This is a genomic window from Rhizobiaceae bacterium (assembly GCA_023953845.1).
Taxonomy (GTDB): Bacteria; Pseudomonadota; Alphaproteobacteria; order Rhizobiales; family Rhizobiaceae; genus Arvimicrobium.
Genome location: JAMLJC010000001.1, coordinates 3,400,845 through 3,458,515 on the forward strand (window position 1 = coordinate 3,400,845; position 57,671 = coordinate 3,458,515).

At 65.1% G+C, this 57,671-nt stretch carries 49 protein-coding genes, 2 tRNA genes, 1 pseudogene and 1 riboswitch (2 of these 53 cut by a window edge); of the genes and pseudogenes, 29 read left to right on the forward strand and 23 right to left on the reverse strand.

Annotation, left to right across the window (positions count from 1 at the left end; all coding sequences use genetic code 11):
• Both ppdK and M9955_16660 read left to right on the forward strand, forming a co-directional pair.
• On the forward strand, positions 1-1,009 hold the final stretch of the coding sequence (gene ppdK / locus M9955_16655; protein ID MCO5083275.1) for a pyruvate, phosphate dikinase. 1,670 nt of this gene lie to the left of the window's left edge; 1,009 of the gene's 2,679 nt are visible here — the last part of the coding sequence; its start codon lies beyond the left edge, outside the window; it ends in the stop codon at positions 1,007-1,009.
• 93 nt (positions 1,010-1,102) lie between these two features.
• Positions 1,103-2,152, forward strand: a complete 1,050-nt coding sequence (locus M9955_16660) for a GSU2403 family nucleotidyltransferase fold protein (protein MCO5083276.1) — start codon at positions 1,103-1,105, stop codon at positions 2,150-2,152.
• A 46-nt stretch (positions 2,153-2,198) separates the two neighbouring features.
• Here the strand turns inward: M9955_16660 and M9955_16665 are convergent, their stop codons facing one another.
• From M9955_16665 to M9955_16675, 3 genes are all read right to left on the reverse strand, one after another.
• A complete protein-coding gene (locus tag M9955_16665; GenBank protein MCO5083277.1) occupies positions 2,199-2,609 on the reverse strand; it encodes a DUF427 domain-containing protein in 411 nt (136 codons plus the stop codon).
• A 79-nt stretch (positions 2,610-2,688) separates the two neighbouring features.
• Positions 2,689-4,086 (reverse strand): aminotransferase, encoded by a 1,398-nt coding sequence (locus M9955_16670; GenBank protein ID MCO5083278.1) that lies wholly within the window; start codon positions 4,084-4,086, stop codon positions 2,689-2,691.
• A gap of 85 nt (positions 4,087-4,171) precedes the next feature.
• Entirely contained in the window at positions 4,172-4,531 is a 360-nt protein-coding gene (locus M9955_16675; protein MCO5083279.1) for a hypothetical protein, read from the reverse strand.
• Positions 4,532-4,671: 140 nt separating this feature from the next.
• On the opposite strand from M9955_16675, the gene M9955_16680 reads away from it, so the two are divergent.
• On the forward strand, positions 4,672-6,300 hold the full coding sequence (locus tag M9955_16680) for a 3-(methylthio)propionyl-CoA ligase (protein MCO5083280.1): 1,629 nt from the start codon (positions 4,672-4,674) through the stop codon (positions 6,298-6,300).
• Positions 6,301-6,386: 86 nt separating this feature from the next.
• Entirely contained in the window at positions 6,387-7,262 is an 876-nt protein-coding gene (locus tag M9955_16685; protein MCO5083281.1) for a DUF1499 domain-containing protein, read from the forward strand.
• 3 nt (positions 7,263-7,265) lie between these two features.
• On the opposite strand, the gene M9955_16690 is transcribed toward M9955_16685, so the two are convergent.
• The gene (locus M9955_16690) at positions 7,266-8,165 is read right to left on the reverse strand and encodes an MBL fold metallo-hydrolase (GenBank protein ID MCO5083282.1); all 900 of its coding nucleotides are present in this window, start codon (positions 8,163-8,165) and stop codon (positions 7,266-7,268) included.
• A gap of 141 nt (positions 8,166-8,306) precedes the next feature.
• Between M9955_16690 and M9955_16695 the strand changes: the two genes are divergently transcribed.
• Positions 8,307-8,897 (forward strand): biotin transporter BioY, encoded by a 591-nt coding sequence (locus M9955_16695; protein MCO5083283.1) that lies wholly within the window; start codon positions 8,307-8,309, stop codon positions 8,895-8,897.
• A gap of 49 nt (positions 8,898-8,946) precedes the next feature.
• Here M9955_16695 and M9955_16700 read toward each other — a convergent pair whose 3' ends face one another.
• The 6 genes from M9955_16700 to M9955_16725 form a co-directional block, all read right to left on the reverse strand.
• Positions 8,947-9,534 (reverse strand): IMPACT family protein, encoded by a 588-nt coding sequence (locus M9955_16700; protein MCO5083284.1) that lies wholly within the window; start codon positions 9,532-9,534, stop codon positions 8,947-8,949.
• 76 nt (positions 9,535-9,610) lie between these two features.
• On the reverse strand, positions 9,611-10,000 hold the full coding sequence (gene crcB, locus M9955_16705) for a fluoride efflux transporter CrcB (protein MCO5083285.1): 390 nt from the start codon (positions 9,998-10,000) through the stop codon (positions 9,611-9,613).
• Between the two features lie 25 nt (positions 10,001-10,025).
• Positions 10,026-10,087: riboswitch (Fluoride riboswitch) on the reverse strand.
• 42 nt (positions 10,088-10,129) lie between these two features.
• Entirely contained in the window at positions 10,130-11,125 is a 996-nt protein-coding gene (locus M9955_16710; protein ID MCO5083286.1) for an aromatic ring-hydroxylating dioxygenase subunit alpha, read from the reverse strand.
• The gene (locus M9955_16715; GenBank protein ID MCO5083287.1) at positions 11,122-12,246 is read right to left on the reverse strand and encodes a hypothetical protein; all 1,125 of its coding nucleotides are present in this window, start codon (positions 12,244-12,246) and stop codon (positions 11,122-11,124) included. Before M9955_16715 ends, M9955_16710 begins: the two co-directional genes overlap by 4 nt.
• The gene (locus tag M9955_16720; protein MCO5083288.1) at positions 12,233-13,537 is read right to left on the reverse strand and encodes a hypothetical protein; all 1,305 of its coding nucleotides are present in this window, start codon (positions 13,535-13,537) and stop codon (positions 12,233-12,235) included. Before M9955_16720 ends, M9955_16715 begins: the two co-directional genes overlap by 14 nt.
• Complete coding sequence (locus M9955_16725; GenBank protein MCO5083289.1) at positions 13,534-14,136, reverse strand: TetR/AcrR family transcriptional regulator; 603 nt, start codon at positions 14,134-14,136, stop codon at positions 13,534-13,536. Before M9955_16725 ends, M9955_16720 begins: the two co-directional genes overlap by 4 nt.
• Positions 14,137-14,294: 158 nt before the next feature.
• Between M9955_16725 and M9955_16730 the strand changes: the two genes are divergently transcribed.
• The 7 genes from M9955_16730 (at position 14,295) to M9955_16760 (ending at position 19,858) form a co-directional block, all read left to right on the forward strand.
• Positions 14,295-15,293 (forward strand): ketoacyl-ACP synthase III, encoded by a 999-nt coding sequence (locus M9955_16730; protein MCO5083290.1) that lies wholly within the window; start codon positions 14,295-14,297, stop codon positions 15,291-15,293.
• On the forward strand, positions 15,290-16,255 hold the full coding sequence (locus M9955_16735) for an NAD(P)-dependent oxidoreductase (GenBank protein ID MCO5083291.1): 966 nt from the start codon (positions 15,290-15,292) through the stop codon (positions 16,253-16,255). The genes M9955_16730 and M9955_16735 overlap by 4 nt, the downstream gene beginning before the upstream one ends.
• Positions 16,252-17,040 carry an MBL fold metallo-hydrolase gene (locus M9955_16740; GenBank protein MCO5083292.1) on the forward strand — a complete coding sequence of 263 codons (789 nt, stop codon included), beginning with the start codon at positions 16,252-16,254 and terminating at the stop codon, positions 17,038-17,040. The genes M9955_16735 and M9955_16740 overlap by 4 nt, the downstream gene beginning before the upstream one ends.
• A gap of 104 nt (positions 17,041-17,144) precedes the next feature.
• The gene (locus M9955_16745) at positions 17,145-17,390 is read left to right on the forward strand and encodes a type II toxin-antitoxin system prevent-host-death family antitoxin (protein MCO5083293.1); all 246 of its coding nucleotides are present in this window, start codon (positions 17,145-17,147) and stop codon (positions 17,388-17,390) included.
• The gene (locus tag M9955_16750) at positions 17,387-17,842 is read left to right on the forward strand and encodes a PIN domain-containing protein (GenBank protein ID MCO5083294.1); all 456 of its coding nucleotides are present in this window, start codon (positions 17,387-17,389) and stop codon (positions 17,840-17,842) included. Before M9955_16745 ends, M9955_16750 begins: the two co-directional genes overlap by 4 nt.
• 9 nt (positions 17,843-17,851) lie before the next feature.
• Complete coding sequence (locus tag M9955_16755; GenBank protein MCO5083295.1) at positions 17,852-19,138, forward strand: hypothetical protein; 1,287 nt, start codon at positions 17,852-17,854, stop codon at positions 19,136-19,138.
• Between the two features lie 426 nt (positions 19,139-19,564).
• A complete protein-coding gene (locus M9955_16760; protein ID MCO5083296.1) occupies positions 19,565-19,858 on the forward strand; it encodes a protamine-2 (modular protein) in 294 nt (97 codons plus the stop codon).
• A gap of 7 nt (positions 19,859-19,865) precedes the next feature.
• On the opposite strand, the gene M9955_16765 is transcribed toward M9955_16760, so the two are convergent.
• A tRNA-Gln gene (locus M9955_16765) sits at positions 19,866-19,940 on the reverse strand.
• Between the two features lie 238 nt (positions 19,941-20,178).
• Here M9955_16765 and M9955_16770 point away from each other — a divergent pair.
• The 4 genes from M9955_16770 to cysQ all read left to right on the forward strand — a co-directional run bounded on the left by M9955_16770 (position 20,179) and on the right by cysQ (position 25,364).
• On the forward strand, positions 20,179-21,504 hold the full coding sequence (locus M9955_16770) for an O-antigen ligase family protein (protein MCO5083297.1): 1,326 nt from the start codon (positions 20,179-20,181) through the stop codon (positions 21,502-21,504).
• Positions 21,505-21,713: 209 nt separating this feature from the next.
• Positions 21,714-22,628, forward strand: coding sequence for a sulfate adenylyltransferase subunit CysD (cysD, locus tag M9955_16775; GenBank protein MCO5083298.1), 915 nt, complete (start codon positions 21,714-21,716; stop codon positions 22,626-22,628).
• An 11-nt stretch (positions 22,629-22,639) separates the two neighbouring features.
• The gene (gene cysN, locus M9955_16780; protein MCO5083299.1) at positions 22,640-24,571 is read left to right on the forward strand and encodes a sulfate adenylyltransferase subunit CysN; all 1,932 of its coding nucleotides are present in this window, start codon (positions 22,640-22,642) and stop codon (positions 24,569-24,571) included.
• A complete protein-coding gene (gene cysQ, locus M9955_16785) occupies positions 24,534-25,364 on the forward strand; it encodes a 3'(2'),5'-bisphosphate nucleotidase CysQ (GenBank protein MCO5083300.1) in 831 nt (276 codons plus the stop codon). The genes cysN and cysQ overlap by 38 nt, the downstream gene beginning before the upstream one ends.
• A gap of 33 nt (positions 25,365-25,397) precedes the next feature.
• Here the strand turns inward: cysQ and M9955_16790 are convergent, their stop codons facing one another.
• Positions 25,398-26,264, reverse strand: coding sequence for a LysR substrate-binding domain-containing protein (locus tag M9955_16790; protein ID MCO5083301.1), 867 nt, complete (start codon positions 26,262-26,264; stop codon positions 25,398-25,400).
• 92 nt (positions 26,265-26,356) lie between these two features.
• Between M9955_16790 and M9955_16795 the strand changes: the two genes are divergently transcribed.
• Entirely contained in the window at positions 26,357-27,262 is a 906-nt protein-coding gene (locus M9955_16795; protein ID MCO5083302.1) for a DMT family transporter, read from the forward strand.
• A 19-nt stretch (positions 27,263-27,281) separates the two neighbouring features.
• Here the strand turns inward: M9955_16795 and M9955_16800 are convergent, their stop codons facing one another.
• The 4 genes from M9955_16800 to M9955_16815 form a co-directional block, all read right to left on the reverse strand.
• The gene (locus tag M9955_16800) at positions 27,282-28,319 is read right to left on the reverse strand and encodes a phosphatase PAP2 family protein (GenBank protein MCO5083303.1); all 1,038 of its coding nucleotides are present in this window, start codon (positions 28,317-28,319) and stop codon (positions 27,282-27,284) included.
• 401 nt (positions 28,320-28,720) lie between these two features.
• Positions 28,721-29,863: a DegT/DnrJ/EryC1/StrS aminotransferase family protein gene (locus M9955_16805; GenBank protein MCO5083304.1), complete on the reverse strand. Its 1,143-nt coding sequence runs from the start codon at positions 29,861-29,863 to the stop codon at positions 28,721-28,723.
• Positions 29,864-30,102: 239 nt separating this feature from the next.
• Entirely contained in the window at positions 30,103-31,026 is a 924-nt protein-coding gene (locus M9955_16810) for a carbohydrate kinase (GenBank protein MCO5083305.1), read from the reverse strand.
• A 105-nt stretch (positions 31,027-31,131) separates the two neighbouring features.
• The gene (locus M9955_16815; protein ID MCO5083306.1) at positions 31,132-32,355 is read right to left on the reverse strand and encodes an ROK family transcriptional regulator; all 1,224 of its coding nucleotides are present in this window, start codon (positions 32,353-32,355) and stop codon (positions 31,132-31,134) included.
• Between the two features lie 216 nt (positions 32,356-32,571).
• Between M9955_16815 and M9955_16820 the strand changes: the two genes are divergently transcribed.
• From M9955_16820 to M9955_16865, 10 genes are all read left to right on the forward strand, one after another.
• The gene (locus tag M9955_16820) at positions 32,572-33,588 is read left to right on the forward strand and encodes a sugar ABC transporter substrate-binding protein (GenBank protein ID MCO5083307.1); all 1,017 of its coding nucleotides are present in this window, start codon (positions 32,572-32,574) and stop codon (positions 33,586-33,588) included.
• A 127-nt stretch (positions 33,589-33,715) separates the two neighbouring features.
• On the forward strand, positions 33,716-34,786 hold the full coding sequence (locus M9955_16825; GenBank protein ID MCO5083308.1) for an ABC transporter permease: 1,071 nt from the start codon (positions 33,716-33,718) through the stop codon (positions 34,784-34,786).
• Positions 34,786-35,568, forward strand: a complete 783-nt coding sequence (locus M9955_16830) for an ATP-binding cassette domain-containing protein (protein ID MCO5083309.1) — start codon at positions 34,786-34,788, stop codon at positions 35,566-35,568. Before M9955_16825 ends, M9955_16830 begins: the two co-directional genes overlap by 1 nt.
• Before the next feature lie 137 nt (positions 35,569-35,705).
• On the forward strand, positions 35,706-38,171 hold the full coding sequence (locus tag M9955_16835) for a glycogen/starch/alpha-glucan phosphorylase (protein ID MCO5083310.1): 2,466 nt from the start codon (positions 35,706-35,708) through the stop codon (positions 38,169-38,171).
• Positions 38,172-38,261: 90 nt separating this feature from the next.
• Positions 38,262-40,547 (forward strand): 1,4-alpha-glucan branching protein GlgB, encoded by a 2,286-nt coding sequence (gene glgB / locus M9955_16840; protein MCO5083311.1) that lies wholly within the window; start codon positions 38,262-38,264, stop codon positions 40,545-40,547.
• A gap of 11 nt (positions 40,548-40,558) precedes the next feature.
• The gene (gene glgC / locus M9955_16845) at positions 40,559-41,821 is read left to right on the forward strand and encodes a glucose-1-phosphate adenylyltransferase (protein ID MCO5083312.1); all 1,263 of its coding nucleotides are present in this window, start codon (positions 40,559-40,561) and stop codon (positions 41,819-41,821) included.
• Between the two features lie 195 nt (positions 41,822-42,016).
• Positions 42,017-43,462 carry a glycogen synthase GlgA gene (gene glgA, locus M9955_16850; protein MCO5083313.1) on the forward strand — a complete coding sequence of 482 codons (1,446 nt, stop codon included), beginning with the start codon at positions 42,017-42,019 and terminating at the stop codon, positions 43,460-43,462.
• A gap of 6 nt (positions 43,463-43,468) precedes the next feature.
• Positions 43,469-45,097: an alpha-D-glucose phosphate-specific phosphoglucomutase gene (locus tag M9955_16855; protein MCO5083314.1), complete on the forward strand. Its 1,629-nt coding sequence runs from the start codon at positions 43,469-43,471 to the stop codon at positions 45,095-45,097.
• A gap of 34 nt (positions 45,098-45,131) precedes the next feature.
• Positions 45,132-47,126: a glycogen debranching protein GlgX gene (gene glgX / locus M9955_16860; protein MCO5083315.1), complete on the forward strand. Its 1,995-nt coding sequence runs from the start codon at positions 45,132-45,134 to the stop codon at positions 47,124-47,126.
• 18 nt (positions 47,127-47,144) lie between these two features.
• On the forward strand, positions 47,145-48,770 hold the full coding sequence (locus tag M9955_16865; protein MCO5083316.1) for an alpha-glucosidase family protein: 1,626 nt from the start codon (positions 47,145-47,147) through the stop codon (positions 48,768-48,770).
• A 70-nt stretch (positions 48,771-48,840) separates the two neighbouring features.
• On the opposite strand, the gene M9955_16870 is transcribed toward M9955_16865, so the two are convergent.
• The 3 genes and pseudogenes from M9955_16870 to M9955_16880 all read right to left on the reverse strand — a co-directional run bounded on the left by M9955_16870 (position 48,841) and on the right by M9955_16880 (position 49,632).
• Positions 48,841-49,140 carry a putative addiction module antidote protein gene (locus M9955_16870; GenBank protein MCO5083317.1) on the reverse strand — a complete coding sequence of 100 codons (300 nt, stop codon included), beginning with the start codon at positions 49,138-49,140 and terminating at the stop codon, positions 48,841-48,843.
• Position 49,141: 1 nt separating this feature from the next.
• Positions 49,142-49,429, reverse strand: a pseudogene (locus tag M9955_16875) (type II toxin-antitoxin system RelE/ParE family toxin).
• Positions 49,430-49,555: 126 nt separating this feature from the next.
• Positions 49,556-49,632, reverse strand: a tRNA-Pro gene (locus M9955_16880).
• Positions 49,633-49,817: 185 nt separating this feature from the next.
• Between M9955_16880 and M9955_16885 the strand changes: the two genes are divergently transcribed.
• Together M9955_16885 and M9955_16890 are read left to right on the forward strand one after the other, a co-directional pair.
• Positions 49,818-51,338 carry a phosphomannomutase/phosphoglucomutase gene (locus M9955_16885; protein ID MCO5083318.1) on the forward strand — a complete coding sequence of 507 codons (1,521 nt, stop codon included), beginning with the start codon at positions 49,818-49,820 and terminating at the stop codon, positions 51,336-51,338.
• Between the two features lie 71 nt (positions 51,339-51,409).
• The gene (locus tag M9955_16890; protein MCO5083319.1) at positions 51,410-53,662 is read left to right on the forward strand and encodes a mannose-1-phosphate guanylyltransferase/mannose-6-phosphate isomerase; all 2,253 of its coding nucleotides are present in this window, start codon (positions 51,410-51,412) and stop codon (positions 53,660-53,662) included.
• A gap of 28 nt (positions 53,663-53,690) precedes the next feature.
• Here M9955_16890 and M9955_16895 read toward each other — a convergent pair whose 3' ends face one another.
• From M9955_16895 to betA, 4 genes are all read right to left on the reverse strand, one after another.
• Positions 53,691-54,116 carry a type II toxin-antitoxin system VapC family toxin gene (locus M9955_16895; protein ID MCO5083320.1) on the reverse strand — a complete coding sequence of 142 codons (426 nt, stop codon included), beginning with the start codon at positions 54,114-54,116 and terminating at the stop codon, positions 53,691-53,693.
• Positions 54,116-54,376 carry a plasmid stabilization protein gene (locus tag M9955_16900; GenBank protein MCO5083321.1) on the reverse strand — a complete coding sequence of 87 codons (261 nt, stop codon included), beginning with the start codon at positions 54,374-54,376 and terminating at the stop codon, positions 54,116-54,118. Before M9955_16900 ends, M9955_16895 begins: the two co-directional genes overlap by 1 nt.
• Before the next feature lie 71 nt (positions 54,377-54,447).
• Positions 54,448-55,911, reverse strand: coding sequence for a betaine-aldehyde dehydrogenase (betB, locus tag M9955_16905; GenBank protein ID MCO5083322.1), 1,464 nt, complete (start codon positions 55,909-55,911; stop codon positions 54,448-54,450).
• A gap of 154 nt (positions 55,912-56,065) precedes the next feature.
• Positions 56,066-57,671 carry the 3' portion of a choline dehydrogenase gene (gene betA / locus M9955_16910; GenBank protein MCO5083323.1) on the reverse strand. 47 nt of this gene lie beyond the right edge of the window, so 1,606 of the gene's 1,653 nt are visible here — the last part of the coding sequence; its start codon lies off the right edge, out of view — the gene reads right to left on this strand; the stop codon is at positions 56,066-56,068.

The window sequence follows — 57,671 nt, forward strand, 5'->3', positions numbered from 1 at the left end:
CGATGCCCGAATGGCGCGCTCCTTCGGCGCGGAAGGCATCGGGCTCTGCCGCACCGAGCACATGTTCTTCGACGGCGACCGCATCGTCGCCATGCGCGAGATGATCCTGGCCGACACCGAGGCCGGCCGCCGCGCGGCGCTGGCGAAGCTGCTGCCGATGCAGCGCTCGGATTTCCTCGAACTGTTCGAGATCATGGCCGGCCTGCCGGTGACGATCCGCCTGCTCGATCCGCCGCTGCACGAGTTCCTGCCCAAGACCGAGGAGGAGATCGACGAGGTGGCGGCGGCCATGAACGTTTCGGCCGAGAAGCTGCGCCAGCGGACGGAAGCGCTGCACGAGTTCAACCCGATGCTCGGCCATCGCGGCTGCCGGCTCGCCGTTTCCTATCCGGAGATCGCCGAGATGCAGGCGCGCGCCATCTTCGAGGCGGCCGTGGAAGCGGGCCGGAAGACCGGCAGCCCCGTGGTGCCGGAGGTCATGGTGCCGCTGGTCGGCCTCAAGGCCGAGCTGGACTACGTCAAGGCGAGGATCGATGCCGTCGCGGCCGAGGTGGCGGAGGCGGCAGGCGCGCCGATCGACTATCTGACCGGCACCATGATCGAGCTGCCGCGCGCGGCCCTTCGCGCGCATGTCATCGCCGAGACGGCGGAGTTCTTCTCCTTCGGCACCAACGACCTGACGCAGACCACCTTCGGCATCAGCCGCGACGACGCCTCGTCCTTCCTCGAGGTCTACCGCCAGAAGAACGTCATCGAGCAGGACCCGTTTGTGTCGCTCGACGTCGACGGCGTCGGCGAGCTGGTGCGTATCGCGGCGGAGAAGGGCAGGGCGACGCGCCCGGACATCAAGCTCGGCATCTGCGGCGAGCATGGCGGCGATCCGGCGTCGATCCGCTTCTGCGAGGAAGTAGGGCTCGACTACGTGTCCTGCTCGCCCTTCCGCGTGCCGATCGCCCGGCTGGCGGCGGCGCAGGCGGCGATCGCCGCGCGGAAAAAGAAGCCCGGCTGAGCCTCTGGCCCTGCTAGGCTATACCCATTTCGCAAATTGGTTATAATGCCTTGACTGAGCATTATAACCAATTTGCGAAATGGGTTTAGCTTCGTGGGTCGCCAGCTCGATATCATCTACACGACGATGGTGGCGGAACTGCTCGATCGGGCGCTGGACGCCCAGTTCGATCAGGACTTTGCCGAGACGGGGTCATTTATCGAAGTTCCCGTCCGGGGTAGACGTTATTGGTATTACAAGCCTTCCCGGCGCGACGGCGAGGACGGGAAGCGCAAGTATGTCGGTCCGGTGGACGACGAGCAACTTTCCCGGCGCGTCAGAAAATTCCGGGAATTGAAGGACGATTTTCAAGCGCGCCGCAAGATCGTTTCGACGCTTGTCCGCGAAGCCGGGCTTTTCAGCCCCGAAAGGAGGGTGGGGGATCTCATCGAAGCATTCTGGAAAGCCGGTCTGTTCCGCCTGCGCGCCTGCCTTGTCGGCACCGTGGCCTATCAGACTTACGGCGCTGTCCTCGGCTATCGGTTCCCCGGCGCAGCAATGCAGACCGGCGACGTGGATGTGGCGCAGTTCCACTCGATCTCCGTGGCTGTTCAAGACACAATCCCTCCGATTCTGGAAACGATCCAGTCGGTCGACAGCAGCTTCCGGCCCGCGCCCGGTCTGAATGACGCACAGGGGTCTACCAGATATGAGGCCGACAATGGGCTGCGGGTAGATTTTCTGACTCCAAATCGTGGCAGCGATGAATTTTCCAGAAAGCCCGCCAGGATGCCGTCCCTCGGTGGAGCAGTGGCAGAACCGCTCCGTTTTCTGGATTTCCTCATCCGGGAACCGGTTCGGACCGTCCTATTGCACAATGGCGGTGTTCCGGTGATCGTGCCCGATCCGGCTCGCTATGCCGTTCACAAACTGATCGTGGCGGCAAGGCGACCGATTGGCAGCGGCAAGGATTTGAAAGACCTCATGCAGGCTGAGAATATCGCTGAAGCGCTGATCGCCTGCGCGCGCCAACGCGATCTCGCCGACAAGTACGGCGAGGCGTTGCAGCGTGGACCGGCTTGGCGTGAAGCCATTGCCGGTTCCTTGTCGCGCATGCGTTTTCTGAACATGAAATTCGCGCCGGACCTGCTCGATCCTGCCTGATTGACGGCATGTCCGCTGTCTTGCCGTGCAGATCGCTGCTCGTTGCTCAAATATCCGCCGTCTCGCCTCCGCGCGGCGTCGCCTCGATCCGCACCTTGTTCGGATAGAAGGCGCCGTGGTCCTTGATCCTCAGCATCTCGTCGAAAGGCGAACGGTAGGCCCACATGACGTCGCGCGTCGCGTTGCCCGATGCGGACACGTTCCAGTAGGACGCGTCGCCCTTGAAGGGGCAGTGCGTATGCGTGTCGGACGGCGTCAGGAACTCGAAATAAATGTCCTCGAACGGGATATAGAAGACAGGATCGTGATTCGCCTCGCGCAGCAGGAGCGCTCTTTCCGTCGAGGCGACAACCGCGTCGCCGAAGGTGACCACCACGACGCCGTCGAAGGGCAGGGCGGATATCCCGTGTTCCGGATGATCCCTGAAGCCGGGTGAGGGGTTCACGGAAATATTCATCTGAGCCTCCAGTCGCTTGCTCAGGCCCAAACGCGCCCGCTGCCGGGACGTTCCCGTTGCATGCGCCGTAGAGCGGCGCTCAGGCAGCCCTGGCAAGTCCCTCCTTCGCCACCCAGGCTTCCGCATCCGCCAGAGCCAGTTCGAAGCGGTCGAACAGTTCGTTGAGTTCCGCCTCGGAGATGATCATGGGCGGGCAGAAGGAAATGGTGTCGCCGAGCGCCCGGAGGATCGCGCCGCGGCCCTCCAGATAGCGGACGAGCGTGGCGCCGACGCCGCTTTTCGGATCGAACGGCCGTTTTGTGCGCTTGTCGGCCACGAGCTCTATGCCGCCGACCAGTCCGACATAGCGCGCCTCGCCGACCATCGGGTGTTCGGCGGCCTTGCGCATGCGCGCCTCGAACAGCGGCGCCAGCTTGCCGACATGGCCGATGATGTCGCGCTTCTGGTAGATTTCGATCGCCTTGACGCCGAGCGCGCAGCCGAGCGGATGCCCGCCATAGGTGAAGCCGTGCCCGAACGTGCCGAACCGCGCCGACTGGTCGACGCAGGCCTGATAAATGTCCTCCGGCAGCATCACGGCGCCGAGCGGCGCATAGGCTGCGGTGAGCTGCTTGGCCGCGGACATGGTCTTCGGCGTCATGCCGAGCGTCTGGGCGCCCCACCAGTTGCCGGTGCGCCCGAAGCCGCAGATCACCTCGTCGTCGATCAGCATGATGTCGTGCTCGTCGAGCACGGCCTGGATCGCGGGAAAATAGCCTTTTGGCGGCACGATCACGCCGCCCGCGCCCATCACCGGCTCAGCGATCATGGCGGCGATGGTGTCGGGACCCTCGCGCTCGATCAGGTCGCGCAGCGATTGCGCGAGCCGCGCGACGAACGCCTCCTCGCTCTCGCCCTCCATGCCGAAGCGGTAGTGATGCGGGCAGTCGGTGTGCACCACCCGGTCGACCGGCAGGTCCCAGCCATTGTGATTGCCGGGCAGGCCGGTCAGCGAGCCGGACATGACGGTGACGCCGTGATAGGCCTTGATGCGGGAGATGATCTTCTTCTTGTCCGGCTTTCCGCGCGCATTGTTGAAGTACCATGCAAGCTTCACCTGCGTGTCGTTGGCTTCCGAGCCGGACGAGGTGAAAAGCACCTTGGAGATCGGTACGGGCGCGAGTTCCTTGAGCTTTTCGGCAAGCTCGATCGCCGGCTCCGTGCCCTTCGCGCCGAAGAGATGGTAGTAGGGCAGGGCGCGCATCTGTTCGGTCGCCGCCTCGACCAGTTCCTCGTCGCCGAAGCCGAGCCCGGCGCACCAGAGTCCCGACATGCCCTCGATATAGGCGCGGCCCTGTGTGTCGTAGACGTGGACGCCCTTACCGCGCTCGACGACGATCGGGCCGTTGACGTTCAGGCGATGCAGCGGCGTGTAGGGATGAAGCAGCGCCGCGACGTCGCGTGTCTGGAGATTGGTGAGGGGCGGTTGCGTCGTCATGGTGTCATCTCCACGTGGTGCGGGGAAAACCTAGTCACTCGCATCTGCGAAGACAAACGCCTCGGCTGACCTGCGGATGGTCCAGCTATGCCGCGACATCCAGGACGTCGATCAGGCCGGCATAGGACGGCGCGATCGCGGCCAGCGGATCGTCGCTGTCCTCGGCGCGCTCGATGCGCACCTGCTTGTCGCCATCCGGCAGGATCACCAGCGCGAAGGCGCGGTCCTCGCCGTGGCCGACGCTGATCGCCGCGACCTTGCGGCCGGCGAGTTCGGCGTCGATCTGCATCTGGAAGAGCAGGGTGCCTTTGACCGCCTCCAGCGCGGAAACGACGCAACCCGCGAAATCGCCCTGCAGCGCAGTCTCGTCGCGTTGCGACAGCACGTTACCGATTGCTTCGAGCCCGTCCGGCTCGGAAATCATGGTGTCCGCCGTCATTGCCATGAAAGCCTCCTCATGATGTTCCCGCCCTTTAGACGAAAGTCCTAGGCGACAGTGGCGTCTTTATGGCGCTCGCGCATACTTTTCCCGCTGGACAAGATCGGTCTGTCCCCGCCAGATGTTGTGCGATCGGGAGGACTCACATGCTTGGCTTGATGCAGCAATGGCCGCTTCTGTGCCACAAGATCATCGACCACGCCGCGCGCCAGCACGGCCATCGCGAGATCGTGTCGCGCTCGGTCGAGGGGCCGATCGTCCGCACCACCTATACCGAATTGCACAAGCGGGCGCGTCAGGCCGCGCAGCGTCTTGAGCGCGACGGCTTCGGCCTCGGCGACCGCGTGGCGACGCTCGCCTGGAACACTGCGCGCCATCTGGAGGTGTGGTACGGCGCCATGGGCATCGGCGCGGTCTATCACACGCTCAACCCCCGGCTTTTCCCGCAGCAGATTGCGTGGATCATGAACCATGCCGAGGACAGGATACTGTTCGTCGACCTGACCTTCATGCCGCTGGTCGAAAAACTCGCGCCGTCCGTGCCCTCCCTGAGGAAGATCGTCGTCCTTACCGACGCCGCGCACATGCCGCAGACCGCGCTTGCCAATGTCGTCGCCTACGAGGAGTGGCTGGCCGGGGCGGACGGCGATTTCGTCTGGCGCGACCTCGACGAGAACACGGCGGCCGGCATGTGCTACACGTCCGGGACCACCGGCGATCCGAAAGGCGTCGTCTACAGCCACCGCTCCAACGTGCTGCACGCCATGATCGCGTGCATGCCCGATTCCATGGGCATCTCGTCGCGCGACGTCATCCTGCCGGTCGTGCCGATGTTCCATGCCAATGCCTGGGGGCTCGGGCAGACAGGCCCGATGATCGGCGCCAAGATGGTGATGCCGGGCGGCAAGATGGACGGCGCCTCGATCTACGAACTGCTCGACACGGAAAAGGTCACGTTCTCCGCGGCCGTGCCGACGGTCTGGCTCATGCTGCTCCAGCATCTGGAGGAGACGGGGAAGAAGCTGCCGCATCTCAGGCGCGTCGTCATCGGCGGCTCGGCCTGCCCGCGCGTCATCACGCAGAAATTCCAGCAGAACTACGATGTCGAGGTCATCCACGCCTGGGGCATGACCGAGATGTCGCCGCTGGGTTCGCTCTGCACGTTGAAGCCCGAGGTCGAGGGTCTTGAGCCGGAAGCGCTGCTCGACATACGGCAGAAGCAGGGTTTTGCGCCTTTCGGCGTCGAGATGCGCATCACCGACGACAATGATGTCGACCGTCCGTGGGATGGCGCGACCTTCGGCCGGCTGAAGGTGCGGGGGCCGGCGGTGGCGCGGGCCTATTATGGCGGTGCCGGCGCCGAGCAGTTCGACGCCGACGGTTGGTTCGACACGGGCGACGTCGCCCATATAGACGCCAACGGCTACATGCAGATCACCGACCGCGCCAAGGACGTCATCAAGTCCGGCGGCGAGTGGATTTCCACCATCGATCTGGAGAACATCGCGGTGGGCCATCCGGACGTTGCGGAGGCGGCTGTCATCGGCCTGCCGCATCCGAAATGGGACGAGCGGCCGCTGCTGGTCGTCGTCCGCAAGCCGGAGAAGACGTTCGGACGCGACGAGATGCTGGCCTTCATGGAGGGCAAGGTGGCGAAATGGTGGATGCCCGACGATGTCGTCTTCGTCGACGAGATCCCCCATACCGCGACCGGCAAGATCCAGAAGATCACGCTGCGCGAGCGCTTCAGGGATCACCGTCTGCCGACCGCCTGAGCGTAGGTTCTCCCGCGGCCTTCATCCAATCACCTTGATCTTGCCGTCGGGGCGCGGCAGGTAAGGCCGTCCCACTGCGAGGAGCGATGACGGCCACGATCGAGAGACCCATGTCGCCCGGCGCCGTCTGGTCGCGGCGGCTGGGCGTGTTCTCGATCGTGCTTCTCGCCACGATAGTGCTGGCTCATCGCTATCGTCTTGTCACGACGCCCGACCTCGCGCCGCTCCTCGGCACGACGCTGGCGGTCGCGCTCGCCGGATTGGCTGCCGGCCTCGTCGCGCACCGCCGCTACTGGTATTTCGGGGATCGCGGCGGCCCGGACATATTGCTCGGTGTCTTCTGGTCGCTGGTGACGATCGCGCCGTTTCTGGTCGGCGCGTGGTGGTATCTCGCCTATCCGAAGCTTGCCGACATTTCGACCGATCTCGAGAACCCGCCCTCGCTTGCCGAGGCGGCGCGCCTGCGCACGCCGGACATGAACGCGGTCGGCGACCCGACGCCCGAGAGCATCATCGAACAAGCGGAAGCCTATCCGCTGGTCGAGGGCCATCGCTACGAACTGCCGATGGACCGGGTGCTCGCCGCCGTCGAGGATATCGTCGCGCGGCGGGGCTGGCCGGTGACGGCGACGCGCGATTCGGTCGGCGTGGCCTTCGAGACCACCATCGAGGCGGTCGCGCACTCGCTGGTCTGGGGCCTGCCCGCCGACGTCGCGGTGAGGGTCACCGATATGGGTGCCGCCACATTCGTCGACATGCGCTCCGCCTCCCGCTACGGCGCGCACGATCTGGGCGGCAACGCCGCGCGCATCGTCGGCTTCCTTACCGAACTCGACGCGATGATGGCGGCGCAGGCCGGCACCGCGCCCGTCCGCGCAGGTCCTGCCGAGGAGGAAGACGACGCGCCGACCGTCGAGATTCCCGACGAGGCGCCGCCGCCCACGCAGGCGCCGCAGCAGTAGGCGCTACCCCGGCCGGAATTCGCTGTCGATGCCGAGGTCGCCTTCGGCCTTCACCAGCCCCTTCGCGACCAGATCCTCCAGATGCGCCAGCACCGAGAGGCCCGCCGCGCCGTGCAGGCGCGGATCGGTGCCGCGATAGATGGCCGCCACGATATCGGGGATGAAACGATCGCCGCCGTTCACCCGTTCCAGGATCGCGCGCTCTCGCATCTTGCGGTGCGCCCGCAGCCCGCGCAGAAAGGCCTGCGGCTCCTTCACCGGTCCGCCGTGGCCGGGCAGATAGAGCCGGTCGTCGCGCTCCTGCAGCCGGTCGAGCGAGGCCATGTAGTCGGCCATCGATCCGTCCGGCGGCGCCACGATGGTCGTCGACCAGGCCATCACGTGGTCGCCGGAGAAGAGAACGCCGGTGCAGTCCAGCGCGAAGACGGCGTGGTTTGCGCAATGGCCGGGCGTCATCGCGGCGGTCAGCGCCCAGCCGTCGCCTGCCACCGTCTCGCCGTCGACGACCGCGATGTCGGGCCGGAATTCCGCATCGCCGCTGGCGTCGAGCCTGTCCGCCTCGCCCGTCCGCAGAGGCCGCGAGGCGCGATGCGGTCCCTCCGCGACTGTTTTCGCGCCCGTCTCGGCTTTCAGCCGCGCGGCGAGGGGGGAGTGGTCGCGATGCGTATGCGTGACGAAGATGTGGCTCACCGGCCGCCCGCCGATGGCCGACAGGATCGCCGCGAGATGCGCGTCGTCGTCCGGCCCCGGATCGATCACCGCCAGCGTATCCGTGCCGACCAGATAGGTGTTGGTGCCATGGAAGGTGAAGGGGCTCGGATTGGGCGCGGTCAGCCGCCGCACGCCGCCGCCGATCCCGACCGCTTCGCCGTAGGCGGGTGTGAAACTGGTGTCGAAGTCCATGTGCCGCTACCTTGTGTGCGCTGCGGTATTTTCGTTTGCCGGCCGCCTGCGAAGCCAATATAGGTTGTCGTCGTTCTGCACCACGCCAAACCTTCTTTGGCTGGCATTTCGCCGAAGCGACCGAGACGGAAGGGGAGTTTCATGACCGCATCGACCACCATCACACGCCCGCTCGTATCGCTGGCATTGCCTGAGGGCCGCAACGCGCGACTCGCCATGCAGTTCGGCCTCGCCGTGCTCGGCACCCTGCTGCTCACCCTTTCCGCCAAGACCAAGGTCGTGTTCGGCCCGGTCGACATGTCGCTGCAGACGCTCGCCGTCATCCTGATCGCGGCCGCCTTTGGCCTCCGCCTCGGCCTCGCCACGCTCCTTCTCTACATGGCCGAAGGCGCGGCCGGTCTGCCGGTGTTCCAGAGCACGCCGGAAAAGGGCATCGGACTCGCCTATATGCTCGGCACCACCGGCGGCTACCTCGCCGGCTTCGTCGTCATGGCCGCCATAATCGGCTGGGCGGCGGATCGCGGCTGGGACCGCAACGTGCTGAAATTCTTCGGGATCGTGGTGATTGCCGACGCCATCATGCTCGCCATGGGCTTCGGCTGGCTCTCGGCGCTGATCGGCGTGGAGAAGGGCTGGCAGTTCGGCGTCGCTCCCTTCATCGTGCCGGACCTCATCAAGGCCGCGCTGGCCGCGGCGCTCGTCCCGGCCGTCTGGTCGCTCATCCGCCGCTGATTCCGGCAGACAGTTTTGAAGGGCCGTCGCGGCGACGCGACGGCCTTTTTCATGTGTCCGACAGGAATTTGATCCGCCCGCTGGTCGCGTCCGCCAATCGAGCCACGACCTCGTCGAAGGCCGCTTCCGGCACCGCGACGGTGATTTCCGCGCCGTCGGCGAGGAAAGTCTCGCTTTGCACCGCCACTCCTTCGGCGGCGGCGAGCCGCGCCTTGACCAGAGCGAGATCGGAAAAGCCGACGCGCATCGCCAGTTCTCGCCGGTTGACGAGTTCCACGCGCTTCGCGGCCCTGAGGCACGAGGCCGCCGTGCCACCATAGGCGCGCACCAGCCCGCCCGTTCCGAGCAGCACGCCGCCGAACCAGCGAGTCACCACGACGGCGACATTGTCCAGCGACTGCACGTCGATCGCCTGCAGGATCGGCTTGCCGGCGGTGCCGCCGGGTTCGCCGTCGTCGCTGAAGCGGTAGGCCTGGCCGACGCGCCATGCCCAGCAATTGTGGTTGGCCCCGGCAATCGCCTGCGCGGCGATGAAGTCGCGCGCCGCCTTCTCGTCCGCCACCGGCCCGGCGGTCGCCAGAAAGCGGCTTTTCTTGACGATCTGCTCGAAGGTCGCGATTTCTTGCAGCGAATGCATGGCCGCGCTTAGATCATTTCCGGCAAAAGTGTGAAGCGGTTTTGCGTCCGGCCGAGGCGAGCGCATCGTCGCGTGCTCAGAGAATGCCCCGCGCATCTAGCATGCGGATCAGCCACAGCCCCGCGAACAGCGCGCCGACCGAGAGGACCAGCGACGCCGCCACATAGGCGACGGAGCTAAGCGGCTGGCCGCGTTCCCAGAGCACGGCGGTTTCCAGCGAGAAGGCGGAAAAGGTCGTGAAGCCGCCCAGAATGCCGGTGGTCAGGAAGAGCCGGGCCGGCTGCGGCAGGCCGCTCTTCAGGGCCCAGTATTCGGCGACGACGCCCATCAGCAGCGAGCCGACGATGTTGATGGCGAGCGTCCCGATCGGAAAACCGGTGCCGAACCATCTGAGCGCCAGCAGGCCGACCCCGTGCCGCGCCATGCCGCCTATGCCCGATCCGACGAAAACGAGAAGAAATCCCACGCAAGCCTCCTTCTGCGCACGAGGCGCGAAAGCAGGCGTCATCAGCAACAGCGCGGTTTTGAGGGAGACACCATTCCCTTGGGCGATCGGATAGCAGTTCGGACCCGAGGCAACAAGGCTGAACGGTCGCTACAGCCTGCACCTTCCCTCGCTCACCTTTTCCTCCAGCGTCTCGCCGCGCATCAGTCTCAGCATCGGCAGTTTGAGGAAATCGAGCGGGCCGGCGGCATAGCGCACGCCGCCGAAACGGCGGACATTCTCCACCTGCGCCTTCAGTATGTCCTGATCCTGCCGCAACACCGGGCGGTGGAAGGCGCGCAGCACGAACTCCTTCAGCCGCGCCGGTATCCTGCCTTTGGGCGTCGCGAAATGCGCGAAGGCCTGCACTTCCTCCTCGGTCTCCGGAGAGAAGAAGGCGGTGATGACGAGTTTCGGGCCGTCCTCGCCCTCGAAGGCGAGCTGCGCCGTGGTCGGCGGGAAGAAGCGGCCGATGCTGGTCATGCGCTTGCCTTCGAGCAGGCGCGGCATCCACGCCTTGGTCCGCGCTTCCTCGTGATAGATCGCCTCGACCGAATCCGGCCGCTCGATGATCTCGACACGCACAGCGTGCCGGCTGTCGGGCGACCGCACGATGCCGGGATGCAGATAGTGCGGATGCGCCGGGTCCAGCAGGTTCTCCACGGCATCGACCAGAAATCCGGGCGCGCGGATCGGCCACAGGAACTGGTCGTAGCCGGCATCGCCGATGGGTGCGGGGATCGCCGGGAAGGGACGTGGATTGTCGGAGAGGCTGGTGAAGATCAACCCGGACTCCACCCGCACCGGCAGGCTGTTCGCAGAAATCCTCGGTACGGTTTCCGAGCCCGGAACGCCGGTGCAGGCGCCGTCCTTGCCAAAGCTCCAGCCGTGATAGGGGCAGATGACCTCGCCCGCGATCACCTTGCCTTCGGAAAGCGCGACATTGCGGTGCGGGCAGCGGTCGCGCAGCACGCCGAACCCGTCCCGGGCGCGGAAGATCGCCAGCGGCACGCCGTGCAGCCGCCGCGAGAGCGGCTTGTCGCCTACTTCCTGGACGGCGGCCACCGGCAGCCAGCTCTCCTTGATGGCGTCGGGGTAGGGGATCAAAGCTGATACCTCCGCATTATGGGGACGGCGATGCCGTCGAGTGTCCGGCGCAGCGCGGCGATGGCGAGGCGGCGCGGTCGCGACAGGTGGCGCGTGTAGACCGCCGAATATTCGATGACGCCCCGCGCCCCGCGATTGCGCTTGAAGCCGGCCGCGCCGGAAGACAGGTTGAGCCACAAACCCTCGCGCTGCGCCAGATCGAAGATCGCCCATGTCGCCAGCCGGTAGAGGCCGTCGCCGGCGGGCTTTGCCGTATCGTAGCCGACGATCGGCGTGGTGATTTCGTTGCCGAGACCGAAACAGCCGACCGCGCTCTGGATCGTGCCCGCCTCGTCCCGGAAGACGATGAAACGCAGCATGCCGATCTCATGCGCGAAGCGGATGAATTCGGGCGAATAGTCGGGATTGAGCCGGGAATATTTTTGCAGGTAGAGCAGGCCGTAGAGATGCGCGATGCGCGCGGCATCCGTCTCGCTCACCTGCCGAAGCGCCTCGCGCCGCAGCGGCGTCGTTCCGGCCAGATCGCGGTCGCGTTTCGTGTCGCGCCGGTCTGCCCAGTTGCGCGCGAAATCGTCGATCACCCAGACCTGCCGGCTTGGAACGAGATCCCAGCCGCCGGCGACGAGGTCGCGCAACAACTCCGCGTTCGACCATTCGTTGAGCGAGCGGATCGCCAGCAGCGAGCCCGGAAACTCCTCCGTCAGCGCCCTGCTGAGGCCTGTCACGTCCGGCACGGGAAGCCCGCCGGTCAGGTTCGTGGAAAGCAGCCAGTTGTTAAGATGCACGATGTCGTCCACGCGCGCGGCCTTCAGCAGCCGGTCGAAGCCCGAGACGAGAAGCCCGAGCGGCCGGTGCGCGGCCCGCATGGGCAGCGTCGGGATTTCCTCGCGCAGATAACGCACGAAGGCTGTGTGCGGCGAGCAGACATAGGTGTCGGTGGGTTCGGACCGGTTGACGGTCAGCACCACCTCCCTTTCGCCTATACGCCGTGTCTCGACATGGGTGGCCAGATTGCGGATGAGGGCGCCCACTCCATGCGTGCGAAAACCTTCCGCATAGGCGCGGGCAAGCGCGTTCATGCACCCGGTCGTGTTGTCCTCACCCTGCTCAGGGACGGGCATCGAGCGGCTCGCCGTCCCATTCGATGTCTGTCGTCGTGATGGCGCGCAGGGGCCGGCGCGTCTTCAATGCCTCCAGACAATAGCTGCCGAGCGTCTGCCAGGCGCGCAGATTGAGCGGGCTTCCCGGAACCGCGAAAATGTCGCGCGCCCGGCGCTTGTCCGTCCGCCAGCGGCCGACCTTGCCCTGGGCGATCGCTGGCGCAAGGCCGAGCAGCCACATCACCGCCTTGCAGGCAGCAGGGCCGGCAGCGGGGCGAGGACGGATGATGTCGTCGGAGGAAGAACAGACTATCGCCTTTGGGTTCTCGCGGAGCAGAACCCCCACCCCTTTCGGGGCGAGACGCGTGGCTCGCCCCGAAAGGGGTGGGGGTACCTTATCAGGGGAAAGAGCCTCAGCTTTCAGATTTGATACTTCTGGCCGCGACAAAATCCGTTCCGCGATCTCCGGGCGGTCGGCGAGAAGATGAAGGCCGCTCGTCGCGCGCGGATTGCATTCCACCGGCAGAAGGCCCCGGTCGGCCGTCCGGATCATGTCGAAGGAGATCTGGCCGTCGAGACGCGTCGCGGCCACGATACCAGCGGCGAAACGCTCGGCCTCCGGCAGATCGACCGGCTCGAAATAGTAGCTCGCCGCCTGACCCATCCGGTAAAGCGGGCGATAGGCGCTGAAGGCTGTGAGCCTGCCGTTGATGGCGACGGCGTAGATGCAAAACTCCTGACCTTTCAGAAGCTCTTGCGCCACCCACGGCGCCTGCAGCGTCGGCTTGATGCGCTTCAGCTTTTGCGGCGCGACGCTCACGCGCGTCTCGACCGCGAAGCGAGAGAAACAGGGCTTGAACACCAGATCCCGGCTGCGGCCGGCGAGCGCGGCGACATCTGCCTCCGACCGCAGCAGCGTCGTTTCCGGCGCGTCGAAACCGAGATCGCGCACCAGCTCGATGAAGGCGAACTTGTCGTGAAGCGGTCTCAGCACCGTTATGGGCGGCGCGAAGAGCGGTATGGAGAACCCCGTGTCCCGCGCTGCGGCGAGATGAAAGACCTCCTCGCAGGTCGGCATGACGAGATCGATGCCGTGCCGTTTCACGAGATCGGCGACGGCCCGTGCATAAGTCGGAAGATTGCCCCGCGCCGAGGGCAGGCGATAACTGCCGGCGACGCATTTCAGCCCTGCGGCGAAGAGAAGCGGCGTCGAATCCGCGACATGCACCTCCGTCCCTGCGCGATGGAAGAGCAGCGCCATATCGACCGCGACCGGCGCGCGCGCGCCGGTGATCAGGACGCGCTTGCTCACCGGCCGGTCCAGCCCGCGCCGCGCAGCGCCGATGACACCAGCAGATGTCCGAGCGTTCTGGCGGAGGCGCCCGGTGTTACCGTCGCCAGCTTCGATTGCCGGTCGAGCGAGGCGAGCCCGTGCAGCCCGGACCACAGCGCGATCACGAGCCCGTCGCGCTCTTCGTCCGGAGTTCCCGCTAGAAGTTCGTCCAGCGCCCCGATCGCTCCGCGGACTACGCTTTCGATCGTCGCGCGATACCAGTCCGGCAAATCGTAGCCGGGCGGCGGATAATGCTGGAAAAGCGCGCTCCAGGAGGCTTCGTTTGCCTCCACGAAATCGAAATAGGCATCGACCAGCGCCGCCGGCCGTTTCGCCGGGGGATTCTTGGCCGCTGCTGCCAGCGCTTCGCCCAACTGCGTCAGCGTTTCCGCGTTGAGGTGAAGGACGACATCGTCGAAATCGCGAAAATGGTTGTAGATGGTCCCGATCGAGCAGCCGGCCCGGGTCGCGACGGCGCGAGTCGAGAGGGCGCGAAAACCTTCCTCGACGAGAATCGCACGCGCCGATTCCAGTATCCTCTCACGGGTGGATACGGGCTTTGGGACAAGGGCCGGCATGGTTCGATCCGCTATTGAACACTGTTCAGTTCCTTGCTAGCATCAAAATGAACAGTGTTCAATACGGGGTGTCGGCCATGCTCGACAGCTTTGCGAAAGCGTCAGATGCGGTCGTAGCGGTGTCCGCGGGAAATCCCGCTCGGTTAGTCATGGATCGGATGCTGGCGCGAGTCAGGATCGCCGGCACCGGCGTCTTCGTCCCACCGACGATCCGCATCAGCGCCGGGATCGACGCTGAACTCGGCCGCCCAGCCGGCATGACCGAAAAGCGGGTCGGTGTGAAAAGCCGGCCGGTCGTCACCACCGAATCCACCAGCGCCATGGCGATCGACGCGGCGAGCCGGGCGGTGGAGCGATCCGGCATGAACACGCAGGAGATCGACCTCGTCCTTTTCGCCGCAGCCGTTCCCGAACAGCCGATCCCGGCGACCGCGCCGCTGATCCAGCAGGCGCTGGGACTCGGGCGAGCGCGTATCCCGGCCTTCGACGTCAATGCCAGTTGCCTGAGCTTCGTCGTGGCCTTCGACATTGCCGCGCAGATGATCGAGGCGGGCAGGGCGCGGAACGTGCTGATCGCGTCGAGCGAGATTCCGTCGCGTGCGCTGCCCTGGAAGCAAAGCCCTGATACGGCAGCGCTTTTCGGCGACGGCGCGGCGGCAATCGTGTTGTCCGCGAACCGTGGCGGCAGCGGCGGCGTCGCGGCGTTCCACATGGAAACCTGGCCTGAGGGTTACCGCGATTGCGAACTCGCCGCCGGCGGCACGCGCTTCGACTTCCACCGCGATGCGGCGGGATTTGCCGACAACGCCGTTTTCCGTATGGACGGCAAGGCCGCGTACAAGCTGGCGGCGAAGGTCATCGCTCCCTTCTTCGAGGCGCTGCTCGGCAAGGCCGGCTGGCGCTGGAGCGACGTCGATCTGGTCGTGCCGCATCAGGCGAGCCGTGGGTCGCTCGACCATCTGGTGCAGAAGCTGAGAATCCCGCGCGAGAAGATCGTCGACCTCATCGCCACGCACGGCAACCAGATCGCCGCGTCGATCCCGACCGCGCTACATGACGCCATCGCGACGGGCAGGGCGCGCAAAGGATCGAAAGTGCTCGTGGTGGGCACGTCGGCCGGCTTCTCGGTCGGCGGCTTCTGCCTCGAAATGGCATGAGGATCGCGGTCACCGGCGCGACGGGCTTTCTCGGCAGGCGGGTCGTGGAACAGGCCGCCCGCCGCGGCCATCAGGTCGTGGCGACCGGACGCGGAATCACCGGACCGGGCGATTTCGGCGGACGGGCGAATTTCATGCGCTGCGACCTCGCCGACGCCGAAGGGTTGGCGCGGGTCTTCGACGGCTGCGGGGCAGTTATTCATTCTGCGGCCTTGTCTTCCGACTGGGGACCCGATTCCGCTTTCGAGCGGACCAATGTCGAAGGTACGCGCAATGTGGTCGCGGCGGCGGAACGGGCAGGGGTGCGGCGTCTCGTGCATGTCTCCTCGACCAGCGTCTACTTCGCCTTCGAGGACCGGCTGAACCTCGCCGAGGGCGCGCCGCTGCCAAGGCCGGTCAACGCCTATGCGCGCACGAAACGCGCGGCGGAGGAGGTGGCGCGCGGCTTTCGCGGCGAGGTGTTTGTAGCCCGCCCGCGCGGCCTGTTCGGGCCGGGCGATCCGCATCTCCTGCCGCGCCTGCTGAAGGTGGCGGAGCGCCGACCGCTGCCTCTGCTGCGCGGTGGGGGCGCGAAGGTGGATATCACCGACATCTCCGTCGCGGCCGACGCGGTGCTGGCGATGGCGGAGGCCGATGCGTCAACCGCCGGAACCTACAATGTCTCGCATGGCGAGCCGATCGAAATCCGCGCACTGGTCGAGCGGCTGTTTTCCGGCCTCAAACGAGAGGTTCGGTGGCGCGCCATGCCGGTGCCCGTCGCGCTGGGAGGCGCGCGCCTGCTCGAACTTCTGGCGCGGACGAGCGGCCGCCCGCCTCTGGTGACGGCCTATGCGCTCGGCCTCTTCGCCTTCTCGCAGACGCTGGACCTGACAAATATCGGCCAAAGGCTGGGCTGGAAGCCTGCGCTTGGCCGCGACGAGGCGATCGAACGGACCATCGCGGCATCGAGGGTTTTGATGTGAAGCTGAGCTTTCCCGTCAGCGCCACCGTAACCGCGCGCCGCTGGCTGGTCGATGCCGAAGCCGGATGGACAAGCACGGATTTCCCGATCCGCTACGGCCTCATGGAACGGGCGGACGGCCTTGCGCTGATCGATACCGGCTACAGTCCGGAGCTTTTCTCCGCGCCCGACCTTGCCATCCGCCTCTATCGCAACCTGCTGCGGCCGACACTCGATCCGGCGCAGGACGCGCTGGCGGTCGTGCAGGCGAAAGGCGCCAAGACGGCCGACGTGCGCGACATCGTCGTGACGCATCTCCATGCCGATCACATCTGCGGCTTGCGGCGCTTTCTGTATGCGCGGCTGCATATGTCGCGCGCCTCGCTGGCGATCTGGCGGGCCAGTCCGAGCCGGCATGACCTCACGATGGCGTTCTACCGTTCGCTGATGCCGGCCCTCGCCGAAACGACGGTGCGCGTGATCGAGGATGCGCCGCGCGTGCCGCTGCCGTGGGGCGGGGCGGGGCACGATATATTCGGCGACGGCTCGGCGGTGGCTGTCGATCTGCCCGGTCATATGGCAGGCCATTTCGGGCTGTTTTTCGGGGAGCGGGAACGGCCGCTGCTTTATGCCGCCGATACCGACTGGACGCTTCCGCCTCTGCTTTCCGGCCGCGAGCCGAACTGGCCGGCGCGTCTGGTCGTGCATGACCGCGAGGCGGCGCGGCGAAGCGGAGAATTGGTGCGCGCGGCGACAGCGTGGGGAGCGGAATTGTTGCTGGCTCACGATCCGGAGTCGTGGCCGTGAGTGTGCGCTGGGCAATGGCGGGGCCGAGCGGCTTTGATGAGCCGACTTGCGTGACGCCTAACCCTACCTTATTGTAGGCAATATAACTACTAAGAAGGTGCTCTATGGAAGAGGCTGTTTCGGCGGCGGATGCCAACCGCAAATTTTCTGTCATCCTGCGCAACGTGCGCGAGGGCCAGAGCTATGTGGTGACGAGCCACGGACGGCCCGTCGCGCGCATCGTTCCCGCCGACAGACGCGAAAGCGCGACGTCCGGAGCGCGTGCGGCGCTCTTGGCGCGCCTTGAGCGTCAACCCATTGCCGATGCCGGGCAATGGACGCGCGACGAACTTTACGAGGACGAGCGTTGAAGATCGCGCTGGACACCAACATTCTTGCATATGCGGAGGGCGTCAACGGGATCGAGAAGCGCAATATCATTCTCGAAATCATCCGCAGGCTCCCGCAAGGAGCGGCGATCATTCCTGTTCAAGTGCTTGGCGAACTGTTCAACGTTCTCAGGCGCAAAGCCGGAAAGTCGCCGATGGAAGCCCGCGAGGCTATGTTGAGTTGGTGCGATACGTTCCCGGTCGTCGAGACAGGGTCCGACGCCATGCTGACGGCGGCCGATCTCGCCACGGATCACCATTTCGGCATCTGGGATGCGGTCATGCTCTCCGTGTCGTCCCGGGCTGGCTGCAGACTGCTTCTATCGGAAGATCTTCAGGATGGTTTCACATGGGGTGGCGTGACGGTCGTCAATCCCTTTGCCTCGCCGCGTCATGCACTGCTGGAATCGATGTTGAGAGGGAATGGCGCATAGGCCACGGTAATGACCGGCGCGCTCTCGATCCTCGCCGCCTATGCCGCCAAGCGCTGGACACTGGCGAGGCTGCGCACGCCCGGACAGGTCGCCGCGCGGCAGCGGCTGATGTTGAATCGGCAACTGACCGGAATCGCGCAAGCGATTCCTTTCTATGGGCAATTCGCCGGTCGACCTTTCGCCGAATGGCCCGTCATGGACAAGGCGGGCGCGTTTGAGAATTTCAGCGCGCTCAACGCCCACGGCATCAGCCGCGACACGGCGTGGGCGGCGGCGGAGGAGGGGCTGCGCAGCGGCAACGGCTCGGGCCGCATCGGCGCGCTGACGGTCGGCACCAGTTCCGGCACGTCGGGCAATCGCGGCCTGTTTCTCGTCTCGGAACGCGAGCGCTGCCTCTGGCTTGGCTCCATTCTCGCCAAGACCCTGCCGGATTTTCCTTTCCGCGCGCATCGCGTGGCGGTGATGCTTTCCACGGCGAACGAACTGTACGAGACGACGCGGCGTTCAAGCCGGCTCGCCTTCGCCTTCTTCGACATCCGCAAGGGCGTGGAGGGTCATATCGGGGAACTCGAACGGTTCCGCCCCGACACGATCGTCGCTCCACCGAAGGCCCTGCGCGCCCTGGCGGAATTCGGCGCAGACCTGCCGCTGCAAAAAATCTTCGCCGGCGGCGAGGTGCTCGACCCTCTCGATGCCGATCAGGCCGAACGCGCTTTCGGCGTCCGCCCGCGCTCGATCTATCAGGCGACGGAGGGGTTTCTGGGCGTCGCTTGCGCGCATGGAAACATCCACCTCAACGAGGACGACATGATCTTCGAGCGCGAGCCGATTCCGGGTCATCCCGACCGCTTTTTGCCGATCATCACCGACCTTCGCCGCACGGCGCAGGCGATGATCCGCTACCGATTGAACGACATTCTGGCGCCGTCGAGGGAAAAGTGCGCCTGCGGCTCGCCGCTTCTCGCGCTGGAGCGCGTCGAAGGCCGCTGCGACGACACGCTGCGCCTGCCGGGTACAATGGGGGGATTTGTCGAAGTGATGCCGGATGCCATACGCGCCGCTATCCTCGACAGCGACCGCTCGATCACCGATTTCCGGGTGAGGCAGACCGAGATGTCAACCGTCGAATTCGCGGTGATGGCGGAAGGGTCTGGCGCCTGGGAGAAGGCGGCGGCGGCGCTGCGCCTCGTGCTTCGGGCACATGCAGTTTCCGAAGACGCTGCGATATTGAGGGGCGGCGGCTTCGAGGTCGATTTCGCCCGCAAGCTGAGACGGATCAGCCGAGACGGGGCATAGCCATCCTCCCGCGGCGCGGACTCATCGAAGATGACTATCGTGCCGCTGAGGGCCTGCTTCTGAAAAAGCCCGTTTCGGCAAGCCGCAACGGGCAGGTCTCGATCCGGATGCGATCAGCGGGGCTTGATCAGACCGCTGATCGGGCCGCTCTCCAGGGGATGCCAGTTGAAGCAACGGGTCATGTTTTCCTCCTTGGCATGATGTTCTCGACAACGAAGATTAGTCATATCGCTATTCTCAGTGTCAAGATGACTTTACTAAAAGGCGCCGTCGACGTGGTGAGGCGACGTTGCGAAAAAGCCGATAGTGCCGCACGATGCGCATCCCGGTCCGGTATCCGAAGGACGGTTTGAAGATGGCCTCTGTTCGGCCCCGACCGGTACGCTATCTAAAAGTTTCGAAGGGACAGAATTTTTGGAGGTTCGGATGGACCGGAGATTATTCCTGACCGGATTGATCGGTATTGCCGGCGTCGCAGCCGTTGCGGGCGTCACGGGCGAGGCCCGCGCCGTCGTTGCGGCTTCGCGCAATGGTATCCTCGATGAACTCGACGCGCCGCAATTCGACGGTTTGCCCGATGCGGAGGTGGAGCAGATCAGGCACCATCGACGCCATCGCCGCCGGCGCGTATGGGAGCGCGTCTGCTACCGTTACCGTCGCCATGGCCGCTGGCGCACCCGCTGCGAGCGCAGACGCGTCTGGAGATGGGTATGGGTCTAGGCTGAAGTGGCTGGGGCGCCAGGATTCGAACCTGGGAATGTCGGTACCAAAAACCGATGCCTTACCGCTTGGCGACGCCCCAATGCTGCGGATCGCCCGCAAGAGGGGCCGTCAATAGCCTGCGGACCCGCTCGCGTCCAGTGACTTGATTGAAATGCGAATTGAACGGTTGCGGTTCACCGGATCGCAGCCATTTCGCGTTGAAGCGTCCTTTCCGGTGCGAGAGAGTGCTTCCATCGTGTCGTGAACCGCTTTAGACCACGGCCACGGGCCGACCTGTTTGCGCCGCCCGATCATGGAACCGAACGCTGGCGGCCCGTTTGCCTTTCACCCCATTGCCTATCGCTGCGGAGTATCGCCGTCTCGCCGGGACGGCGAAGACGGATATCCGCGACGGCAATGCGTCGGTCTTCCTGACGCTTGCCCTTTGCCTTGTCGTGCCGTTCGGCGGGGTCGGCATCGTCGCGGCGATGTCGCTCATGAGCATTGCGGCGAGCCGGGGGAAGCTGCTTGTCGAGGCGCTGAAGCTCTATGCCGGGCCCTGGCTGAAGTCGGACGCCTTCGCGCTGAACCTGCTGATCCTGCTGGTGACGCTCGTGGAAGCGGGACTGGTATTTTATCACGGGGACGATCCGGGCGATCTCGAGAACCAGATCAAGCAGTATGTGATGGCGCTCGCCATACTGCTGACGATCAGGCGCTTCCCGGCCGGCGCCGTGCTCTGGGGCGCGGCGGCGGGCTGTTTCCTTGGCGGATTGATGGCGCTCAGCGATCTCTTCCTGATCGGCCTCGACCGCGCCGACGGCCCGACAAACGCCATCCGGTTCGGCATGCTCGCGGCGCTGCTTTCGGTGTTCTGCCTGATCGGGGCGGTGTTCGGCCGCCCGGCGAAGCTGACGCGCATCGTCATGGCGGTGGCGACATGCGCAGGCATCGTCGCCGTTTTCGCATCCGGCTCGCGCGGCGCGGTTCTGGCCGTGCCCGCCATGCTGCTGCTGCTCGTGCCGCGCCTCTGGCGGAATTCGCGGATGACAGCCATGCTGGCGGGGCTGGTGTTCCTGCTGTTCTCGGTCGCGCTCGGCATATGGCAGGTCAGCCTGATCCGTTCCGACCTCTCAAATCTCATGCAGGCCGCCGACGCCATGGTCACGGGCGGCGACGTCGAGGAACGGTCGGCGCACAACCGCATGGAGATGCTGAAACTCGCGGCCGAACTCTTCGCCGCCCATCCGGTGGCCGGCGTCGGGGCGCATGGCTGGGACGAGGCCGTGGCCGCGCAGATGCGGAACAGCCCACCGGAAACGGCGCTCGACGAGGCGTTCAACCAGCCGCACAACCAGTTCGCCAACGATTTCGCGAAAGGCGGCCTGCTGCGCGGGGTGGGCGGGCTGGCGATGATCTTTTTTCCGCTGTTCCTGTTCCTGAGGCGCCGGCCTTTCCGGAGCGGCCCGGAATCCATCGCGCCGCTGCTCGGCGCCACGACATGCGTCGCCTATTTCGTCTTCTGCCTGACCGAATCGGTGATGGACCTCAGCCTCACGGCCTCGATCTACGCCGTGCTGATCTTCTATCTCATCGCCTCGTCCGAAGGCGCGCCGCTCTCGACGCCGGACGCAGAAAGGCGGGCGGCGCATGCTGCCGGGTGATTATTCCGCGCCTGACGGGCCGTGAGGGAAAAAACATCCGCCGCACGGCAGGGCGGCGCGAGCCGCTGCTTTGTCAGGGCGGCGGCGCGCGTCTAGAAACCACTGAAACATCATGTCTTGATCAGATTCATCGATTTCGACGGCGTCCGTTTCCCGTTCCGCGCAATAAGGGCTTGTGAACGTCGGAAGCTCTGCCAAGGTATCGCGTCATGACCGTCCACCTGACCCACCTGACCCATCTGCAGCGCCTCGAGGCCGAGGCGATCCATATTTTCCGCGAGGTGGCCGCGACCTTCTCCAAGCCCGTCATGCTCTATTCGATCGGCAAGGATTCTTCGGTGCTCCTGCATCTGGCGATGAAGGCCTTCTATCCGGCCAAGCCGCCTTTCCCTATCCTGCATATCGACACGACGTGGAAGTTCCGCGAGATGATCGAGTTCCGCGACCGCATGGCGGCGACGCTCGGCTTCGACCTGCTCGTCCACACCAACGAGGAAGGTGCGACGCACGGCATCAATCCGTTCGATCACGGATCGAACACCTATACGCATGTGATGAAGACCGTGGCGCTGCGGCAGGCGCTGGACAGGCATGGCTTCGACGCGGCCTTCGGCGGCGCGCGGCGCGACGAGGAGAAAAGCCGGGCCAAGGAGCGCATCTTCTCCTTCCGCAATCAGGTGCATGCCTGGGACCCGAAGAACCAGCGGCCGGAGATGTGGAAGATCTACAACACCCGCATCAATCCCGGCGAATCGATCCGCGTCTTCCCGCTCTCCAACTGGACCGAACTCGATATCTGGCAATACATCCTGCAGGAGGACATCCCCATCGTGCCGCTCTATCTCGCCCGGCGGCGTCCGGTGGTGGAGCGCGACGGCATGCTCATCATGCGCGACGACGAGCGCATGGTGCTGAAGCCCGGCGAGGTGCTCGAAAACCGCACGGTCCGCTTTCGCACGCTCGGCTGCTATCCGCTGACGGGCGCCATCGATTCCGATGCGGACACGCTGGAGGCGATCGTCGGCGAGATGCTGACGGCGCGCACCTCCGAGCGGCAGGGCCGCCTCATCGACCGCGACGAGGCCGGCTCGATGGAGAAAAAGAAGCGCGAAGGGTATTTTTGATCGTGCAGAAGCTGAAGACCAGTCAGGAAGTCGCGTTGGCCGACGACGTACGCGATTACCTCGCCGCGCAGGAGAAGAAGACGCTGCTGCGCTTCCTCACCTGCGGCTCGGTGGACGACGGCAAGTCGACGCTGATCGGCCGGCTTCTCTACGACACCAAGCTGATCTTCGAGGACCAGCTTTCGGCGCTGGAGAAGGATTCGAAGAAGCACGGCACCACCGGCGAGGACATCGACTTCGCGCTGCTGGTGGACGGGCTGGAGGCCGAGCGCGAGCAGGGCATCACCATCGACGTCGCCTACCGCTTCTTCGCCACGCCGAAGCGCAAGTTCATCGTGGCCGACACGCCGGGGCATGAGCAGTACACGCGCAACATGGCGACGGGCGCATCGACCACGGACCTCGCCATCGTGCTGGTCGACGCGCGGCAGGGCGTGCTGCCGCAGACGCGCCGCCATTCGATCATCGCCTCGCTGCTCGGCATCCGGCATATCGTGCTGGCGGTCAACAAGATCGATCTGGTCGGCTTCGACGCGAAGGCGTTCGACCGCATCGCGGGCGACTATCGCGCCTTCGCGGAGGAACTCGGCTTCCGGTCGATTGTCGCGGTGCCGCTCTCGGCGCGCTTCGGCGACAATGTCACGGCGCGGTCGGCCAACACGCCTTGGTATGGCGGGCCGAGCCTGCTGGAGCATCTTGAGACAGTCGTCGTGGACGGCGAGGCTGTGGAGCGGCCGTTCCGCTTCCCCGTGCAATACGTCAACCGGCCCAATCTGGACTTTCGCGGCTTTGCCGGCACGGTCGCCTCCGGCGCGGTGGCGACGGGCGACGAGGTGGTGGTCGCCAAGTCCGGCCGCAGCTCGCGGGTGAAACGCATCGTGGCGTTCGGCGGCGACCTGCCGCGCGCCGTCGAGGGGCAGGCTGTGACGCTGATCCTGGAGGACGAGATCGACGCATCGCGGGGCAATCTGCTCGTCGCGCCCGACGCCCGTCCGCATGTCGCCGACCAGTTCTCCGCGAGCCTCGTATGGTTCGACGAAAGCCCGCTGGTGGCCGGGCGCTCCTACATATTGCGGACCGAGACCGATCAGGTGAGCGTGACGGTGACCGAACTCGCGCGCCGCGTGAACATCGACGATCTGAGCGAGGGGCCGGCGAAGTCGCTCAGGATGAACGAGGTCGGCGTCGCCAACCTCTCGACGCAGACGGCGATCGCCTTCGACGCCTTTCGCGAAAACCGCGCCACCGGCGCCTTCATCCTCATCGACCGGCTGAGCAACGCGACCGTCGCGGCCGGCATGATACAGCATCCGCTGCGGCGCGCCGGCAACATCCACTGGCAGGCGATCGATGTCGACCGCAAGGCCCGCGCCTTCCAGAAGCACCAGCGCGCCAAGGTGCTGTGGCTCACGGGGCTTTCGGGCTCCGGCAAATCGACCATCTCGAACCTGCTGGACAAGAGGCTGCACGCTTCCGGCCGGCACAGCTTCATCCTCGACGGCGACAATGTGCGCCACGGCCTCAACCGCGATCTTGGCTTCTCGGATGCCGACCGCGTCGAGAACATCCGCCGTGTGGCGGAAGTCGCCAAGCTGATGGCGGATGCCGGCCTGATCGTACTGGTGTCCTTCATCTCGCCGTTCCGCGCCGAGCGGGAAATGGCCCGCCAGCTGATCGGCGAGGCGGAGTTCGTCGAGATCTTCGTCGACACGCCGATCGAGGAATGCGCCGCGCGCGATCCGAAGGGACTCTACAAGCGGGCCATGGCCGGGGAAATCCGCAACTTCACCGGTATCGATTCGCCCTATGAAGCGCCCGCGAATCCTGAAATCCATCTTGCAACGAGCGGCAAGACGCCCGAAGAGTTGGTGGAACTTGTAGAGAACTGGCTGCGCGAGAAGGACCTTGCAGAGCAGGAATACGACGCCGGCGGCGGCATCTGAGGAAAGCCGGCTTCTGGCCGCCTTCGAGCGGCTGGCGCTGCAGGCCGGCCGCGTCGTGATGGACGTCTTCAACGGCTGCATCGCGGTCGACCAGAAGGCCGACTGCTCACCCGTCACGGAAGCCGACCGCGCCAGCGAAAAGCTCATCTTGGCGGGCCTGCGTGCCGAGTTTCCCGGCATTCCCTGCGTCGCCGAGGAGGAGGCGGCCGCCGGCCTCCTGCCGGACATCATCGGCGGCAGCTTCTTTCTGGTCGATCCGCTCGACGGCACCCGCGAGTTCGTGCAGCGCAATCTCGATTTCACCGTGAACATCGCCTTCGTCCGCAATGGCGAGCCCGTTGCCGGCGTGGTCTACGCCCCGGCCAGCGGCAAGCTCTATCTCGGCGCGAACGGCCGGGCGGAAGCGGCGGAAGTGGACGCCGAGGGCCGCATCGTCAGCCGCCGGCCCATTCATGCGCGGGAAGGACACGATCCGCTGACCGTCGTCGCCAGCCGCTCGCACATGGACGATGAGACGCTTGCCTATATGCGCCGTTTCGAGGCTGCCGAAATCGTGTCGGTGGGCTCGTCGGTGAAGTTCTGCATCCTGGCGGCGGGCGAGGCCGACCTCTATCCGCGCTTCGGCCGCACGATGGAGTGGGACACGGCGGCCGGCGACGCCGTGCTGCGCGCGGCCGGCGGCCGGACCGTCACGCAGGACGGCCGGCCACTGCGATACGGCAAGGCGGAAAACAGCTTCGCCAATCCGCCGTTCATTTCGAGCGGGCGGGTGGCCGGGTCGCCCGGCGCATAGCGTCGTGCATGCGGGGCAGATAATCGGTCCGTCTTACGAACCCAGGGACATCTCGCGCAGACGTCGCGACAGCAGGTCCGCGACCAGGCCGGAACTTTGATCGAGCGTCCCGGATCGATGCAGCCGGATCTCGGCGCCGGGCAGCGTCGGAACATTGTTCCCCGCTGACAGACGCCGCAGGCGCGGGCCGATCATGCTGCCCTTGATGACCGTCACCGCCAGACCCTGATCCACGATGGCTTCGACGGCCGCGAGGCTCGGACTGACATAGGCAAGCCGCCATGGGCGCCCGGCCTCGTTCAGCGCATCGACCGCCCAGGAGCGGAAGAGGCAATCGGGATTGGACAAGGCGACCGGCAAGGGATCGGACTCCTCGACCGCGTGACCCGACGCCGCTACCCAGATCGCGCTCTCCCTGCATATCAGCTCGCCCTCCGAAGCGCCCTCCGGATGCATGGCCAGGACGACGTCGAACGACTGCCCCAGCCGCTTGAGCAGGCGCGAGGTGAGGCCGATCTCCATTTCGATCTGCACAAGGGGAAACCGTTCGGCCACCTCGGCAAGCAGGCGCGGCAGGATTTTCGTGCCGTAGTCCTCCATCACGCCGATCCGGATGCGCCCGGCGAGTTTCTGTCCGGATATGCGGGCAAGCGCCTGTTCGCTGAAGGAGAGGATGCGGCGTGCGTCGAGCAGGAAGTTGTCTCCGACCGCAGTGAGCTCGACATGGGCGGTCGAACGGCGAAAGAGCGGGACGCCGAGACGTTCCTCAAGCCGCCTTACCTGCAAGCTCACGGTAGCCTGCGTGCGGTTGAGCTGTTCAGCCGCCCGGGTGAACGAAAGCCGGTCGGCAACCGCCACGAAGGCGCGCAGGAGATCGGGGTCCAGGCTGGGAATGCTCATAAACGATCATTATCAAGCAAATAGGATTTATTCCATTCCCTTTGATTCATCGGGCCTCTATTCCACCATCGAACCCGAAAGGCCGGATCGCGATGGAACGTCTGGGATTGCTGGCGGCGATTTTGTCCAGCGCTCTGGGCGGCACGGCCGTCGTCGCAACACGTTATCTGGCGGACGCTCTCGATCCAGTCACCATCGGAGCCGTGCGCTTCGCGGGCGGCTTCCTCGTTCTGCTGCCTCTGGCGCTCGCGGAGCGCCACAAATGGCCGGCAAGGAAGGACTGGCTCGGCACCGGCGCACTGGGCCTCCTGTTCTTCGGCCTGTTTCCGGTGCTGTTCAACGCAGCCCTGATCTACACCACTGCGGCCCGCGGAGCACTGGCGCTTTCCACGCTGCCGCTGCTGACCATGGTCGCAGGCGCTATTCTTGGGGTAGAACGACCGACGCCGCGCAAGGGCTTTGGCGTACTGATCGCGATGGCGGGTGTGTCGATCGCACTTGGAACCCGCCTTGAAGCCGCCCCTGCCGGGGCCTGGCGCGGCGACCTCATCATGGTGGCGGCCGCATTCTGCATGGCGCTCTACAATGTCTGGTCGCGCCCGTTCATCTCGCGTTCCGGGCCGCTCCCTTTCGCGGCATTCGGCATGGGAGCTGGCGCCGCAAGCCTGCTGGCCTTTTCCGCAGCGACGGGCGGCCTTGGCGGGCTGACGGAGCTGAACGCGGCACAATGGGCGGCGTGCGGTTATCTCGCCATCGTTTGTGGCGCCTTTATATTCTTCCTCTGGGCATTCGCCCTCGGCCGCACGACACCCACGCTGGTCGCGATCTCGGTGGCGGTCAATCCGGTGACCGCCGCGATGCTGGCCGTCCCTCTGCTCGGCGAGCCGGTCGGCGCCAATCTGATGATGGGGCTGGTGGCCGTGATCGCCGGGATAGCGATCGCCTCGGCTTCGACCAAGGGTCGAGGACCGGGATTGACGCGCTCACCAGAGCCTTGAACGCCTCGCGGCGGCCTTGTCAGGCCGGCTGCATTTCCGTCTTGCTTGCGCCCGCGCTGCGCAGGCGCAACCCGCATGCCCACCAGATGGCGAGCGCCGCGGCGCAGCCGACCACGCCGTCCAGTGCATAATGCCAGCCGAGATGGATCGAGCCGATGAAGATGAGAACGGCATAGGCCGTCATCGCCATGCCGAGACGCCGGCTCAGCGAGAAGCCCACGGCGGCGAAAAGCGCGGCTTGAGCATTGTGCATGCTGGGCATCGCCGAAATGCCGCCGGGGAGGTCGACACGGTTCAGATAAACCTCCCAGAGAAGTTCCCGTGACGCCATCTGCGACAGCGGAAAAATGGTGTCCACATGGGCCAGATACGCGTTGAGCTCGGCAAACGGGTCGGTCAGGGTCGGCTCGAACCTGCCGAAATAGAGCGGTCCGGCCGACGAAAGCAACGTGGCCATCACGATGCCGATGACGACCCACGAAATGACGGTCGCCCGCCAGTAGCGGATACGAACCGCCCGCGGGGTGCGCACGCTGGCGAGCAGTGCCGCCCATACGACGAACGTCATCACGACCCACGATGAATAGAGCAGGTCGAGCAGGATCGTGATCGGCGGATAGCCGACGAAAGGATGGATCAGCTCCCATGGCTGGCGGCCGCCGAACAGCGCCGCTTCCCATCCCGCAAAGGTCGCATCCCAGTCAAACGGCGCGAGAACGGGAATATCCATCTTGTGATAGAGGAAGGCGGCCATGAAAAAGACCATCAGCCCGCAGGCATAGAGAAAGCGCGCGAACTTCAGCCTGACGATCGCCTTGAAGGAGGCGAAGATGTTCGCGAGCAGCGAACCCTCGCCGCCGTTGATCAGCGCGCGCACGCATAACACCAGCAGCAGGCCGCAGATCGCCGCGAGCAGGACACGCCAGATCCGTTCGCCATACTCGGCCAGTTGCGGAAAAATCGATTCGCCACGAATGGCGGCCAGCAGCGCCGTGCCTGCGACGAAGGCGATGAAGCCACCGTAAAAGCCGAGATCGCTTCGTATCTCTTCTTTCAACCAACGTGTGAATCCCGCCGGTCGCGCGTGATCCACCGTGCCTGCTATCGACATCGCCTCGCCCTTCGCCCCGTTCTTTTTTGCATATGCTTAGACGAGCGAGTTTAAGAATTGGCGAAGAAGATATGTGGAATGTTGGAGATCGGCCGCCGTGCAGCCAAGATGTCGGCAGGAAAGGTGGCCGACAGTCCACCCGGTAATAGAGCAGCGATGCTGGAGCACTTCCTGTGAACCTTGGTTCGCTCTGTTTCTCCGATGGCGTGGCGATCCGCCAGGAAGGCGGCGCAGGTCGTACCGGTGGTACGGCCAAGCCCGCCTGACGCCGCGGGCGTCCGCCAGCGGGAAACCCTTCGGGCCGGGTGCATTTGGCCCAAATCCTTCAGCTTCCGGCTCGGCCGTGGCTAGGCCGCCGCGACCCGGACCGGGTTCCCGGCGGCGAAGGTGCGGATCGTCTCGATGATCCTGTCCTGATCCGCCATGGAGAGATAGGGATGCATCGGCAGGCAGAGGATGCGTGACGGCAGCCCTTCCGAGACCGGCAGGCCCGAGGGCGTGCGCGGATAGCGTTCGTAGGCAGCCTGCAGATGCAGCGGCTTCACGTAGTAGATCACGGACGGAATGCCGTTCGCCTGCAGATGCGCCTTCAGTGCGTCGCGGTTCGGTGTCTCGATGGCGTATTGCGCCCAGGCGGAGCGATGGCCGGCCGGGATCTGCGCGACCTTGACGGCGTCGCCGAGACCTTCCGCATAGCGCTTCGCCACGGCCTGCCGCGCCAACATCTCGTCTTCGAGGATGGCGAGCTTCTCGATCAGGATCGCCGCCTGCAACGTATCGAGGCGGGAGTTCAGCCCGACATGGACGTTGTCGTACTGCGTTTCGCCCTTGCCGTGAAAGGCGAAGGAGCGCAGCCGCTCGGCGAGCGCGCCGTCGTTTGTGAACATGGCGCCGCCGTCGCCGTAGCAGCCGAGCGGCTTGGCGGGATAGAAGCTCGTCGAGGCGACGTCGCCGAAGGCGCCGCACATTCTTCCATGCGACGAGCCGCCGATTGCCTGCGCGGCATCCTCGATGACCAGCAGTTTCTCGCGCTTGGCGACCGCGTCGATGGCGGCATAGTCGGCCGCGAGCCCGAACAGGTCGACCGGGATGATCGCCTTCGGCGTCAGTCGGCCTTCCTTGCGGATCGCCGCGATCGCCGCTTCGAGGCTGGCGATGTCGATATTGTAGGTGTCGGGATCGACGTCGACGAAGACCGGTTCGGCATGCGCCAGCGCCGCCACCTCCGCCGTCGCGGCGAAGGTGAAGCTCGGCACGAAGACGGCGTCGCCGGGGCCAATGCCGGAAGCCAGAAGCGGCAGAAGCAGCGCGTCCGTGCCGTTGGCGCAGGCGACCATATGCTTGACGCCGACATAGGCGGCGAGTTGCTTCTCGAATTCGGCGACCTGCGGCCCGAGAATGTAGCGGCCGTCATCGACGACGGCGTCGATGGCCGCGCGCAGCTTCTCACGGATGCGTTCGCGCTGTGCGCCGAGATCGATGAATTGCATCAAAGACTTCCCACCAATGCCTGAATTGCTGCGGGAGATACCAGAGTTGCGGGGGACGAGATAGGCGAGGGCGGCTGCGGCCGATTTGCAGGCCGGATGCCGCGCGTTACCGGATGCGCATTTTTCACACCACAAAAGTCATTTATGATCAATATGTTACGAGAAGCGCGCGATACACCCGCGCCGCAGGCGCTCCTGCCGAAACATAAATTGATCGGGATCCGCGATGTCCGGTGCGCTCAACCGAGCTCGTTGCGCCAGGGCGGATTCGCCCCGGCGCGGGAGACGGTGACCGCCGCCGCATTGGCGCTGAAGGCGAGGATGCGCGCGATCTCGGCCTCGCTCAAGGCCGCCACGCCGGCCCTGGTGAGCCGGCCCTGATCGCGCAGCGAAGCCAGTATGCCGGCATTGATCGTATCGCCGGCTCCGACCGTATCGACCACCGCGACGGTGGGCGCCGGCATCGCCACCCTGTGATTCCCGGAGAAGGCGATCAGGCCGTCGGCGCCCTTCGTGACGATCATCAGTTTCGGCCCGAGGGTCAGCCAGCGAGCGGCGATCTCGTCCGTCGCGCCGTCCTCGCCGAACCAGTCCAGATCCTCGTCCGACAGTTTCACGACGTCGGCCATGGCCAGCATGCGCTTCATACGCGCCAGATGGGCCGGCTTGTCCCTGATGAAGTTCTTGCGGATGTTCGGGTCGAACATCATGACGCGCTTGCCGTGCTCTCGGCGCATCAACGCCTCGTAGGTGGAACCGCAAGGCTCGGGAATGAGACTGATGCAGCTGAAATGCATGGCCTCCACGTCGTCGCCGATCGTCGGGAGATCGGTCTCGTAGAGCATGCGCCCGGCGGTGTTCTCGTCGTAGAACAGGTAGCTGGCGTGCCCGTTCACAAGCCGCACGAAGGCGAGCGTGGTCGGCAGGTCGGAGAATTTTATCGCGTCGAGGCGGACGTTGCTGGCGACCAGCGCGTCCTTCAGCATGCCGCCGAAGAAGTCGGTCGAGATGCCGGTGAAGAAGCCGACGGGGATATCGAGACGGCCAAGCGCGATCGCGGTGTTGAAAACCGCGCCGCCCACATAGGGAGCGAAGGACGGCTCGCCGAGCGACGTGTCGCGCGGCAGCATGTCGATCAGCGCTTCGCCGCAACAGATGATCATGGCAAGAAATCCCGCGCACATGCCGGTTCAAAAGGAAAGGGCCTGCCCGAATAGGCTCGCGGAGCGCGGCCTGCAATAGGCGTGGCGGCACCGGCCCTCACGGCGTCAGTTCCGCTTGGAGAGCAGGTTTGCGCCGATCAGGAAGCGGTCCGACAGCGGCAGGCTGGCGGCGCCGAGCGCCCGCGCATGGATGCCGACCGTGCCCTCGCGGACGGGAGGCGGGCGCAGGCCTTCCGCATCGATCTTCGGGAGCGCGGCGTTGACGGCGTCGACGAGCGCCGCGAGCACCGTCCGCGGCATCCAGCCATCGATGATGGCGGCCTCGAAGTCGATGACCGCCGTGGCGGACACGATGGCATAGGCGAGCGCTTCGCCGGCGGTCTCCAGCCATTGGCCGAGATCCGGCCCGACATCCCCCCAGTCGTCGGGCGAGGTCCACAGGCGCGAGCCGTCGCCGCCGTGCAGCGCCAGCATCTTCTCCAGCCGCGCGATCGAGGCGATGTCGATGAGCTGGCGGGTGCGGCCGTCGCGATCCGGCACAGGCATGGAGCCGAGAGCGCCGGCATTGCCGGAAGGGCCGTCATAGAGGCGCCCGTCCAGCACGACGCCGCCGCCCGCGAAAGCGCCGATGTAGAAATAGACGAAGTCGCGCAGGCCGCCCGTCTCGCCGAAGACGAGCTCGGCGCCGCAGGCCGAGGTTGCGTCGTTCTGCAGATAGACGGGGAAGGGGACCTCGGCCTGCACCTCGGCCTGGATCTTGCGGTAGCGCCACTCGTTCATGATTTCCGCCGGCGCGCCGATCGTGTCGGCCCAGTTCCACAGTTCGAACGGCATGGCGATGCCCAGTCCGGCGATGCGGGCGTCCTGCTCGTCGGTGAGCAGTTTTCGCGCCTTGGCAATGCCGGCATGGACGAAATCGATCGTGTCCTGCGGAGCGGGATAGCGATAGGCGTAGTGCTGCATCGAGCGGACCTTGCCGAGGAAGTCGATCAGCACCAGCTCGGCGCTGCGCCTGCCGATCTTCAGGCCGAGAAAGAAGGCCCCGTCCGGATTGAGCGCCATCGGCACGGAGGGCTGTCCGATGCGGCCCCGGATCGGCTCCTGCCGCACGAGAAGCTGCTCCGCCTCCAGTTCCCGCATGATCACCGAGACGGTCTGCGCCGAAAGGCCGGTCATGCGCGCTATGTCGGATTTGGCCAGCGCGCCGTGCTGGCGGACGAGCGAAAGCACCAGCCGCTCGTTGTAGTCGCGCATGCCGCTCTGGTTGGTTCCGCGGATACGGCTCTCCAACGGCTCGGCGGAACCGTGTTTGGGGTTGCCGGCTTCCAAGATTTCCTCCAGTCTTGGCGATGCGCAAGGCGAAAGGATGCGCGCAGTGCGGTCGGCTGTCAATACTTAAATAAGAGTGATTTAATTATTGACAGCGCTACCAGAATGTGTTGGTGAAAGGAAGGCCGAGGTCGGCCGGCTCCGGGCGCGGGAGGCGCGCCGCCGGGCTTGAGTGTTTGGTTCCACTGGGAGGAAACGGTGAACAAGAAATCGCTTTTGAGAACGACTGTACTCGCGGCCGCCGCCATGGGGCTGGCCAGCTTCGCCATGCCGGCTTCCGCGCAGGAAATCGGCGCCTGCCTGATCACCAAGACGGACAGCAATCCCTTCTTCGTGAAGATGAAGGAAGGCGCGACCGCCAAGGCCCAGGAGCTGGGCGTGACTCTGAAATCCTATGCCGGCAAGATCGACGGCGACAATGAAAGCCAGGTCGCGGCGATCGAGACCTGCATCGCCGACGGCGCCAAGGGCATCCTGCTGACGCCGTCCGACACCAAGGCGATCGTGCCTTCGGTGCAGAAGGCGCGGGCGGCGGGCGTGCTCGTCATCGCGCTCGACACGCCGCTCGAGCCGATCAGCGAAGCCGACATGACGTTTGCCACCGACAACCGCGAGGCCGGCCGCCTGATCGGCAAGTGGGCCGCCGCCACGATGGGCGACAAGGCCAAGGATGCCGTCATCGGCTTCCTCAACATCAACCCGTCCTACCCGACCGTCGACGTGCTGCGCGACCAGGGCTTCCAGGAAGGCTTCGGCATCGACGTCAAGAACCCTGACCTCATCGGCGACGAGGACGACCCGCGCATCGCCGGCCATGACTTCACCGACGGCAACGAGGAAGGCGGCCTGCGGGCCATGGAGAACCTTCTCCAGAAAAACCCGAACATCAATGTGATCCACACCATCAACGAGCCTGCCGCAGCCGGCGCCTATCAGGCGCTGAAGTCGGTCGGCAAGGAGAACGACGTGCTGATCGTGTCGGTCGATGGCGGCTGCCCGGGCGTCAAGAACGTGGCCGAGGGCATCATCGGCGCGACCTCCCAGCAATACCCGCTGCTGATGGCGTCGATGGGCATCGAGGCGATCAAGAAGTTCGCGGACAGCGGCGAGAAGCCGAAAGCCACAGACGGCAAGGACTTCTTCGACACGGGCGTGACGCTGATCACCGACAAGCCGGCTGAGGGCGTGCCGTCGATCGACACCAAAGAAGGTCTCAACAAGTGCTGGGGCTGATCCCATCAGCCTGATGTGACGAACCCGGAAGGGCGGCGAGCGCCGCCCTTCCGGACCGTGCGGTGACGGGCAGTGAGGAACATGCCCGTCACACCGCTCCTCTGCGGCAAGGTGGGAAAAAGGCGCAATGAGCACATCGGAACACAGCGAAACCGTAGAAAGCGTGCTCGAACGGAGCGATACGTCGATCGCTTCGTTCGACGATCACGACCAGGGTCTCATTCGCAGGATACAGAACTATCTGCACTCCAATCCGGCCGCCGTGCCGTTGATCGTGCTCGTCATCTCGCTGATCTGTTTCGGCGTCCTGCTCGGCGGCAAGCTGTTCTCCGCCTTCACTCTGACGCTGATCCTCCAACAGGTGGCGATCACCGGCATCATCGGCGCGGCGCAGACGCTGGTCATCCTGACCGCCGGCATCGACCTGTCGGTCGGTGCGATCATGGTGCTGTCCTCGGTGGTCATGGGCCAGTTCACCTTCCGCTACGGCTTTCCGCCGGTGCTTTCGATCATTTGCGGCTTCATGGTGGGCGCGATCTGCGGCTACGTGAACGGCCTGCTGGTCTCGAAGATGAAGCTGCCGCCCTTCATCGTGACGCTGGGCTCCTGGCAGATCATCCTCGCCATCAACTTCATCTACTCGGCCAACGAGACGATCCGCTCGCAGGACATCGACGCCGAGGCGCCGATCCTGAAATTCTTCGCCAACGACATCAGGGCGGGCGGGGCGGTGTTCACCTACGGCGTCATCTCGATGGTGCTGCTGGTCGTCCTTCTCTGGTACGTGCTCAACCACACGGCCTGGGGACGGCATGTCTACGCTGTGGGCGACGATCCGGACGCCGCCGAGCTTTCCGGCGTGCGCACCAGCCGCGTGCTGCTGCAGGTCTACACGCTGGCCGGCATCATCTGCGCCTTCGGCGCCTGGGTGCTGATCGGACGCGTCGGGGCGATCTCGCCGACGTCCGGCGCCTTCGCCAACATCGAATCCATCACCGCCGTGGTGATCGGCGGCATATCGCTGTTCGGCGGCCGCGGCTCGATCCTCGGCATGATCTTCGGCGCGCTGATCGTCGGCCTGTTTTCTCTGGGGCTGCGGATGCTCGGCACCGACCCGCAATACACCTACATGATGATCGGCGTTCTCATCATCCTCGCGGTGGCGGTCGATCAATGGATCAGAAAGGTCGCGGGCTGATGAGTGTCGAACCTCTCCTCAAGGCGCGCGGACTGGTCAAGCGCTATGGCCGCGTCACGGCGCTCGATCATGCGGATTTCGACCTCTATCCGGGCGAGATCCTCGCGGTGATCGGCGACAACGGCGCCGGCAAGTCCTCTCTCATCAAGGTCCTATCGGGCGCCATCACGCCCGACGAGGGCGAGATCACGCTGGACGGCCAGCCGGTGACTTTCTCCAACCCGATGGCGGCGCGGGCGGCCGGCATCGAGACCGTCTACCAGAACCTCGCCTTGTCGCCGGCGCTTTCCATCGCCGACAACATGTTCATGGGCCGCGAGATCAGGAAGCCGGGCTTCATGGGCGGCTGGTTCCGGCAGCTCGACAAGTCCGCCATGGCCAAGATGGCGCGCGGCAAGCTGTCGGAGCTAGGCCTGATGACCATCCAGAACATCCATCAGCCGGTGGAGACGCTTTCCGGCGGCCAGCGGCAGGGCGTGGCGGTGGCGCGCGCGGCGGCCTTCGGCTCCAAGGTCGTCATCATGGACGAGCCGACCGCCGCTCTGGGCGTCAAGGAGTCCCGGCGCGTGCTGGAGCTGATCCTCGACGTGAAGAAACGCGGCCTGCCGATCGTGCTCATCTCGCACAACATGCCGCATGTGTTCGAGGTGGCCGACCGCATCCACATCCATCGGCTCGGCCGGCGGCTCTGCGTGGTCGATCCCAAGCAGATTTCCATGTCCGACGCGGTCGCCCTGATGACCGGCGCCAAGAAGCCGCCGGAAGAGGCGCTGGCGGCCTGAACCGCCGCCATCGCTTTTCATTCCAATCGATTGAGCTTGTACATCGATCATGCAACAAAGGCGCCGGGAGGATCGTCTCGCGCGGGCAGGCCTGGGATTTTCAACAGCGCACGCCCGGCTACCCTGACGAGGCAATGATGACGGGCGCCATGATCAAGCTTCCCAAGCCGACAATCGACGATTCCGATCCGAAGGCCCTCGCGGCCGAGATCCTGACCTGCCTGCGCTACCGCGTCGGCAAGGACGCGACCGTCGCCACTCCCTATGACTGGCTGACGGCCTCCATAAAAGTGGTGCGCGACCGCATCATCGAGCACTGGATCGACTCGACCAAGGAGGCCTATGAGCAGAGTTCCAAGCGCGTCTATTACCTGTCGCTGGAATTCCTGATCGGCCGCCTGATGCGCGACGCCTTCTCCAATCTCGGCATGCTCGACAAGATGCGGCAGGCGCTGGCGACGCTGAATGTCGACATCGACGTCATCGCCGCGCTGGAGCCGGACGCGGCGCTGGGCAATGGCGGCCTCGGTCGGCTGGCAGCCTGCTTCATGGAAAGCATGGCGACCGTCGACATTCCCGCGCATGGCTACGGCATCCGCTACGCCAACGGCATGTTCCGCCAGGAAATCTCCAATGGCTGGCAGGTCGAGCTGCCCGAGACATGGCTCGACCACGGCAATCCGTGGGAGTTCGAGCGGCGCGAGCGCTCCTTCCAGGTCGGCTATGGCGGCACGGTCGAGTCCGTGACCACCAAGGACGGACGCCTCGAACGCCACGTCTGGAACCCGAGCGATCATGTGCTCGCCGTCGCCTACGACACGCCGGTCGTCGGCTGGCGCGGCAACCGCGTCAACACGCTGCGCCTGTGGTCCGGCATGCCGGTGGACCCGATCCTGCTTGATCGCTTCAACGCCGGCGACCATATCGGCGCGCTGGCCGAGAGCAACATGGCGGACGCCCTGTCGCGCGTGCTTTATCCGGCCGACTCGCATAGCGCCGGACAGGAACTGCGTCTCAAGCAGGAATATTTCTTCTCCTCGGCCTCGCTGCAGGACATCCTGCAGCGTCATATCAGCCAGTATGGCGAGCTGACATCGCTGCCCGACAAGGCGGCGATCCACATGAACGACACGCATCCGGCGATCGCCGTGCCGGAGCTGATGCGGCTGCTGATGGACATCCACGGCATCGACTTCGACACGGCGTGGGACCTCACAAGGCGCACCTTCGCCTATACCAACCACACGCTGCTGCCGGAGGCGCTGGAAAGCTGGCCGGTGCCGCTGATGGAGCGGCTGCTGCCGCGCCACATGCAGATCATCTACGCCATCAATGCCGAAGTGCTGCTGGAGGCGCGCATCTCGCGGCAGTTCGACGACGACGCCATCCGGCGCATCTCGCTGATCCAGGAGGACGGCGAGCGGCGCGTGCGCATGGGCAATCTAGCCTTCGTCGGCTCGCACTCGATCAACGGCGTCTCGGCGCTGCACACGGAACTGATGAAGGACACCGTGTTCGCCGACCTCAACAAGCTCTATCCGGACCGGATCAACAACAAGACCAACGGCATCACGCCGCGCCGCTGGCTGATCCAGTGCAATCCGGGCCTGACCCGCCTGATCGGGGAAACGATCGGCGAGGGGTTTCTCGACGACATCACCGATATCGAGGGCATCGACAGGTTCGCCTCGGACGCCACGTTCCGCGAGAAGTTCGCGGCGGTGAAGCGCGAGAACAAGGTGAGGCTGTCGAACCTCATCGGCGAAAGGCTGGGCTTCAGGATCGACCCTTCGGCGCTGTTCGACGTGCAGATCAAGCGCATCCACGAATACAAGCGGCAACTGCTCAACATCATCGAGGCGGTGGCGCTCTATGACGAGATCCGCTCGCATCCCGAAAGAGACTGGCTCCCGCGCGTAAAACTGTTCGGGGGGAAAGCCGCGCCGAGCTACGCGAACGCCAAGCTGATCATCAAGCTGATCAACGATGTGGCGAAGGTGGTGAACCGCGACCCGGCGGTGCGCGGCCTGCTCAAGATCGCCTTCGTGCCGAACTACAATGTCAGCCTGGCCGAGGTAATGATCCCGGCGGCCGACCTCTCCGAGCAGATCTCGACGGCCGGCATGGAGGCGTCCGGCACCGGCAACATGAAGTTCGCGCTGAACGGAGCTCTGACGATCGGCACGCTGGACGGCGCCAATGTCGAGATCAAGGAGCGGGTCGGCGACGACAACATCATCATCTTCGGCCTGACCGCCGATCAGGTGGCCGAGCGCCGCGCCAACGGCTACAACCCGCGCGCGGTGATCGAGGCGTCGCCGGAACTGTCGCAGGCGCTGTCCGCCATCTCGTCCGGCGTCTTCTCGCCCGACGATCCGAGCCGCTACCGCGACCTCGTCAACGGCCTTTACGACCACGACTGGTTCCAGGTGGCCGGAGATTTCAATGCCTACATGGCGGCGCAGCGGCAGGTCGACGCGATCTGGCGCGACAGCCCGAGCTGGACGGCCAAGGCCATCCACAACGTCGCGCGCATGGCCTGGTTCTCCTCCGATCGCACCATCCGGCAATACGCCCATGACATCTGGAACGTCCCGGCCTGACGGCGTCGTACGACCGGCGCGCCCTCTAGACAGGGCCGTGCCGATGGCGTGTAAATCGGTGGTCCGGATGTCGGGAGGAGGCGCCGGAGAATGAAGAAGAGCAAGGCTGCGGCCGCCCCGGAGCGATCGGCGCAAGCTGCGGCGCAGCCGAAGGCGGGCGATGGCCGCAAGCGGCAGGCTCCCGGTCTGGCCAAGACTTCCGATATCGACGCGATCGTCGCCGGTACGCATGGCGATCCCTTCGCGATCCTCGGCGTCCAGGCCGCCGGCAAGGATTTCGTCGCGCGCTGCTTCATCCCGCATGCGGAAACCGTTGAAGCCTTCACGCTGAATGGCGAGGCGGTGGGCGAGCTTGCCCGGCGACACGATGCCGGGTTCTTCGAGGGGAAGATCGCGGTCGCACAGCGCCAGCCGCTGAAATATCACGCGCGAAATGCCGGCGGCGACTGGTGGGTGACCGATCCGTATTCCTTCGGGCCGGTGCTCGGGCCGATGGACGATTACTACATCGCCGAAGGCTCGCATCTGAGGCTCTTCGACAAGATGGGCGCGCATCCGATCCATCTGGACGGCGCCGACGGCGTGCACTTCGCCGTCTGGGCGCCGAATGCGCGGCGCGTCTCCGTGGTCGGCGACTTCAACGACTGGGACGGCCGCCGCCACGCCATGCGGCTGAGGAAGGACACCGGCATCTGGGAAATCTTCATCCCGGATATTGGCGCGGGCCGTGCCTATAAATACGAGATCATCGGCCCGGACGGCGTGCGCCTGCCGCTCAAGGCCGACCCCTTCGCCTTCCAGTCGGAGCTGAGGCCGGCGACGGCGTCGGTCGTCGCGCCACCCATGGCGCACGAGTGGGGCGACGAGGCGCACCGGAAATACTGGCGGTCGGTCGATCCGCGCCGCGAGGCGATCTCCATCTACGAGGTCCATGCCGGCTCGTGGCGGCGCGGGGAGGGCGACAGGTTCCTGAGCTGGGACGAACTGGCCGACCAGTTGATTCCCTATGTGGTCGAGACCGGTTTCACCCATATCGAGTTCCTGCCGATCAGCGAGCACCCTTACGATCCGTCATGGGGCTACCAGACCACCGGGCTCTATGCGCCGACGGCGCGCTTCGGCGATCCGGAAGGATTTGCGCGCTTCGTCGACGGGGCGCATCGCGCCGGCGTCGGCGTCATCCTCGACTGGGTGCCTGCGCATTTCCCGACCGACGAGCACGGTCTGGCGCGCTTCGACGGCACCGCGCTTTATGAACATGCCGACCCGCGGCAGGGTTTCCATCCGGACTGGAACACGGCGATCTACAATTTCGGCCGCCGCGAGGTGAGTTCCTTCCTCGTCAACAACGCCCTTTTCTGGGCCGAGAAATACCATGTCGACGGGCTGCGCGTGGATGCCGTGGCGTCCATGCTCTACCTCGACTATTCGCGCAAGGCCGGCGAATGGGTGCCCAACGAGCATGGCGGCCGCGAGAACCTCGACGCCGTGCGCTTCCTGCAACGCATGAACCACGCCGTCTACGGCACGCATCCGGGAAGCGTCACCATCGCGGAAGAGTCGACCGCGTGGCCGAAGGTGTCGCAGCCGGTGCATGAGGGCGGGCTGGGCTTCGGGCTGAAGTGGAACATGGGCTTCATGCACGACACGCTGCAGTATTTCGCGCGCGAGCCGATCTACAGGCAATACCACCACTCCGACCTGACCTTCGGCCTGCTCTACGCCTTCAGCGAGAATTTCGTGCTGCCGCTGAGCCATGACGAGGTGGTGCACGGCAAGGGAACGCTGCTGACCAAGATGGCCGGCGACGACTGGCAGAAATTCGCCAATCTGCGCGCCTATTACGGTTTCATGTGGGGGTATCCCGGCAAGAAGCTCCTGTTCATGGGACAGGAATTCGCCCAGCGCGACGAGTGGAGCGAGGCCCGGCAGCTCGACTGGCATGTGCTGGAGCATCGTCCCCATTACGGCATGCGGCGGCTGGTGACCGATCTCAACTACCTCTACAGATCGCGGCCCGCGCTGCATCAGCGCGACTGCGAGCCGGAAGGTTTCGAGTGGTTGATCGTCGACGACAGCCGGAATTCGGTGTTTGCCTGGCTGCGAAGGGCGCCGGGCGGCAATCCGGTCGCGGTGATCAGCAATTTCACCCCGGTGCAGCGCGATTTCTACGAGGTGCCGTTGCCGCATGCGGGCCGCTGGCGGGAGGCTCTGAACTCGGACGCTGAAATCTATGGCGGATCGGGCAAGGGCAATGGCGGCTGGGTGGAGGCGAGGGAGGCGGGCGGCCGCGTCGTCGGCACCATGCTCCTGCCGCCGCTCTCGACTCTGATGCTTGAATTCGTGCCTGCGGTCGAGAGCGACGCGGGCCGCTAAGGGAGGGCTCTATGGCGACGGAAAGAAACCAGCCGCTGGCGCGCGACGCCATGGCCTATGTGCTTGCGGGCGGGCGCGGCAGCCGCCTCAAGGAACTGACGGACCGGCGCGCCAAGCCTGCCGTCCATTTCGGCGGCAAGACCCGCATCATCGACTTCGCCCTGTCGAACGCGCTCAATTCCGGCATCCGCCGCCTTGCCGTGGCGACGCAGTACAAGGCGCATTCGCTGATCCGGCACCTGCAGCGCGGCTGGAACTTCCTCAGGCCCGAGCGCAACGAGAGCTTCGACATCCTGCCGGCGAGCCAGCGCGTCTCGGAGACGCAATGGTACGAGGGCACCGCCGACGCGGTCTACCAGAACATCGACATCATCGAGTCCTACGGGCCGGAATTCATGGTCGTGCTCGCCGGCGACCACATCTACAAGATGGACTACGAACTGATGCTGCGCCAGCACGTCGACCAGGGCGCCGACGTGACGGTGGGTTGTCTCGAAGTGCCGCGCATGGAGGCGACAGGCTTCGGCGTCATGCATGTCGACGGCGAGGACCGCATCATCGATTTCGTCGAGAAGCCGGCCGATCCGCCAGGAATCCCGGACAAGCCGGATTTCGCGCTGGCCTCCATGGGCATCTACGTCTTCCGCACGAGGTTCCTGATGGACCTTTTGCGCAGGGACGCCGCCGATCCGGCGTCCAGCCGCGATTTCGGCAAGGATATCATTCCTTTCATCGTCAAGAACGGCAAGGCGGTCGCGCATCGCTTCGCAAAATCCTGCGTGCGCTCGTCCATGGAGTCCAGCCCTTACTGGCGCGACGTCGGAACCATCGACGCCTATTGGGAAGCCAATGTCGACCTCACCGATGTGACGCCGGAACTCGATCTCTACGACCGCGACTGGCCGATCTGGACCTATGCGGAGCTGAAGCCGCCGGCAAAGTTCGTGCATGACGAGGACGGTCGGCGCGGCATGGCCGTGTCCTCGCTGATCTCGGGCGATTGCATCGTGTCCGGCGCGTCGCTGAAGCGCAGTCTCCTTTTCACCGGAGCGCGCATCAACTCCTTCTCGACGCTGGAGGAGGTGGTGATGCTGCCCGACTGCACGGTGGGCCGCAATGTGCGCCTGAAAAGGGTGGTGATCGACGGCGGCGTGAACATTCCGGAAGGATTGGTCGTCGGTGAGGACCCGGTGCTCGACGCCAAGCGCTTCCGCGTCTCCGAAAGAGGCATCTGCCTCATCACACAGCCGATGATCGACAAGCTCGGAATCTGAGGGTGATTGCGTGACGGCGCCCCGTTTCGGCCGACAGGATACCCCCACCCCCAGCCCCTCCCCACAAGGGGGAGGGGGACATGGAAGCGCTGACGCCAAGTTCCCCTCCCCCTTGTGGGGAGGGGCTGGGGGTGGGGGTGACTTCGTCGACCGCAGAAAAGCCGCGCGCGGGAGCGTCGCTCGAGGGACCATGCGATGGAAGTCCTAGCTGTCACGCCGGAGATTTTTCCGCTGATCAAGACCGGCGGGCTGGCCGACGTGACCGGCGCGCTGCCGCTGGCGCTGGGCGCCAAGGGCGTCGGCGTTCGCACGCTCATTCCGGGCTATTCGTCGGTCATGGCGAAGCTGCCGCCGTCCGAGCCTGTCCTTGAATATGCGGCGTTGCAGGGCGGCGCGGCTGCCGTGCATACCGTCGAGGTGAGCGGCCTCGACCTCTTCGTGCTCGACGCGCCGCACCTCTTCGACCGTGTCGGCGGACCCTATGGCGACGCGACGGGGGCGGACTGGCCGGACAACTGGCGGCGCTTCGCTGCGCTCAGCCATGTGGGCGCGGACATCGCTTCCGGCGCGATCAGCGGATACCGGCCCGACATCGTGCATGCGCATGACTGGCAGGCCGCGCTGACGCTGGCCTATATGCGCTATGGCCACGCGCCGGACAGGCCCTCCGTGATGACCGTCCACAACCTCGCCTTTCAGGGACAGTTCGGCGCCGGCATCTTCGGCAGCCTCGGACTACCGGCAGAGGCGATGTCGCTCGACGGCGTTGAATATTACGGCGGCGTCGGCTACCTCAAGGCCGGCCTGCAGGCGGCGTGGGCGATCACCACCGTCAGCCCGACCTATGCGCAGGAAATCCGCACGCCGGAATTCGGCATGGGGCTCGACGGCCTGCTGAACTCGCGCGCGGCGGACCTGCACGGCATCGTCAACGGCATCGACACCGGCATCTGGGACCCGGCGGCCGACCCGCTGCTGGCCGGCGTCTATTCCGCCAAGACGCTGAAGGCGCGGTCGGTCAACAAGCGCGCGGTGGAGGAACGCTTCAGCCTTCAGCCGGGCGGCGGGCCGATCTTCTGCATCGTCAGCCGCCTGACCTGGCAGAAGGGCATCGACGTCATCGTCGCGGCGCTGGACGAGATCGTCTCGACCGGCGCGCGCCTTGCGATCCTCGGCACGGGCGATGCGGGCCTCGAAGGCGCGCTTCTGGCGGGCGCCGCGCGGCATCGCGGCCGCGTTGGCGTCGTCATCGGCTATGACGAGGCGCTGTCGCATCTGATGCAGGGCGGTTGCGACGCCATTCTGGTGCCGTCGCGCTTCGAGCCTTGCGGGCTGACACAGCTCTACGGCCTGCGCTATGGCTGCGTGCCGATCCTTGTCCGGACCGGCGGGCTGGCCGACACCGTCGTCGATGCCAACGAGGCGGCGCTCTCAGCGGGTGTCGCGACGGGCTTCCTGTTCTCAGCCGTGACGCCGGAGGCTCTGATGCAGGCCGTTCATCGCGCCATGATCGTCTTCGCGACGCCCGCCGTGTGGAACGGCATCCAGAAGCAGGGCATGAAGGCGGACGTGTCGTGGAGCCGCAGCGCCGACCGTTATGTCGACCTCTACAAATCTTTATTGGCAAGGAAAGGTGGCTGACGCGCCATGATCCGTACCGTCAGGACGAAACCCTTCGACGACCAGAAGCCGGGCACCTCCGGCCTGCGCAAGAAGGTGCCGGTGTTCCAGCAGGAGCACTATACCGAGAACTTCATCCAGTCGATCTTCGACTCGCTGGAAGGTTTTGAGGGCAAGACTCTGGTGATCGGCGGCGACGGCCGCTACCTGAACCGCGAAGTCATCGGCACGGCGATCCGCATGGCCGCCGCCAACGGTTTCGGCAAGGTGATCGTCGGGCAGGGCAGCATTCTCTCCACGCCCGCCGCTTCCAACATCATCCGCAAATACGAGGCGTTCGGCGGCATCATCCTGTCGGCCAGCCACAATCCGGGCGGCCCGCACGAGGATTTCGGCATCAAGTATAATATCGGCAATGGCGGCCCGGCGCCGGAGAAGGTGACCGACGCGATCTTCGCCAATTCGAAGAAGATCAGCGAATATCGGATCGCCGACACCGGGGCGATCGACCTCGACACGATCGGCGAGCGCGACGTCGCGGGCATGACGGTTTCGGTGATCGATCCCGTCGCCGACTATGCGGAGCTGATGGAGCGTCTGTTCGATTTCGACGCGATCCGCGGGCTTTTTGCCGGCGGCTTCCGCATGGCCTTCGATTCCATGCATGCGGTGACCGGCCCCTACGGCAAGGAAATCCTTGAAAGCCGGCTGGGCGCGGCGAAAGGCACGGCGCGGAATTTCGTGCCGCTGGAGGATTTCGGCGGGCATCACCCCGACCCGAACCTCGTTCACGCCAAGGCGCTTTACGACGATGTGATGAGCGCGTCCGGACCGGATTTCGGCGCGGCCTCCGACGGCGACGGCGACCGCAACATGGTCGTCGGCAAGGGCATGTTCGTGACGCCCTCCGACAGCCTCGCCATCATCGCCGCCAACGCGACGGTCGCGCCGGGCTATGCGAAGGGCATCGCCGGCATCGCGCGCTCGATGCCGACAAGCGCGGCCGCCGACCGCGTCGCCGAAAAGCTCGGCGTCGGCATGTATGAGACGCCGACCGGCTGGAAATTCTTCGGCAACCTGCTCGACGCCGGCAAGGCCACCGTCTGCGGCGAGGAAAGTTTTGGCACCGGCTCCGACCATGTGCGCGAGAAGGACGGGCTCTGGGCGGTGCTGTTCTGGCTGAACATCATCGCGGCGCGCGGCGAGAGTGTGAAGGAGATCGTCGAGAAGCACTGGGCGACCTACGGCCGCAACTACTATTCCCGCCACGATTACGAGGAAGTGGAGAGCGAGAAGGCCAACGCGCTGGTCTCGGAACTGCGCGGCAAGCTCGCTTCGCTGCCGGGGACGGCGGTGCGCGGCCTGACGGTCGAGAAGGCCGACGATTTCGAGTATCACGACCCGGTGGACGGTTCCGTCTCGAAGAACCAGGGCATCCGCATCCTGTTCGAGGGCAGCTCGCGCGTCGTGCTGCGGCTGTCGGGCACCGGCACGTCCGGCGCGACGATCCGGCTCTATGTCGAGCGCTACGAGGCCGATCCGGCCAGGCACGATATCGACACGCAAACGGCGCTGGCCGACCTGATCGCAGCGGCCGACGACATCGCCGGCATCAGGCGTCACACCGGCCGCGACAGGCCGACGGTGATTACGTGAGCGGGAGAGCGAGCCGCCGCATATCTGGCTTCGCATGACCGCCGACAAACCGCTCGGCGCTGTGCTCACACCAGCCGGCGTTCGCTTCGCCGTCTGGTCGGGCGCGGCTGAACGCGTCTGGCTGTGTCTGTTCGACGCCGCTGGCGAGCGGGAGATCGCGCGGCACGAGCTGACGCGTGACGAGGACGGTGTGTTCTCCGCCGAAGTCGCCGGCATCAAGGCCGGTGCGCGCTATGGTTTTTGCGCTGACGGGCCTTATGATCCGGACGCCGGGCTGTGGTTCGATCCGCAAAAGCTGCTGGTCGATCCGTATGCTGTCGAGATCGACCGGCCCTATGCCTACAACCCGGCGCTTGCCGCGCGGCGGGGCGAGGGAGGCGATACTGCCGCGTTGATGCCGAAGGCGGTCGTCTGCAAGCCCAGGACCTTGAGGCGGGCGAAGCCGGTGTTCCGGCCGGGCGGCTTCATCTACGAGCTCAACGTGCGCGGCTTCACCATGCGGCATCCGGACGTGCCGGAGAAGCTGCGCGGCACCGTCGCCGCGCTGGCGCATCCGGCGATCGTCGAGCATCTGCAAAAGCTTGGCGTGACGGCGGTCGAGCTGATGCCGGTCACGGCATGGATCGACGAGCGCCATCTGCCGCCGCTCGGGCTGACCAATGCCTGGGGATATAATCCGGTCACCTTCATGGCGCTCGATCCGCGATTGGCGCCGGACGGACTGGCCGAGTTGCGCGAGACAGTGGCGGCGCTTCGCAAGGCGGGCATCGGAACAATCCTCGATCTCGTCTTCAACCATACCGGCGAGAGCGACCGGTTCGGCCCGACGCTGTCGCTGCGCGGTCTCGACGGGCGGGCATATTTCCGGCACTTCGACGACACGCTCGTCAACGACACGGGCACCGGCAACACCATCGCCTGCGATCATCCGGTGATGCGGCGCATGGTGCTGGACAGCCTGCGCCATTTCGTCCTTCATGCCGGCGTCGACGGTTTCCGTTTCGATCTCGCGCCGGTCCTCGGCCGCACCGATCGGGGCTTCGACCCCGATGCGCCGCTGCTGAAGGCCATGCGGGAAGATGAGGCGCTGGCGGACCGCATCCTGATCGCCGAGCCGTGGGATATCGGCGCGGGCGGTTATCAGTTGGGCAATTTCGGCAAAGAGTTCCTTGAATGGAACGACCGCTATCGCGACGATGTCCGGCGCTTCTGGCGCGGCGATCCTTCCACCATCGGCGACCTCGCGACGCGGCTCGCCGGCTCGTCGGACATTTTCGGGCACGACGGCGCGACCGCTACGCGCAGCGTCAATTTCGTCGCGGCGCATGACGGCTTTTCGCTGGCTGATCTCGTCTCCTACGAGCGCAAGCACAATGAGGCGAATGGCGAGGAGAACCGCGACGGCCACAACGAGAATTTTTCGTGGAACAATGGCGCGGAAGGCGCGACGGACGATCCGGCCACCTCGCGCGCGCGCCGCCGCGATGCGCTGGCGCTGCTGGCCACACTGTTCGCCTCGCGCGGCACGGTGATGCTGACCGCCGGCGACGAGTCCGGCCGCACGCAGCAGGGCAACAACAACGCCTATGCGCAGGACAACGGCATCACCTGGATCGACTGGGCGAACCGGGATCGCGTCCGCGAGGATTACGTGGCGGCGCTGGCGGGCCTGCGGGAGCGATTTCCGGCCCTGCGGAACACCGATTTCCTGAACGGCGCATCGCGCGACGGTCTCCACGATGTGGAGTGGCTGACCGAAACGGGCGAGGGCATGGGACAGGGCGACTGGGAAAATGCCGAACGGCGGCGCCTGACGATGATGCTGGCGGCAGGCGACCGTCGGCGTAGCCGGGTCGCAGTAACGATCAACGGCGACCGTCGCGCCGCCATATTCGCTTTGCCGCAGCGCGCCGGCTGGAACTGGATGATGCTCCTGTCGCCGCCGGAAAGTGCAGCGCGACAGGTTGAGGACGGAGCGTTTCTGGTGCAGGGCAGGAGCGTGCTTTTCCTTGAAGAGCGGCGGGACTGACGCCGCGCGGAGACGACCATGAGCAACCCGGCCGGCAAGGAATGGTGGCGCGGCTGCGTCATCTATCAGGTCTATCCGCGCTCGTTTCAGGACACGACCGGCGACGGCTTCGGTGACCTCAAGGGCGTGACGCAGCGGCTCGGCCATATCGCCTCGCTCGGTGTCGACGCGATCTGGCTGTCGCCCTTCTGCAAGTCGCCGATGGCGGATATGGGATACGACGTTTCGGATTACCGCGACGTCGATCCGATGTTCGGCACGCTGGCGGATTTCGATGCCTTGGTGACCGAGGCGCATCGGCTCGGCCTGCGCGTTATCATGGATCTGGTGATCTCGCACACTTCCGACAGGCATCCGTGGTTCGTGGAAAGCCGGGCTTCGCGCGAGAATCCGAAGGCCGACTGGTATGTCTGGGCCGACGCAAAGCCGGACGGCACCGCGCCGACCAACTGGCTGTCGGTCTTCGGCGGGCCGTCATGGGAATGGGATTCGACGCGCCGGCAATACTATTTGCACAATTTCCTCGCCGCGCAGCCGGACCTGAATTTCCACAATGCCGAGGTCCGCGCCGAATTGCTGGACAGCGCACACTTCTGGCTGGAGCGCGGCGTTGACGGCTTCCGTCTCGACACGGTGAACTACTATTTCCACGACCGCTTCCTGCGCGACAACCCGCCGACGACGAACCGCGTCGCCGGGCTGGCGCTCGACACGAACCCGTATCTCTACCAGTGGCACCTGTTCGACAAGACTCAGGCCGAGAACCTTGGATTCCTGAAGGATTTTCGCAATGTGCTGAATGCCTGGCCGGACCGCATGTCGGTCGGCGAGGTGGGCGACGAGGATCGCTCGCTGGCGACCGTGGCCGCCTATACCGAGGGCGGTAAGCGGCTGCACATGTGCTACACTTTCGATCTGCTGGGTCCGGAATTCTCGCCGGGCCATATCGCCCGCTGCGTCGGCGCGGCGGAGGAGAAGGTGGCCGGCGGATGGATCTGCTGGGCGTTCTCCAATCATGACGTCGTGCGCCACGTCTCGCGCTTCACGAAGGCAGGACAGGACCCGGATGCCGTCGCGAAATTCGCCATCTCGGTCCTGATCGCGCTGCGTGGCTCGCTCTGCCTCTATCAGGGCGAGGAACTCGGGCTGGAGGAAGCGGAACTGACCTTCGAGCAGTTGCGCGACCCCTACGGCATCCGTTTCTGGCCGGGTTTCAAGGGGCGCGACGGCTGTCGCACGCCGATGCCATGGGAAGCAGGAGCTGCGAGCGCGGGCTTCACGAGAGGCGACCCGTGGCTGCCGGTGCCCGAAGCGCATCGGCATCGCGCGGTGGACCGGCAGGACCATGCATCGGACTCGGTGCTGGCCTACTATCGGCAGGCGCTCACATTCCGCAGGGCGAGCCCGGCGCTGACGTCTGGCGCGATCCGCTTTGTTCAGGTCGACGAAACGGTGCTGGCGCTGGTGCGCGAGGCGGGGGAGGAGGCGATGCTCTGCGTCTTCAATTTCGGTGATACGGAGATCGAATGGCGCACTCCGGCGGATTTTTCGGGCCGGCCCCGATTTGCTCTCGCCGATGTCTCGCTCAGTCCGGATGCGCTGAAGCTGCCGCCGCTCGGCGCGGCATTCGTAAGAGCGGTGTGAACCGGGACCTCACCGGGAATAGGGGCTTCCGGTGATCGGCAGCTATCGTGAACCGGTCATGGCTCACGCGTCATGAGGAAACCTCCTCGCGCGGAGCAATCGAAAGACGGAAACCCATCGCGTTGATGACGCCGATGAGCGTCGACATGCGCGGATCACCTTCTTCGCTGAGCGCCTTGTAGAGCGTTTCTCTGGTGACACCGGCTTCTTTTGCAATCGCGGTCATGCCACGCGCGCGGGCAATATTGCCAAGCGCGGTTTTGATAAGGTCCGGATCGCCATCTTCAAACGCGGCTTCGATATAGGCGAAGATCGCTTCTTCGCTGTCGAGCATTTCTGAAGTGTCCCATTTAGTCGTCCTGGTCGCCATTTCAGACCTCCTTCGCCATCACAATGGCATTCCTGATGTCCCTGTCCTGAGTCCGCTTGTCGCCACCGCAGAGAAGGATGACCAGTTCCCGGCCTCGCTGGACGAAATAAAGACGCTATCCAGGGCCATAATCGATGCGCATCTCTCCGATGCCGTCGAAGAACTTCACATCGCCAAGATTGCCTTTTTCGGCACGGTCGATGCGCAGATTGATCCGCGCCTGTGCCCGCATATCCTTGAGCGATTTCAACCAGATCAGGAAAACATTGGTTTTACGCACTTCGATCATATGTAATTTATAATTCACACTTGGTGAGGTGTCGATTATAATTCACGAAGTGAAGTCTTGTTCGCCGGACACCGAGGCATGCCCAGTGGATAGCGTTTTCGGGAAATCTCAAGGTTTTGATTTTTCTGGTCGGAGTGGCAGGATTTGAACCTGCGACCCCCTCGTCCCGAACGAGGTGCGCTACCAGGCTGCGCTACACTCCGCGACCAGACCGCGGTCATATAGCCGCCGGATTTTCATCCTGCAAGCACCCATGGCAGCCAATTTGCAGCCTGTCGCGATTCGTACCATGGCAGGCGGGAGACGCAGCCATTGACCGCGCGGACTTCCGCGTTCACAAGGCGCGGCGGGCGCAACGACGGCAACAAATGGGTCCGGAGAAGAAATTTTGAGCCTGAAGCCAGTCGCAGACGCGAAGCCCAACACCTTTGCCTTCGAAACGAAAGCGCTCGTCAATCCTACCGGATTTCGCGAGTACGACGCGCGCTGGTGGTTCGGCCATCCGGCTTCGGCCAAGGCGCCGGAGCTCAACCTGCTCGGCGTGCAGGCGCTCGGCATGGGGCTCGCGACGCTGATCCGCCGGCTGGGCGTCGGGCCCGAGATCGTGATCGGCCATGATTTCCGCAGCTACTCGCTTGCCATCAAGCTGGCGCTGGCCTCCGGGCTCCAGGCGGCGGGAGCGAAGGTGAAGGATATCGGGCTGGCGCTGTCGCCCATGGCCTATTTCGCCCAGTTCGCACTCGATACGCCATCCGTCGCCATGGTGACGGCCTCGCACAACGAGAATGGCTGGACCGGGGTGAAGATGGGCGCGCAGCGGCCGCTGACATTCGGCCCGGACGAGATGAGCGCGCTGAAGGAGATCGTGCTCGCCGGCGATTTCGATCTGCGGGGCGGCGGCTCCTACGATTATGTCGAGGATTTTCGCGGCGTCTATCTGGACGATTTGACGAAGGGCATGCGGATCGGCCGCAAGCTGCGCGTCGTGGCTGCCTGCGGCAACGGCACGGCCGGCGCATTCGCGCCGGAGGCGCTGGAGCGCATCGGCTGCGAGGTGATCCCGCTCGACGTCGAACTGGATCATACTTTCCCGCGCTACAATCCGAACCCCGAGGACATGGAGATGCTCCATGCCATCCGCGACAAGGTGCTGGAGACGGGCGCGGATGTCGGCCTCGGCTTCGACGGCGACGGCGACCGCTGCGGCGTGGTCGACAATGAGGGCAACGAGATTTTTGCCGACAAGGTGGGCGTGATGCTGGCGCGCGACATCTCCGCGCTGCATGCGGGCGCGAAATTCGTGGTCGACGTGAAATCGACGGGCCTGTTCAACACCGACGCAGTACTAAAGCGGCAGGGCGCGGTCACCGACTACTGGAAGACCGGCCATTCCTACATAAAGCGGCGCGTGGCGGAACTCGGCGCCATCGCCGGCTTCGAGAAATCCGGCCACTTCTTCTTCAATCCGCCGATCGGCCGCGGCTACGATGATGGGCTGATCACCGCCATCGCGGTCTGCGAGATGCTGGACCGCAATCCGCAAAAGTCCATGGCGGACCTTTATCGCGATCTGCCGCTGACCTACGGCACGCCGACCATGTCGCCGCATTGCGGGGACACGGTGAAATATGGCGTGGTCGAGCGCGTCGTCGCCGATTTCACGGGCATGAAGGAGAAGGGCGAGACCTTCGCCGGCCAGAAGATCGTCGATCTCGTCACCGTGAACGGCGTGCGCGTCGTCGCCGAGGACGGGACCTGGGGCCTCGTCCGCGCATCCTCCAACAAGCCGGAACTCGTGGTGGTGGTGGAAAGCCCGGTGTCGTCCGAGCGCAGGCGGGAGATGTTCGACGCTGTGGACGCCGTGCTACGCAGGAACCCGGAAGTGGGCGCCTACAACCAGACTTTTTGAGATTCAGGTGAGGCTGGCCTGACTTGAATCTGGACGTACCAAAGCAATTCTTTGAAGGCGATTGACCGCAGATGACTGAACGGATCGTCAGTTTCGTGATGAGCGGCGGCGTGGGCTCGCGCCTGTGGCCGCTGTCGCGCGAGGATAACCCGAAACAGTTCCACGACCTTGCCGGCGACGGCTCGATGCTGGTGAAGACGCTGCGGCGGCTGGCCGGGCGACGCGAGGGCGAGACGCCGATCTTCCTGATCGCCTCCGAGCGCCACGCCGACCGCGTGCGCTCCGACATCGCCGACATCGATTTCGCCGGCGGCGGCGCGATCTTCGAGCCGGTCGGCCGCAACACGGCGGCCGCCGTTGCCATCGCGGCGCTGCAAACGCTGAAGCAGTTCGGCGATTCGCTGGTGCTGGTGGTGCCTTCCGACCACGAGATCACGACGGTCGAGCAGTTCTGGCAGACGGTGGAACGGGGCGTGCCGGCTGCGCGCGCGGGCCGGCTCGTCGTGTTCGGCATCAAGCCGACCCAGCCCGAGACCGGCTACGGCTATATCGAGGCGGGCGATGCGGCGGACGGCGTCAGCGATGTGCGCCGCTTCGTGGAGAAGCCCGATCTGGAGACGGCGCAGGCCTATCTCGACGCCGGCAATTTCTACTGGAATGCCGGTATCTTCCTGTTCGGCGCCGGGGCGATGCGGGACGCTTTCCTGAAATTCGAGCCGGAGATATGGCGTGCGGCGGAAAGAGCCTATGCGGCGGCGACGACCGACCTTTCCGGCCTCTATATGCCACTGGAGCTTTACGAGGCCATTCCGTCCAACTCCATCGACTATGCCGTGGCGGAGCGGGCCGAGGGCATCGCCATGGTGCCGGCAAGCTTCCGCTGGAGCGATCTCGGCTCGTGGCAGTCGCTGCTCGACGTCAGCCCGTCGGACGACAAGGGCAACGTCATCGTCGGCGATGTCGTCGCCATCGACTGCGAGAACTCCTACATCCGCAGCGAGGGCCGGCTGCTTTCGGCGATCGGGCTGAAGGACATGGCGATCGTCTCGACGCTGGACGCGACCTTCGTCGCGCCTGTCGACCGCAGCCAGCACGTCAAGAAGATCGTCGAGCAACTCGAAAAGAGCGGCCGGCTGGAGACGAAGTTCACGCCTTCCGACGACCGCGTCCTGGTGCCCGGCGCGTGGCGCAAGCGCGTGCATCACTGGCTGTTCGATGAGACGCTGCCGCTGTGGTCGACGGCGGGCGTCGACCGGGAGAATGGCGGCTTCTTCGAGGCGCTGGACTTTTCCGGCAAGCCGATCCGCAAGCCCAAGCGCATGCGCACCATCGCGCGGCAGATCTATGCCTTCGCCGTCGCCAAGGAGCGCGGCTGGACCGGCCCGGCCGACGAACTGATCGGGCATGGTATCGACTTCATCACCCGCCACGGCCGCACGGACAGAGGCGGCTGGGTCCGCACGCTGAACGTCGATGGCACCGTCGCCGATCCGGTGGAGGATGCCTACGATCATTCCTGCGTGCTTCTGGCGCTGGCGCATGCGCATATCGGCGGCAACAGGGACGCGCTGCGGCTGGGCAGGGAGACCTTCGCCTTCATCGACGAGCATCTGGAGGATCACCGCCTGACGGGCTTCCTGGAGACGTCGGACGGGGAGGGCGTGCGGCGCTCCAATCCGCACATGCATCTCCTGGAAGCTTTCCTCGCGTGGCATCAGGCGACCGGCGAACGCTCCTATCTGCGCCGCGCGGCGCGCATCATCGACCTTTTCCGGTCGAGCCTCTTCGATGCGGACACCTGGACGCTGGGCGAATTCTTCGACGACGACTGGAAGCCTGTCGCGGGCGAAAAGGGCGAATGGACGGAGCCCGGTCACCACTTCGAATGGGCCTCGCTGCTGGTCGATTTCGCCAATGCCAGCGGCCAGAAAGACCTCGTCGCCTTCGCCCGCAAGCTCTATGCCTCGGCGGTCGCCAACGGGCTGAACCGCGCGACCGGCCTCGCCTATGGTGCGGTGACGCGGCAAGGTCTGCCGCTCGACCGCATGTCGCGAAGCTGGCCGCAGACCGAGGCGATCAAGGCCGCGACGGCGCTGGACGGTACCGGTGGACCCGACCTCAAGCCGGAAATCGAGGCGCGCGTCGGACGCCTGTTCCGCTGGCACATCGACCCCGCGCCGACCGGGCTGTGGATCGACCAGATCGACGAGCGGGGCAGAAGCCAGGCGCGCGAAGTGCCGGCAAGCATCTTCTACCACCTCGTCTGCGCGCTGACGCAGTATCTCGACGCGACGGAACCGGAAGAGCCGAAGAAGCGGAAGTGATCAGAAAAGGAAGCCGGGTCGTCGGCACTCAGCCGCCATCAGCCCACGGATTTATGACTGAGAGACCTGCCGCTTCAAAAGGCGAGACATCGCGCGTCGCGACCATCAGATTACGCGACGCCGCGATCGCAGCTATATAGCCATCGGCCTTGCCTATCGCGCGTCCTGCCGCCTGAGCACGGGCCATGATAGCCGCATAGTTTCGCGACGCGACTATGTCGAAAGGTAGCACACGTCCGGTGAAGGCTGAAAGGATGTCGCGTTCAAAACGCTCTTCCAGTCGGTCACGTCGCTTGCCTGCGGGGAGCGCGGCAATACCGAAGCAGATTTCGGCAACCGTGATTGCCGAAAGGTAGAGCGTTTCCACCGGTTGCGCGTCGATCCAGTCGATAACGCGTTGTGTCGCGTTTTCCCGCATCGCCTCGGAAATAACGTTGGTATCAAGGAGAACCATCAATCGAACGCGATCGGCTTGGCGGGATGCCTGTCTCGCGCAGCAGCTTTCTCGAACACATCCCACTCCGCCGCAGACAATCGCGCTTCGCGTCCGATTTCGACCAATAGCGAACCGAGCTTCAACCGTCCCGCCGGGCGGGCGGCTGCTTCGAGAATCTCGCGGATCTCAGCCTCGGTGCTATGGCCCTTCCGGGCTGCCCGCAATTTCAACGCCCGATGCGTCTCGACGGGAATGTTGCGAATAGTGATGGCCGGCATGATGATATCATCTCTTTTAGAATGAAATCATTGATATCATCGCGATTATATGCAGTCAAATCGCTTGAAATTCAATATGGGCTGGCGACGGCGCCCGTCTCCACATAGACCGACTTGACCTGCGAATAGTGGGCGAGGGCTTCCAGCGCGTTTTCGCGGCCGATGCCGGATTGCTTGTAGCCGCCGAAGGGCAGTTCGACCGGGGTCAGGTTGTAGGCGTTGATCCAGCAGGTGCCGGCCTGCAGCTCGGCGATGACACGGTGGGCGCGCGGCAGGTCGCGGGTGAAGACGCCGGCGGCGAGGCCGAATTCCGTGTCGTTGGCGCGGGCAATCACTTCTTCCTCGTCATCGAAGACGAGCACGGTCATGACCGGCCCAAAAATCTCCTCGCGGGCGATACGCATTTCGTCGGTGACGTCTGAGAACACGGTGGGCTCGACGAAAAAGCCATGCTCAAAACCCTGCAGCGACGGGATGTTGCCGCCGGTGAGCAGGGTGGCGCCTTCCTCCTTGCCGATCGAGATGTATTCCAGGACCTTGGCGTATTGCTCCTTGCTGATGAGCGGTCCCATCTGCGTGTCGGGATCGAGCGGATCGCCGATGACGATCTTCTTGGTGCGCTCGACCAGTCTTTCGAGAAAGCGGTCGTGCACGCCGCGCTGCACGAAGACGCGCGTGCCGTTGGAGCAAACCTGTCCCGACGAGTAGAAATTGCCGAGCATGGCGCCGCCTATGGCGTTTTCGAGATCGGCGTCGTCGAACACGATCAGCGGCGACTTGCCGCCGAGTTCCATGGTCGCGTGCTTCATCAGCGAGCCGGCGAGGCCCATCACCTTCCTGCCGGTCGGCACCGAACCGGTGACGGAGACTTTCGCGGTGACGGGATGCGAGACGAGCGCCGCGCCGACATCGCCGAAGCCTTGCACGACATTGAAGAGCCCGTCGGGCAGGCCGGCCTCGGAGTAGATTTCCGCCAGCGCCAGCGCGGTGAGCGGGGTGTTTTCGGACGGCTTGAACACCATGGCGTTGCCCATGGCGAGCGCCGGCGCGGATTTCCACGTGGCGATCTGGACCGGGTAGTTCCAGGCGCCGATGCCGACGCAGACGCCGAGCGCCTCGCGGCGCGTGTAGGCGAAGGGACCGCCGAGATCGACGAAATCGCCGTTGAAGGTGGCGATCGCCCCGGCGAAGAATTCCAGCGCATCAGCGCCGGAGGAGGCGTCCGCGACGGTGGTCTCCTGCCAGGGTTTCCCGGTGTCGAGCGATTCCAGTCGCGACAGTTCCTCATTGCGGGCGCGCATGATGTCGGAGGCGCGGCGCAGGATGCGCCCACGCTCGACCGGCTTCAGCCGCGCCCATGCCGGCTGCGCGGCGCGCGCCGCCTCCATGGCGAGTTCCACGATGTTCGGCGTCGCGGCGTGGAGCGAGGCGATCGTCTCGCCGGTGGCGGGATAGATGCTGTCGAGAGCCTTGCCGTGCGGGTCGTCCACATAGCGGCCGTTGACGTAGTGCGAGGCGGCGGGCTGGGCTTTCATGGGAGGCCTCCGAAGGCAGTAAGGCAGTAGGGCAGTAAGGGAGTAAGGCAATAAAGCATCGTTCGAGGAATGACGGCTAGATTGGGCGATAGCAGGATGCAGTGGGCGTCCCGGTTATCCTACATACTGCCCTACTGCCCTATTCCCCTCATTCTCACCGGTCGCTCTCCCGCCATCGCGGATTGATCCATGGCTGCTGGTTGGAGCGGGGCAGGGGCGTACGGCCCAGAATGTGGTCGGCGGCCTTCTCGCCCGTCATGATCGACGGCGCGTTAAGGTTGCCGTTGGTGATGCGCGGGAAGATCGAGGAATCCGCCACCCGCAGGCCCTCGACGCCGATGACCCGGCATTCGGGATCGACCACCGCCATCGGATCGTCGGCGCGTCCCATGCGGCAGGTGCCGCAGGGATGATAGGCGCTCTCGACGTGCTGCCGGATGAAATCGTCCAGTTCGGCATCGGACTGCACATGCGCGCCCGGCGAAATCTCCGCGCCGCGATATTCCTCGAAAGCGTTCTGGCCGAAAATCTCGCGGGTGAGGCGGATGCAGTGGCGGAAGTCCGACCAGTCGTCCGGATGCGACATATAGTTGAAGCGGATTTCCGGTTTCGTCCGGGGATCGGGCGAGCGCAGCGCGATGGCGCCGCGCGACTTCGACCGCATCGGGCCGACATGCGCCTGAAAGCCGTGCGACTTCGCCGCCGACTTGCCGTCATAGCGCATCGCAGCGGGAAGGAAGTGGTACTGGATGTCCGGATAATCGACGCCGGCTCCGGAGCGCACGAAGGCGGCGGCCTCGAAATGATTGGTCGCGCCGAGCCCGGTCTTGAAGAACAGCCAGCGCGCGCCGATCAGCGCCTTGGAGAAGGGGTTGAGCACGGAGTGCAGCGTGACCGGCTTCAACGACTCCTGCTGGATGTAAAGCTCGAGATGGTCCTGCAGGTTCTGGCCGACGCCGGGGCGGTCCGCGATCACCGCGATGCCATGCGACCTGAGATGTTCAGCCGGGCCGATGCCGGAGAGCATCAAGACCTTCGGCGAATTGATCGACGAGGCGGCGATGACGACCTCACGCCTTGCCTTGACGACCTGAATCTTTTTGCGAGCTTCGATCTCGACGCCGGTGGCGCGTTGATTCTCGATCACGATCTTCCGGGCGAAGGCGCTGACGACCCTTACATTCTTGCGCCTGAGCGCGGGGCGCAGATAGGCGTTGGCGACGGACCAGCGGCGCCCGTCATGGATCGTCTGCTCCATCGGCCCAAAGCCTTCCTGTTTGGAGCCGTTGTAATCCTGCGTCGTCTCGAAGCCGGCCTGACGGCCCGCCTCGATGAAGGCGGCATAGAGTGGATTGGTGCGTTTCCCCCGCTGCACGAAGAGCGGGCCGTCCGTGCCGCGCCATCCGCCTTCCGCATCGGCGGTGTTCTCCATGCGCTTGAGGTAGGGCAGCACGTCGGCAAAGCTCCAGCCGGCCGCGCCCGCTTCGGCCCAATGGTCGAAGTCGCGCGCATGGCCGCGAACATAGACCATGCCGTTGATGGAGGACGAGCCGCCCAGCACCTTGCCGCGCGGGGTGGCGAGGCGACGGCCGCCGAGATGCGGCTCCGGCTCGCTGGAAAACCCCCAGTCGTAGAGGCTCATATTCATGGGGATGGACAAAGCGGACGGCATCTGGATCAGAGGGCCGTAGTCCGTTCCGCCATATTCGATGACGATGACGGAATGCTTCCCGTCTTCCGACAGGCGGTAGGCCATGGCC

Coding starts and splice junctions, on each gene's coding strand:
- M9955_16665 (MCO5083277.1), bottom strand. CDS start 2,609: ATGAATATTTCCGTGAACCCCTCACCCGGCTTCAGGGATCATCCGGAA.
- M9955_16670 (MCO5083278.1), bottom strand. CDS start 4,086: ATGACGACGCAACCGCCCCTCACCAATCTCCAGACACGCGACGTCGCG.
- M9955_16675 (MCO5083279.1), bottom strand. CDS start 4,531: ATGGCAATGACGGCGGACACCATGATTTCCGAGCCGGACGGGCTCGAA.
- M9955_16680 (MCO5083280.1), top strand. CDS start 4,672: ATGCTTGGCTTGATGCAGCAATGGCCGCTTCTGTGCCACAAGATCATC.
- M9955_16685 (MCO5083281.1), top strand. CDS start 6,387: ATGACGGCCACGATCGAGAGACCCATGTCGCCCGGCGCCGTCTGGTCG.
- M9955_16690 (MCO5083282.1), bottom strand. CDS start 8,165: ATGGACTTCGACACCAGTTTCACACCCGCCTACGGCGAAGCGGTCGGG.
- M9955_16695 (MCO5083283.1), top strand. CDS start 8,307: ATGACCGCATCGACCACCATCACACGCCCGCTCGTATCGCTGGCATTG.
- M9955_16700 (MCO5083284.1), bottom strand. CDS start 9,534: ATGCATTCGCTGCAAGAAATCGCGACCTTCGAGCAGATCGTCAAGAAA.
- M9955_16715 (MCO5083287.1), bottom strand. CDS start 12,246: ATGCCCGTCCCTGAGCAGGGTGAGGACAACACGACCGGGTGCATGAAC.
- M9955_16725 (MCO5083289.1), bottom strand. CDS start 14,136: ATGCCGGCCCTTGTCCCAAAGCCCGTATCCACCCGTGAGAGGATACTG.
- M9955_16730 (MCO5083290.1), top strand. CDS start 14,295: ATGCTGGCGCGAGTCAGGATCGCCGGCACCGGCGTCTTCGTCCCACCG.
- M9955_16735 (MCO5083291.1), top strand. CDS start 15,290: ATGAGGATCGCGGTCACCGGCGCGACGGGCTTTCTCGGCAGGCGGGTC.
- M9955_16745 (MCO5083293.1), top strand. CDS start 17,145: ATGGAAGAGGCTGTTTCGGCGGCGGATGCCAACCGCAAATTTTCTGTC.
- M9955_16755 (MCO5083295.1), top strand. CDS start 17,852: ATGACCGGCGCGCTCTCGATCCTCGCCGCCTATGCCGCCAAGCGCTGG.
- M9955_16760 (MCO5083296.1), top strand. CDS start 19,565: ATGGACCGGAGATTATTCCTGACCGGATTGATCGGTATTGCCGGCGTC.
- cysD (MCO5083298.1), top strand. CDS start 21,714: ATGACCGTCCACCTGACCCACCTGACCCATCTGCAGCGCCTCGAGGCC.
- M9955_16790 (MCO5083301.1), bottom strand. CDS start 26,264: ATGAGCATTCCCAGCCTGGACCCCGATCTCCTGCGCGCCTTCGTGGCG.
- M9955_16795 (MCO5083302.1), top strand. CDS start 26,357: ATGGAACGTCTGGGATTGCTGGCGGCGATTTTGTCCAGCGCTCTGGGC.
- M9955_16805 (MCO5083304.1), bottom strand. CDS start 29,863: ATGCAATTCATCGATCTCGGCGCACAGCGCGAACGCATCCGTGAGAAG.
- M9955_16810 (MCO5083305.1), bottom strand. CDS start 31,026: ATGATCATCTGTTGCGGCGAAGCGCTGATCGACATGCTGCCGCGCGAC.
- M9955_16825 (MCO5083308.1), top strand. CDS start 33,716: ATGAGCACATCGGAACACAGCGAAACCGTAGAAAGCGTGCTCGAACGG.
- M9955_16830 (MCO5083309.1), top strand. CDS start 34,786: ATGAGTGTCGAACCTCTCCTCAAGGCGCGCGGACTGGTCAAGCGCTAT.
- M9955_16835 (MCO5083310.1), top strand. CDS start 35,706: ATGACGGGCGCCATGATCAAGCTTCCCAAGCCGACAATCGACGATTCC.
- glgB (MCO5083311.1), top strand. CDS start 38,262: ATGAAGAAGAGCAAGGCTGCGGCCGCCCCGGAGCGATCGGCGCAAGCT.
- glgC (MCO5083312.1), top strand. CDS start 40,559: ATGGCGACGGAAAGAAACCAGCCGCTGGCGCGCGACGCCATGGCCTAT.
- glgA (MCO5083313.1), top strand. CDS start 42,017: ATGGAAGTCCTAGCTGTCACGCCGGAGATTTTTCCGCTGATCAAGACC.
- M9955_16855 (MCO5083314.1), top strand. CDS start 43,469: ATGATCCGTACCGTCAGGACGAAACCCTTCGACGACCAGAAGCCGGGC.
- glgX (MCO5083315.1), top strand. CDS start 45,132: ATGACCGCCGACAAACCGCTCGGCGCTGTGCTCACACCAGCCGGCGTT.
- M9955_16865 (MCO5083316.1), top strand. CDS start 47,145: ATGAGCAACCCGGCCGGCAAGGAATGGTGGCGCGGCTGCGTCATCTAT.
- M9955_16870 (MCO5083317.1), bottom strand. CDS start 49,140: ATGGCGACCAGGACGACTAAATGGGACACTTCAGAAATGCTCGACAGC.
- M9955_16890 (MCO5083319.1), top strand. CDS start 51,410: ATGACTGAACGGATCGTCAGTTTCGTGATGAGCGGCGGCGTGGGCTCG.
- M9955_16895 (MCO5083320.1), bottom strand. CDS start 54,116: ATGGTTCTCCTTGATACCAACGTTATTTCCGAGGCGATGCGGGAAAAC.
- M9955_16900 (MCO5083321.1), bottom strand. CDS start 54,376: ATGCCGGCCATCACTATTCGCAACATTCCCGTCGAGACGCATCGGGCG.
- betB (MCO5083322.1), bottom strand. CDS start 55,911: ATGAAAGCCCAGCCCGCCGCCTCGCACTACGTCAACGGCCGCTATGTG.